The sequence below is a fragment of the Synergistaceae bacterium genome (genome assembly GCA_017443945.1).
In the GTDB taxonomy this organism is placed as follows: Bacteria; Synergistota; Synergistia; order Synergistales; family Aminobacteriaceae; genus JAFUXM01.
Genome location: JAFSXS010000060.1, coordinates 1 through 56,582, shown reverse-complemented (window position 1 = coordinate 56,582; position 56,582 = coordinate 1). Strand labels below are relative to the sequence as shown.

Annotated in this window: 67 protein-coding genes (1 of these 67 running past the window's edge); 17 read left to right on the top strand and 50 right to left on the bottom strand. The window is 43.3% G+C overall.

Annotation, left to right across the window (positions count from 1 at the left end):
• The 5 genes in view from IJT21_06580 to IJT21_06560 are tightly spaced (each overlapping or abutting the next) and all read right to left on the bottom strand, a layout consistent with a single transcriptional unit that may run on beyond the window.
• Positions 1-158, bottom strand: the beginning of a protein-coding gene (locus IJT21_06580; protein ID MBQ7577911.1) for a lipid-A-disaccharide synthase. 958 nt of this gene lie to the left of the window's left edge; only the first 158 of its 1,116 coding nucleotides appear in the window; it begins with the start codon at positions 156-158; its stop codon lies beyond the left edge, outside the window.
• The gene (gene lpxI / locus IJT21_06575; GenBank protein MBQ7577910.1) at positions 155-949 is read right to left on the bottom strand and encodes a UDP-2,3-diacylglucosamine diphosphatase LpxI; all 795 of its coding nucleotides are present in this window, start codon (positions 947-949) and stop codon (positions 155-157) included. The genes IJT21_06580 and lpxI overlap by 4 nt, the downstream gene beginning before the upstream one ends.
• Positions 950-2,053, bottom strand: a complete 1,104-nt coding sequence (locus IJT21_06570) for an LptF/LptG family permease (protein ID MBQ7577909.1) — start codon at positions 2,051-2,053, stop codon at positions 950-952.
• Complete coding sequence (locus IJT21_06565) at positions 2,050-3,213, bottom strand: hypothetical protein (protein MBQ7577908.1); 1,164 nt, start codon at positions 3,211-3,213, stop codon at positions 2,050-2,052. The genes IJT21_06570 and IJT21_06565 overlap by 4 nt, the downstream gene beginning before the upstream one ends.
• Positions 3,200-4,762 carry a DUF4139 domain-containing protein gene (locus IJT21_06560; GenBank protein MBQ7577907.1) on the bottom strand — a complete coding sequence of 521 codons (1,563 nt, stop codon included), beginning with the start codon at positions 4,760-4,762 and terminating at the stop codon, positions 3,200-3,202. The genes IJT21_06565 and IJT21_06560 overlap by 14 nt, the downstream gene beginning before the upstream one ends.
• Before the next feature lie 866 nt (positions 4,763-5,628).
• Here IJT21_06560 and fliE point away from each other — a divergent pair.
• From fliE to IJT21_06495, 13 genes are all read left to right on the top strand, one after another.
• On the top strand, positions 5,629-5,970 hold the full coding sequence (gene fliE, locus IJT21_06555; GenBank protein MBQ7577906.1) for a flagellar hook-basal body complex protein FliE: 342 nt from the start codon (positions 5,629-5,631) through the stop codon (positions 5,968-5,970).
• A 10-nt stretch (positions 5,971-5,980) separates the two neighbouring features.
• A complete protein-coding gene (fliF, locus tag IJT21_06550) occupies positions 5,981-7,558 on the top strand; it encodes a flagellar M-ring protein FliF (protein MBQ7577905.1) in 1,578 nt (525 codons plus the stop codon).
• 22 nt (positions 7,559-7,580) lie between these two features.
• Positions 7,581-8,600: a flagellar motor switch protein FliG gene (gene fliG, locus IJT21_06545; GenBank protein ID MBQ7577904.1), complete on the top strand. Its 1,020-nt coding sequence runs from the start codon at positions 7,581-7,583 to the stop codon at positions 8,598-8,600.
• Entirely contained in the window at positions 8,593-9,543 is a 951-nt protein-coding gene (locus IJT21_06540) for a hypothetical protein (GenBank protein MBQ7577903.1), read from the top strand. Before fliG ends, IJT21_06540 begins: the two co-directional genes overlap by 8 nt.
• A 3-nt stretch (positions 9,544-9,546) precedes the next feature.
• A complete protein-coding gene (gene fliI, locus IJT21_06535; protein MBQ7577902.1) occupies positions 9,547-10,917 on the top strand; it encodes a flagellar protein export ATPase FliI in 1,371 nt (456 codons plus the stop codon).
• Between the two features lie 30 nt (positions 10,918-10,947).
• Positions 10,948-11,328, top strand: coding sequence for a type II toxin-antitoxin system RelB/DinJ family antitoxin (locus IJT21_06530; GenBank protein ID MBQ7577901.1), 381 nt, complete (start codon positions 10,948-10,950; stop codon positions 11,326-11,328).
• Positions 11,329-11,434: 106 nt separating this feature from the next.
• Positions 11,435-11,884 (top strand): flagellar export protein FliJ, encoded by a 450-nt coding sequence (fliJ, locus tag IJT21_06525; protein MBQ7577900.1) that lies wholly within the window; start codon positions 11,435-11,437, stop codon positions 11,882-11,884.
• Positions 11,885-11,886: 2 nt separating this feature from the next.
• A complete protein-coding gene (locus tag IJT21_06520) occupies positions 11,887-12,456 on the top strand; it encodes a lytic transglycosylase domain-containing protein (GenBank protein ID MBQ7577899.1) in 570 nt (189 codons plus the stop codon).
• 3 nt (positions 12,457-12,459) lie between these two features.
• On the top strand, positions 12,460-13,140 hold the full coding sequence (locus IJT21_06515) for a hypothetical protein (protein MBQ7577898.1): 681 nt from the start codon (positions 12,460-12,462) through the stop codon (positions 13,138-13,140).
• Between the two features lie 18 nt (positions 13,141-13,158).
• Positions 13,159-14,778 (top strand): flagellar hook-length control protein FliK, encoded by a 1,620-nt coding sequence (locus IJT21_06510; protein MBQ7577897.1) that lies wholly within the window; start codon positions 13,159-13,161, stop codon positions 14,776-14,778.
• Positions 14,779-14,889: 111 nt separating this feature from the next.
• A complete protein-coding gene (gene flgD / locus IJT21_06505; GenBank protein MBQ7577896.1) occupies positions 14,890-15,363 on the top strand; it encodes a flagellar hook assembly protein FlgD in 474 nt (157 codons plus the stop codon).
• A gap of 91 nt (positions 15,364-15,454) precedes the next feature.
• On the top strand, positions 15,455-17,545 hold the full coding sequence (locus IJT21_06500; protein ID MBQ7577895.1) for a flagellar hook-basal body complex protein: 2,091 nt from the start codon (positions 15,455-15,457) through the stop codon (positions 17,543-17,545).
• A gap of 102 nt (positions 17,546-17,647) precedes the next feature.
• Positions 17,648-19,495 (top strand): hypothetical protein, encoded by a 1,848-nt coding sequence (locus IJT21_06495; protein ID MBQ7577894.1) that lies wholly within the window; start codon positions 17,648-17,650, stop codon positions 19,493-19,495.
• Positions 19,496-19,542: 47 nt separating this feature from the next.
• Here the strand turns inward: IJT21_06495 and IJT21_06490 are convergent, their stop codons facing one another.
• The 45 genes from IJT21_06490 to IJT21_06270 all read right to left on the bottom strand — a co-directional run bounded on the left by IJT21_06490 (position 19,543) and on the right by IJT21_06270 (position 49,351).
• Positions 19,543-20,661, bottom strand: coding sequence for a hypothetical protein (locus tag IJT21_06490; GenBank protein MBQ7577893.1), 1,119 nt, complete (start codon positions 20,659-20,661; stop codon positions 19,543-19,545).
• Positions 20,662-20,665: 4 nt separating this feature from the next.
• The gene (locus IJT21_06485; protein ID MBQ7577892.1) at positions 20,666-21,337 is read right to left on the bottom strand and encodes a ParA family protein; all 672 of its coding nucleotides are present in this window, start codon (positions 21,335-21,337) and stop codon (positions 20,666-20,668) included.
• A gap of 814 nt (positions 21,338-22,151) precedes the next feature.
• Entirely contained in the window at positions 22,152-23,000 is an 849-nt protein-coding gene (locus IJT21_06480; protein ID MBQ7577891.1) for an EamA family transporter, read from the bottom strand.
• A 3-nt stretch (positions 23,001-23,003) separates the two neighbouring features.
• A complete protein-coding gene (locus tag IJT21_06475; protein MBQ7577890.1) occupies positions 23,004-23,627 on the bottom strand; it encodes a phosphoribosylanthranilate isomerase in 624 nt (207 codons plus the stop codon).
• Positions 23,624-24,172, bottom strand: coding sequence for a hypothetical protein (locus IJT21_06470; GenBank protein ID MBQ7577889.1), 549 nt, complete (start codon positions 24,170-24,172; stop codon positions 23,624-23,626). Before IJT21_06470 ends, IJT21_06475 begins: the two co-directional genes overlap by 4 nt.
• A gap of 81 nt (positions 24,173-24,253) precedes the next feature.
• Entirely contained in the window at positions 24,254-25,708 is a 1,455-nt protein-coding gene (locus tag IJT21_06465) for a Na+/H+ antiporter NhaC family protein (GenBank protein MBQ7577888.1), read from the bottom strand.
• Between the two features lie 191 nt (positions 25,709-25,899).
• Positions 25,900-26,640, bottom strand: a complete 741-nt coding sequence (locus IJT21_06460) for an energy-coupling factor transporter transmembrane protein EcfT (GenBank protein ID MBQ7577887.1) — start codon at positions 26,638-26,640, stop codon at positions 25,900-25,902.
• Positions 26,634-28,094 (bottom strand): ABC transporter ATP-binding protein, encoded by a 1,461-nt coding sequence (locus IJT21_06455; GenBank protein MBQ7577886.1) that lies wholly within the window; start codon positions 28,092-28,094, stop codon positions 26,634-26,636. The genes IJT21_06460 and IJT21_06455 overlap by 7 nt, the downstream gene beginning before the upstream one ends.
• A complete protein-coding gene (gene rplQ / locus IJT21_06450) occupies positions 28,066-28,440 on the bottom strand; it encodes a 50S ribosomal protein L17 (GenBank protein MBQ7577885.1) in 375 nt (124 codons plus the stop codon). The genes IJT21_06455 and rplQ overlap by 29 nt, the downstream gene beginning before the upstream one ends.
• Positions 28,441-29,700: a DNA-directed RNA polymerase subunit alpha gene (locus tag IJT21_06445; protein MBQ7577884.1), complete on the bottom strand. Its 1,260-nt coding sequence runs from the start codon at positions 29,698-29,700 to the stop codon at positions 28,441-28,443. It lies immediately after the preceding gene.
• A gap of 3 nt (positions 29,701-29,703) precedes the next feature.
• Positions 29,704-30,102: a 30S ribosomal protein S11 gene (rpsK, locus tag IJT21_06440; GenBank protein ID MBQ7577883.1), complete on the bottom strand. Its 399-nt coding sequence runs from the start codon at positions 30,100-30,102 to the stop codon at positions 29,704-29,706.
• A 21-nt stretch (positions 30,103-30,123) separates the two neighbouring features.
• Positions 30,124-30,501, bottom strand: coding sequence for a 30S ribosomal protein S13 (gene rpsM / locus IJT21_06435; protein ID MBQ7577882.1), 378 nt, complete (start codon positions 30,499-30,501; stop codon positions 30,124-30,126).
• An 8-nt stretch (positions 30,502-30,509) separates the two neighbouring features.
• The gene (rpmJ, locus tag IJT21_06430) at positions 30,510-30,635 is read right to left on the bottom strand and encodes a 50S ribosomal protein L36 (GenBank protein MBQ7577881.1); all 126 of its coding nucleotides are present in this window, start codon (positions 30,633-30,635) and stop codon (positions 30,510-30,512) included.
• Positions 30,636-30,650: 15 nt separating this feature from the next.
• Entirely contained in the window at positions 30,651-30,875 is a 225-nt protein-coding gene (gene infA, locus IJT21_06425; protein MBQ7577880.1) for a translation initiation factor IF-1, read from the bottom strand.
• 4 nt (positions 30,876-30,879) lie between these two features.
• On the bottom strand, positions 30,880-31,653 hold the full coding sequence (gene map, locus IJT21_06420) for a type I methionyl aminopeptidase (GenBank protein ID MBQ7577879.1): 774 nt from the start codon (positions 31,651-31,653) through the stop codon (positions 30,880-30,882).
• A complete protein-coding gene (locus IJT21_06415) occupies positions 31,640-32,263 on the bottom strand; it encodes an adenylate kinase (protein MBQ7577878.1) in 624 nt (207 codons plus the stop codon). Before IJT21_06415 ends, map begins: the two co-directional genes overlap by 14 nt.
• Before the next feature lie 2 nt (positions 32,264-32,265).
• Positions 32,266-33,567: a preprotein translocase subunit SecY gene (secY, locus tag IJT21_06410; protein ID MBQ7577877.1), complete on the bottom strand. Its 1,302-nt coding sequence runs from the start codon at positions 33,565-33,567 to the stop codon at positions 32,266-32,268.
• Complete coding sequence (rplO, locus tag IJT21_06405) at positions 33,568-34,011, bottom strand: 50S ribosomal protein L15 (protein ID MBQ7577876.1); 444 nt, start codon at positions 34,009-34,011, stop codon at positions 33,568-33,570. It lies immediately after the preceding gene.
• Between the two features lie 2 nt (positions 34,012-34,013).
• Positions 34,014-34,196 carry a 50S ribosomal protein L30 gene (gene rpmD / locus IJT21_06400; protein MBQ7577875.1) on the bottom strand — a complete coding sequence of 61 codons (183 nt, stop codon included), beginning with the start codon at positions 34,194-34,196 and terminating at the stop codon, positions 34,014-34,016.
• Between the two features lie 8 nt (positions 34,197-34,204).
• The gene (gene rpsE, locus IJT21_06395) at positions 34,205-34,750 is read right to left on the bottom strand and encodes a 30S ribosomal protein S5 (GenBank protein ID MBQ7577874.1); all 546 of its coding nucleotides are present in this window, start codon (positions 34,748-34,750) and stop codon (positions 34,205-34,207) included.
• The gene (locus tag IJT21_06390; GenBank protein ID MBQ7577873.1) at positions 34,750-35,115 is read right to left on the bottom strand and encodes a 50S ribosomal protein L18; all 366 of its coding nucleotides are present in this window, start codon (positions 35,113-35,115) and stop codon (positions 34,750-34,752) included. The genes rpsE and IJT21_06390 overlap by 1 nt, the downstream gene beginning before the upstream one ends.
• A gap of 3 nt (positions 35,116-35,118) precedes the next feature.
• A complete protein-coding gene (rplF, locus tag IJT21_06385) occupies positions 35,119-35,658 on the bottom strand; it encodes a 50S ribosomal protein L6 (GenBank protein ID MBQ7577872.1) in 540 nt (179 codons plus the stop codon).
• A gap of 16 nt (positions 35,659-35,674) precedes the next feature.
• Entirely contained in the window at positions 35,675-36,079 is a 405-nt protein-coding gene (gene rpsH / locus IJT21_06380; protein ID MBQ7577871.1) for a 30S ribosomal protein S8, read from the bottom strand.
• A gap of 22 nt (positions 36,080-36,101) precedes the next feature.
• On the bottom strand, positions 36,102-36,287 hold the full coding sequence (locus IJT21_06375) for a type Z 30S ribosomal protein S14 (protein MBQ7577870.1): 186 nt from the start codon (positions 36,285-36,287) through the stop codon (positions 36,102-36,104).
• A gap of 2 nt (positions 36,288-36,289) precedes the next feature.
• Positions 36,290-36,850 (bottom strand): 50S ribosomal protein L5, encoded by a 561-nt coding sequence (gene rplE, locus IJT21_06370; GenBank protein ID MBQ7577869.1) that lies wholly within the window; start codon positions 36,848-36,850, stop codon positions 36,290-36,292.
• 3 nt (positions 36,851-36,853) lie between these two features.
• Positions 36,854-37,183, bottom strand: a complete 330-nt coding sequence (gene rplX / locus IJT21_06365; GenBank protein MBQ7577868.1) for a 50S ribosomal protein L24 — start codon at positions 37,181-37,183, stop codon at positions 36,854-36,856.
• Between the two features lie 11 nt (positions 37,184-37,194).
• On the bottom strand, positions 37,195-37,563 hold the full coding sequence (gene rplN / locus IJT21_06360) for a 50S ribosomal protein L14 (protein MBQ7577867.1): 369 nt from the start codon (positions 37,561-37,563) through the stop codon (positions 37,195-37,197).
• Positions 37,564-37,565: 2 nt separating this feature from the next.
• Complete coding sequence (gene rpsQ, locus IJT21_06355; protein ID MBQ7577866.1) at positions 37,566-37,859, bottom strand: 30S ribosomal protein S17; 294 nt, start codon at positions 37,857-37,859, stop codon at positions 37,566-37,568.
• Positions 37,852-38,079, bottom strand: a complete 228-nt coding sequence (rpmC, locus tag IJT21_06350) for a 50S ribosomal protein L29 (GenBank protein ID MBQ7577865.1) — start codon at positions 38,077-38,079, stop codon at positions 37,852-37,854. The genes rpsQ and rpmC overlap by 8 nt, the downstream gene beginning before the upstream one ends.
• Positions 38,080-38,083: 4 nt before the next feature.
• Positions 38,084-38,500: a 50S ribosomal protein L16 gene (gene rplP, locus IJT21_06345; protein ID MBQ7577864.1), complete on the bottom strand. Its 417-nt coding sequence runs from the start codon at positions 38,498-38,500 to the stop codon at positions 38,084-38,086.
• Positions 38,501-38,503: 3 nt separating this feature from the next.
• Positions 38,504-39,187 (bottom strand): 30S ribosomal protein S3, encoded by a 684-nt coding sequence (gene rpsC / locus IJT21_06340; protein MBQ7577863.1) that lies wholly within the window; start codon positions 39,185-39,187, stop codon positions 38,504-38,506.
• A 15-nt stretch (positions 39,188-39,202) separates the two neighbouring features.
• Positions 39,203-39,550: a 50S ribosomal protein L22 gene (gene rplV, locus IJT21_06335; protein ID MBQ7577862.1), complete on the bottom strand. Its 348-nt coding sequence runs from the start codon at positions 39,548-39,550 to the stop codon at positions 39,203-39,205.
• Positions 39,551-39,568: 18 nt separating this feature from the next.
• Complete coding sequence (gene rpsS / locus IJT21_06330; protein MBQ7577861.1) at positions 39,569-39,838, bottom strand: 30S ribosomal protein S19; 270 nt, start codon at positions 39,836-39,838, stop codon at positions 39,569-39,571.
• 16 nt (positions 39,839-39,854) lie between these two features.
• Complete coding sequence (gene rplB, locus IJT21_06325; GenBank protein MBQ7577860.1) at positions 39,855-40,682, bottom strand: 50S ribosomal protein L2; 828 nt, start codon at positions 40,680-40,682, stop codon at positions 39,855-39,857.
• A gap of 19 nt (positions 40,683-40,701) precedes the next feature.
• Entirely contained in the window at positions 40,702-40,998 is a 297-nt protein-coding gene (rplW, locus tag IJT21_06320) for a 50S ribosomal protein L23 (protein ID MBQ7577859.1), read from the bottom strand.
• The gene (rplD, locus tag IJT21_06315) at positions 40,995-41,621 is read right to left on the bottom strand and encodes a 50S ribosomal protein L4 (GenBank protein MBQ7577858.1); all 627 of its coding nucleotides are present in this window, start codon (positions 41,619-41,621) and stop codon (positions 40,995-40,997) included. The genes rplW and rplD overlap by 4 nt, the downstream gene beginning before the upstream one ends.
• Positions 41,622-41,636: 15 nt before the next feature.
• A complete protein-coding gene (gene rplC, locus IJT21_06310; protein ID MBQ7577857.1) occupies positions 41,637-42,263 on the bottom strand; it encodes a 50S ribosomal protein L3 in 627 nt (208 codons plus the stop codon).
• A gap of 21 nt (positions 42,264-42,284) precedes the next feature.
• The gene (rpsJ, locus tag IJT21_06305; GenBank protein MBQ7577856.1) at positions 42,285-42,590 is read right to left on the bottom strand and encodes a 30S ribosomal protein S10; all 306 of its coding nucleotides are present in this window, start codon (positions 42,588-42,590) and stop codon (positions 42,285-42,287) included.
• A gap of 6 nt (positions 42,591-42,596) precedes the next feature.
• On the bottom strand, positions 42,597-43,799 hold the full coding sequence (gene tuf / locus IJT21_06300; GenBank protein ID MBQ7577855.1) for an elongation factor Tu: 1,203 nt from the start codon (positions 43,797-43,799) through the stop codon (positions 42,597-42,599).
• Between the two features lie 24 nt (positions 43,800-43,823).
• The gene (gene fusA / locus IJT21_06295) at positions 43,824-45,917 is read right to left on the bottom strand and encodes an elongation factor G (GenBank protein MBQ7577854.1); all 2,094 of its coding nucleotides are present in this window, start codon (positions 45,915-45,917) and stop codon (positions 43,824-43,826) included.
• Positions 45,904-46,374 carry a 30S ribosomal protein S7 gene (rpsG, locus tag IJT21_06290; protein MBQ7577853.1) on the bottom strand — a complete coding sequence of 157 codons (471 nt, stop codon included), beginning with the start codon at positions 46,372-46,374 and terminating at the stop codon, positions 45,904-45,906. Before rpsG ends, fusA begins: the two co-directional genes overlap by 14 nt.
• Before the next feature lie 14 nt (positions 46,375-46,388).
• Positions 46,389-46,766, bottom strand: a complete 378-nt coding sequence (locus tag IJT21_06285) for a 30S ribosomal protein S12 (GenBank protein MBQ7577852.1) — start codon at positions 46,764-46,766, stop codon at positions 46,389-46,391.
• A 158-nt stretch (positions 46,767-46,924) separates the two neighbouring features.
• A complete protein-coding gene (gene dctP / locus IJT21_06280; protein MBQ7577851.1) occupies positions 46,925-48,574 on the bottom strand; it encodes a TRAP transporter substrate-binding protein DctP in 1,650 nt (549 codons plus the stop codon).
• 161 nt (positions 48,575-48,735) lie between these two features.
• A complete protein-coding gene (locus IJT21_06275) occupies positions 48,736-48,960 on the bottom strand; it encodes a DUF1902 domain-containing protein (GenBank protein MBQ7577850.1) in 225 nt (74 codons plus the stop codon).
• Positions 48,961-48,976: 16 nt separating this feature from the next.
• The gene (locus IJT21_06270) at positions 48,977-49,351 is read right to left on the bottom strand and encodes a cupin domain-containing protein (GenBank protein ID MBQ7577849.1); all 375 of its coding nucleotides are present in this window, start codon (positions 49,349-49,351) and stop codon (positions 48,977-48,979) included.
• A gap of 224 nt (positions 49,352-49,575) precedes the next feature.
• Between IJT21_06270 and IJT21_06265 the strand changes: the two genes are divergently transcribed.
• The 4 genes from IJT21_06265 to IJT21_06250 all read left to right on the top strand — a co-directional run.
• A complete protein-coding gene (locus tag IJT21_06265) occupies positions 49,576-49,761 on the top strand; it encodes a type II toxin-antitoxin system HicA family toxin (protein MBQ7577848.1) in 186 nt (61 codons plus the stop codon).
• Between the two features lie 14 nt (positions 49,762-49,775).
• Positions 49,776-50,075, top strand: coding sequence for a type II toxin-antitoxin system HicB family antitoxin (locus tag IJT21_06260; protein ID MBQ7577847.1), 300 nt, complete (start codon positions 49,776-49,778; stop codon positions 50,073-50,075).
• A gap of 448 nt (positions 50,076-50,523) precedes the next feature.
• Positions 50,524-51,846 carry a transposase gene (locus tag IJT21_06255; GenBank protein ID MBQ7577846.1) on the top strand — a complete coding sequence of 441 codons (1,323 nt, stop codon included), beginning with the start codon at positions 50,524-50,526 and terminating at the stop codon, positions 51,844-51,846.
• Between the two features lie 194 nt (positions 51,847-52,040).
• Positions 52,041-56,582, top strand: a 4,542-nt coding sequence (locus IJT21_06250) for a hypothetical protein (GenBank protein MBQ7577845.1), incomplete at its 3' end; no start/stop codon positions are given.

Below are 56,582 nucleotides of genomic sequence, written 5' to 3'. Positions count from 1 at the left end.
TCTTCGTAGCTCCATTTTGCAGAACCTCCGGCCTTAACGCTTTCAGTTCCCAGCATTCCCCAAATTTTTGAGTCAGGAGAAATTTTTAACAATTCACGAATCAAATCAGCTGCGTAAATGTCCCCGCTGACTTCCCCGCACGAGATAAAAATATTCACGGCTGAATCCCCCAGACTGAAATATTAAATTTTTCCGCGAGATCAAAGAATTTTTCAGGCTCTAATATCAGCGTCTTCCCTGACTCAACAGCTAGACACGTTAAGCCGGCTTCATGCATATTTTCGAGAGTCTTTGTCCCGACTGTAGGCAAATCATAACGCAAATCTTGATCTTCACGAATCATTTTCACGACGACTCCACGTCCCGCAAGAACTCCCGCACGCTTTATCATTTGGTCGGTGCCTTCCATCGCCTCAATTGCAACGACAGCACCTCCAGCAATGCAAACAGCCTGACCGAATGAACACGGAAGAGTAACGCGCAAAATTTTTTTCCCGCACTCAATGTCGGATAATTCGTTTGTAGTGGGCTCACGGCTCGTTAATTTTCCTGATGCCGCTATAAATTCCGGCAAAATCTGCCAATATGGTATAACTTGAATCCCCTCTGACTCAAAGACTCTCACGACAGCTCCCAATAATGAATGATCGTCGCGTAAAGATTTTTTCAGAATCGAACGTGTAATTTTGTCGAACAATAACGGCAGGCAATAAATAATTTTCTTCGGGATTCGTCCGGCCATTATTAATTTGTCTGAACCGAAATTTTTTATCTCGCGCAAACCCCGGCCAAGATTCGGAGTCCTCATGCGGATTAATTTTTTTGCGTAGGGTCTCAAGACTTCAGGATCATCACGAAGAGTCATTATTAAAGTCTCCTGCTGAGTCTGAAGTCTTTTAGCGATTTCAACGGGTAAGATTCCCTCACCTGCAATTAATGCTATACTCATTTAAATTCTGTCTACCCTCATCGCAAAGAATAAAGCCAGCACGATAAATACAAGATTCGGCCCCCAACCTGCTATAACCGGCGGAATATTTCCCGACTCGCCCAATGCACGGCACAATGACATTACTACATAATAAGCAAAGACCATCACGACACTTATTCCAAAGCCTACGCCTCCGCCCGAACGTCCGCGCCTCGATGCACCAAAGCCCGCACCTAAGACAGCCATTATTACGCAAGCCCACGGTACAGCCAATTTCAAATGAAACATTACCCATAATTTTGATAAATCTGTGCCGATTGTCTGCGCTTGATTAATGTAGCTCCATAACTCGTGTGCGCTCATGTCTGAAGGTCTTCTCGTACTGCGCTGTAATTGTTGGGGAGATAATTTTATCGCGAGCCTTTGACGTTCAAAGCGTAATAATAAACTTATTTCGCCGTCTTTGTCTACGTCATACATTCTGCCGTCTTCTATCCACCATTGCGAATTTTGCCACGTTCCCCGCCGTGCGTTAAGTGTTGCAGTTAATCCGCCCTCCTCGTTGAACTCGTGCATCATAATACCTGACATAATGCCTTCTTCCGGGTTTAATTCGTCAATGTATAGAACGCGCTTTAATTTCCCGTTTTCTTCCTCGCGCAAAAAAACTTTTTCCTGAACCGCCGCCGCTTGATTCTTGAGTATCTCGAACTTCATTAATCTATCAGCAGCAATCGAGGCAAACGGCACAAAAGTTTCGTTAAATGTCAACGCCGTAATTGAAATTAGAATCGACGTAAGCAAAATCGGCCGCAAAATTCGCTTGAACGAGATTCCCAAAGACTTTAACGCAATTAATTCGCTGCTCCCGTTAAGAGTCGACATTCCTAATAGAGTCGCAAGCAATGATGACATCGGAATCGTCATAACAACCACTTCCGGCAATCGATAAAAGAATAATCGAGTAACGACACTGAAGGCGATTCCCTGTTCGATAATTAATCTTGCAGCCTGAAATAATAAATCTCCCGCAACAAATATCAGCACAAAAATTAATATCCCGAACATAAACGGCCCGACGCACGCTCCGAGAATTAATTTATTAAGTAATCCCCGTCTCATTGTTGTGATAAAGCAGTTGCAGAATATTTACGGGTCATTGCGTGAGTCATCCTGTCAACAAGTTCCTGCGGGCTTGGCATGCTGTTAGGCGATTCAAATGCTTCGATTACATTCAGAACTGTAACATTTCTAAATTCGTCGAACGTCGGCACTAAGGCATTTACTATCGCTACAAGTCTTTCGGCGACCCCTTCTGCGTCCCTTGCATCGCTCTCTGACAACACGATCAAAAATTGAAATTCTCCCGTTTGAATCACTGTATCTGATTGTCTTAAATCTGCCTTGACTCTCGCACAATAAGCTCTGAACGGTCTAACATATTTCTCCATGTCATCATCAGGCAATAACGACGGGAAAACTACACGAATCATCAATGCTGCTAGAGGTCTGCTGTAACGTCCTAATCTGTAAAGCTCGTCGGTGATTCTCGCAAAACCGTAATTATAAGTATGCAATTTCGTATCAGGGTCAATGAATGCCGCCGGATCTGCATTTATTACAGTTTCGGGAGTCTCTGCGCCTTCTTCACCCACCGGAAGACCTTTTTGAGTCAGCTCGAAATAAAATCTGCGTCCATTATCAAGACTCTTGCGCTTAATGTCCCAAATTTTTTCGTGAAGTTCGGCAGTCTTTGCAACAGGGCTAAACCAGTCGCTAATATTTTTTCCCATTATATCAGCGAGCGAGAGTCCTAAAATCTCAAGCATTCCGTCAGTGAGATTCAATATTGCGCCGGTCTCGTTAGTTATCGCAAAATTTATCGGTAATTGGCGCATATCGTTTTCTACTTCTTTCGGGACTATGATTCTTTTCTCCGCTTCAGCTTGATTATATGCAACAACTAGAGCAGCAGCCCCGCACACAGCTAATAGCACGCCGAGCCATTGAAACATTCTAGCACCGTAAGCTATCGACATCGGACAAAGTATTATTCCCTGCGCAAGTGCCTGAAGAGAAATTAACCCGATATTAAATCCGTTCATGATAAATAACGCGTAAAGAATGCTTAATATAATAAATATCAGCCACACCAACGCCCACACTGATAAATCTAATCCGCCTACAATAGTGCCTTCACCCATTGAACGGGCAAGCATTATCGTAGCAATTGATATAACAGGCGGGAACGTTACCCACTTCAAAAAATTAGTTTGTCCCATAGCGCAGTTCTTCTCCTGAAGGATAACTTAATGTGTAATCAACTATTATATTTTGCGTTGAACCTGCCGGAATATTAATTTCCCATGTGAATCTATTTTCTTTGTCTTTATCTTTCTGTGCGGGCTCAATGCGTTTAATGTCGAGTTTAATTTTTTCGTCTGTAGGGATCGGGAGTCTATCTCTTATTGTTACTGTGCGGTCTTCCTTTGTGCCGTTAGTGATTTCGAGTTTGTAGCCGCTCGTGAAAACACCGCTGAACCATGATGTACCAGTTTTCTCGATTAAAGCCTCTTTCTTGATTGTGATCTGCTCGAGATAGCCGAACGGAATAGATTTTTGACCTTTGCCGAACTCCTCAATAAAAATTTTTCCCGTTGCTGTACCGTCGACTCTAAGTTCTGCGTTACCCGGTATTAAATGCTCGTTTGAGTCGTCCATTTCTGCAATAATCCACGCATTATTTCTTTGTTCGGGAATGAGCATTATAACGGGCTTGCTGTTGAGTGTGAGTGCGCTGCGTATGACTTCAAATTCTGACTCGTGCCCGTCGCCTGTGATTAGTCCGTTAATATTTATAGTTCTGTCGGAAAGAGTTTCAGTTACTGCCGGTGCCTTAGCTGCTTCGGGTGCTGCAAAGTCTTCTAGTGCTGTATCATCAAGCATGGGAGCGGCCATTTCTCTAGCTGCTGAAGAATATTGACTGTTATTGCGTCTGAGTCTGAGATTACCTACTCCGCCGAGATTTTCTTCTTTGGGTTTGATTGCGACTTTGAGCGGCTTTAATTCGGGAGTTGTGATTCTTTCATCGGGAGTCTTCGTGTGAAGAGTCATATTTCCGTTGAAATCGAGTCCCGTTTTCTGTGAAGCTCGAATAAACATTTTTACGTCAATGCTGCCCGTGCTGCTGTCGAGATTCAAAATATAGCTTGGCCGCCATGCTGCTGAAGTTGTGAAAGCCTCAAATTTTACTGGTTTATTTGCTTTGCCGGAAATGAGCAGATAACTTTTTTCATTGCTGGGAGTGCGTGAATTTAATTCGCTGCGTAAAGTTGTGAGCTTTGCTTTTTCCTGTTCGAGTGTGATATTTAAGTCTGCAAGCTCGTTTTCTGTTTCGAGTCTCAAGTCCTGAGCTTCACGGATAAATTCAAGTAATTTTTCGGGTCTTGCTGATTCCGGAACAGAATTTTTCAGGAGTGATAGAGTCTGTTCGAGTGCAGCTTTTCTCGCGTTTAATTCGTCGATGACTCTTGATTGTGCTTGTACCTGCGAGTCTAATTCTGCGAGTCCTTCAGGAGTCCATTTTGTGCGCGAACGTGATTCAACTTTTATATTTCCCTGAACGTCATCGGGATTTAGTAATCTGATAGAGTCTGCTTTGAATGCCCCCGGTAAAATAATTTCGAACGCTGAATTTTCGCCGGGGTTTACTGTGAACGTAAATTTTGCGCCGCTTGGGTAAAAGTCTAATGCGTTAATGCTCACTTCTGCGGCAACAGCTGAACTGACTAACGCTGCAATAATAACGAGTGAAATAATAAATGTCTTCATAGTAAATAAATAATTTCTCCTTTCGCGTCATGATTCAATATATTATAATGTAAGTCAAATAAATTCTTTAGATAAAGGCGCGATAATTTCCCCTTTTCGAGTATATTATATATAAGACTTGCAAATGTTATAATTATTTTACGATTCCATTATGAAAATTTCTCCGGCAAATGAAAGTTTTTTACTAATACTTATACTAATACAAAAATGTTGAATTATTTTATTAATTGCAATGACTCGCGAAGAAAAATTTTTCAATACAGCATTGATTCGCGAGAAAAAATTTATAGATAAATATTTCAGAGTAAATACACTTTTATAGCTGTAAAAACTTTTGCATATTTGCGCGATAAATTATTGCATTGACTATATAACCGTAGAAAAAATTTTTGTGTATGTGGGGGAACCCCTGAAACCCGTTCCCCCTTGCCCCCCTCCCCGCCCGGAATCAGTGGCGCAAATTAAGTGTTTTGTCTATTAATAAAAAATTTTTCCCTGCCGATAATAAATTAAAATGTGATGCAAAAATTTCTGTATCACGCTATTATTATTGTGTCGTGAATTATAAATATTATAGTGTATAATGAGAAAAATATTTTTGCCCCTTGATTTAAATCTTTAACGAGGCTTTGTGCAGATTTGTACGTGAAAATTTTTGAGTCCCGTAAAAATTTAAAGCATTATGGGTGTAAAATTGTTATGTGAAAATTTTATGAAGAAATGAGCGGCAAATTTACCCGGCTTGTGTAAATGGGATGTCTTAGAAGGATGCTAGACAATGTTTCGAGTTGCTGCCCTTAATAATAGATGAAGCATATCGATGGAGCGAAAAAATAAATTATCTGACTGGGAGGCCCTTATTTATTATGGATAGTCTATTAATAGATTTTTCTCAAGTATACGGACAAAATGGAACGCGCGAAATTCCTAGAAGTATATACAATACAAGCGCTGCACTTGCGGATAATGTAACGCCGCAAGCCCCGAAATTGTCATTTGAAGATATGCTCTCTGACTCTATCAAGAAAGTTAATCAATTGCAGCTGGAAGCAGACAAAAAAATTAGAGACCTGTCAACCGGCGACGTAGACGACATTTCAGAAGTAGTGCTCGCAACGTCAAGGGCTGATACGGCTTTAAGGATGGTCATGGAACTTCGTAATAAATTCCTCGATGCATATCAAGCATTATCAAGAATTACAGGCTAAATAAATCATCATGGACACTTTGAAACGCTGGATGGCCTCGTTCTTAAACTTCTGGGCATCGCTGAAAATCTGGCAGAGAATCTCTATCATTCTCGCAATATTAATAGTTTTCGGTGCGCTTATAGCATTAATTTTTATGACCGGCACAACGAGTTACGAGCCTTTATACGCAGGTTTAGAAGTCGAAGATCAGGCGGCCATTGTTGATTATTTGCGCGAACATAATATTTCATACAGATTAGATCCGAGTGCAAACGCTATTTTAATGCCGGGAAATGCAGTCTATGAAACGAGATTAGCTCTTGCACAAATGGGACTCCCTAAGGGCGGTACTAGAGGCTTTGAACTCTTTGATGACTCGAAAATGGGAATGAGCGAATTTCAGCAGAGAGTCGCTTATATGCGCGCGATAGAAGGCGAACTTGCACGCACAATTTCACAAATGGCACAAGTTGAACACGCACGAGTCAGCGTTGTTATTCCTGAGCAGAGATTATTTCTCGAACAGCAGAAACCTTCTACAGCGTCAGTTTTATTGCGTTTGAGGCAGGGAGCAACTATCGGCCCGAATCAAGTTAAATCAATTATTCATTTGGTCGCTCATAGTGTAGACGGACTCCAGCCCGACGCAGTAACAGTTGTTGACACTCAAGGCCGCATTTTGTCTGACATGATTTCGGACTCTATGATTATGTACAATCCGGACGGGTCTAATTCCGTTGCATCAGTGCAAAGAGAGTTAGAACGCCAGCACGAACGCGAACTAGAGAATAAAGTTAGAATTATGCTTGAACAAGTTTTCGGCCCCGGTTCTGCTGTTGTGAGAGTCAAGGTTGATTTAGATTTTGACAAGCGCACAAGCTCATTTGTTGAATACACGCCTAATCCCGAAACAGGAGTCGGAGTCCCCCGCAGTAATGAACGTCAAGAAGAAAGCTACACAGGTCAAGGAAACCCAGTCAACGGCAACCCCGGCACGACAACAAATATTCCAGGTTACGCAATAAATTCTACGACGGTGAACAGCGAATATAATAGATCAAATTCTACGACAAATTATGAGATCACAACTAGAAAAGGCGATCAGGTCGTAACGCCCGGAAGTGTGCGGAGATTAACGGCTTCAGTCTTGATTGATGATAAAGGCGAAAATTTGAGCGAGGAAAGATTAGACTCATTGAAGGAAATAATTTCGTCTGCAATAGGCTTTAATTCGCAGAGGGGTGATACTCTTGTCGTGCGTTCGATGAGATTCTCAACTGCTTTTGCTGATGCTATGGCTGAAGAATTACGGCAAGAACGAAGATGGCGAATTATTTCGGGGTCAATTGCTGCATTATTTGTGTTGTTATTGCTCTTGGGCGGTTTATTCTGGTGGTGGAGAATCAAGAAGCAGAGACTCGCAGTACAGGAGATCGAGGAAGCCGGCAAAAAAGTTCCGACGATTCAAGAAATGCTCACTTCACCAGATTTGCTTGCGTTCCAAGGTGAAATGGCGGTACTTGAAGAACAGCTCAAAGCCTACGCAAAGAGTCATCCCGATGAGATTGCGACTCTCGTTAATGAATGGCTCTCAATGGATAGTTAATTAACGTGAAGGAGTTGACGTTATGCCCAAAGAAGAAGGCGGAAAGGGGTTAAGCGGCCGTGAAAAAGTTGCGGTCTTGATGGTCTCACTTGGAAGCGACATAGCCCCGGAAGTATATAAGAAGCTCGATGATGCAACAATAGAATTAATTACGCTGGAAATCGCAAATTTAAGAAAGGTAACGCCCGACGTAAAGCTCACGGTCTTGAAAGAAGCTCAAGAAATCTTAATGGCTCGTGAATTTATGGCGCGCGGAGGTGTTGACTATGCAAGAGACGTACTCGAACGCGCACTCGGTCCGGAGAAAGCTCAGAATCTACTGGCACGAATCACAGCAAGCCTTCAGGTTAAGCCGTTCGATTTCATGAGACACACGGACGCAGGACAGATTTTAGGATTCATTCAGAACGAACACCCGCAGACAATAGCATTAATTCTGTCCTATCTTGAACCGACGCAGGCAGCAATGATTCTGAGCGGATTAAATCCCATTCTGCAGGCCGACGTTACGAAAAGAATCGCTAATATGGATCGCATAACACCTGAAGTTTTGCGGGAGGTTGAAAGAGTGTTAGAGCGCAAATTAAGCACCGTTATGGGGCAGGATTTCACAGTTGCAGGCGGTATTGATGCAGTTGTCGCAATCGTAAACAGCACTGATAGAGCAACTGAACGCAACATCATGGAATATCTCGAAGAAAATGATCCCGAACTCGCAGAAGAAATCAAGAAGAGATTATTTGTATTTGAAGACAGCATGAAACTTGATGACAGGTCGTTACAGAGAGTCTTGCGTGAAGTCGACCTCAAAGAACTCAGCTTGGCACTCAAGGGCGCGACAGAAGACCTCAAAGCAAAATTTTTCAAGAATATGTCAAAGCGTGCTGCCGAAATGTTACAGGAAGATATGGATTTCATGGGCCCGGTAAGAGTCAAAGACGTAGAAGAAGCCCAGCAGAAGGTAGTAAACGTAATCAGGAGCTTAGAGGAACAGGGAGAAATCGTAATTGCTACCGGCGGAGGAGACGAGCTAGTTGTATAACGGTCTTGCTCATCAAAGAGTCCTGCGCACTGTGAGACTTTTGCCGCAAGCTGTGAAAATCGGAATCCTTGAGAGCGAAATAAAGCAGGAAGGAAATAAACCGCCCGACAATCAATCAGAGCAGCCCGGATCAGCTAAGACAGTGAGAGCCGGGAAAAATTCCGCGCAAAAATTGCAGGTAAATATTCCTTCTCCCGACGCAAAAGAGTTAGACGAGTTGACAGCGCAAATTAAAGCACTCACTAACAGTTTAGGCACGGCAGAATTAGCTAACTCTCAACTATCAGAAGCTAAAGCACGACTCGAAAGCGAAATAGGCGGCATTAAATCCGAATACGAGGCACGGCGCAGAACCCTAGAGTCAGAAGCAAACGCAAACGCGAAAAAAATTGCTGACGAGGCACGCACTAAAGCACAGCAGGAAGGATTTAACAAAGGCTATAACGAGGGATTAACGCAGGCTCGGCAGGAGGTCGAACAGGAATATTTGACGAAATTTGCTGACTTGGCCGGAGTAATTGATAATCTCGGACAAAAACTTAATGAAAATTTTGCTGAACTCGTGAAATTAAATCAGCCCCGTTTGATTCGCGTATGGACTGAAATGTTAAGGCGCATGTTACATCGTCAAGTCGAGTTAAACCCTGATACAATTGACTCTGTGTTGACTGAAGTATTAGCACGTTTGAGCGACAAGAATCAAGTTTTAATTTACGTATCGCCCGAAGATTTGAAGCACGTAGAAAGCAATATAGACTCAAAATTTCAGGATGCATTAAGGGGAGTCAAGCGTTTAGAGATAAAACCGGACTCAAGTGTCGAAAAAGGTGCCTGCATTGTTGAAACGAGTCTCGGAGTCTATGATGCCCGCTGGAAAACTCAAATGAGTCAGGTCGAGTCAGTTGTTGATGAAGTATTTCAGCAGGCAGCAAAGGAAGACTAAAGCATGAAAGATTTAGACGATTTAAATTTATTTCAGTTATTCAGCACTGATTTATTGCAGAAGCCATTAATCAAGATAAACGGCCGTATTGTTCAAGTTGTCGGATTAGTAGCAGAGTCTCAGGGCCCTGACGTTAGAGTCGGTGATTTGTGCAAAATTTGTTTTCGCGACGGTTCGCACGAGTTAGACGCTGAAGTTGTCGGATTTCGTGAAGATAGAGTTTTGCTTATGCCTCTAGGAGCTTTACAGGAGGTCGGCCCCGGCTGTGATGTTGTATCGACTAACAGGCCGCTTGAAGTTCCCGTCGGTGATGCTTTGCTAGGGCGTGTGCTTGACGGACTCGGAAATCCTATCGACGACAAAGGCCCTATTGCTGCAACAGATTTTTATCCGTTGTATGCGACTCCTCCTCATCCGTTAAGGCGCAAAATGGTAGATACTCCTTTATCAGTCGGCGTGCGTGTTGTTGATGGAATGCTCACACTAGGTAAAGGCCAGCGAATCGGAATTTTTGCTGGTTCAGGCGTGGGAAAAAGTACGCTGTTAGGAATGATGGCGCGCTACACTACTGCGGACGTAAATGTAATTTCACTTGTAGGCGAACGAGGCCGAGAGGTGCGCGAATTTATCGAACGTGACTTAGGCCCGGAAGGTTTGAAACGTTCAGTATTAGTTATTGCTACGTCAGATCAGCCGGCATTAATTAGATTAAAATCTGCAATGACAGCAACGGCCATAGCTGAATATTTCAGGGATCAGGGCAAAGACGTTTTATTGATGATGGACACTGTAACAAGAGTCGCGCGTGCCCAGCGTGAAATCGGTCTTGCAATAGGTGAACCTCCTGCGACAAGGGGCTATACTCCTTCAGTGTTTGAAATGCTGCCGAGATTGTTAGAGCGCGCCGGAGCTGGTGAAGTCGGAAGCATTACGGGAATCTATACAGTTTTAGTTGACGGCGACGACATGAATGAACCTGTTGCAGATACAGTCAGGGGTATTCTTGACGGACATATTGTTTTATCGCGAAAAATTGCGGCGAGAAATTTTTATCCTGCTGTAAGTGTGTTAGACAGTGTGAGTCGTGTTATGCCTGCTTTAGTGTCCCGCGAGCATTTGGACGCAGCCGCAAGAGTCCGTGATTTATTAGCTACTTATGCCGAGTCAGAAGATTTAATAAATATAGGCGCGTATAAGTCCGGAAGTAATATGCGCGTTGACTGGGCTTTGGCAAACATGGAAGACGTAAGAAATTTTTTATCGCAGAGAGTCGAGGACAAAACGAGCTTTGACGATACTGATAGTAGACTGCTTGCTCTTGCGCCTTATCCGACAGTACAGACACAGACACAGCCGGAAAAAGCAGCCAGCTAAATAATTTAATCACGAAAGGGGAAATTTTTAATGAGTACAGCAATTGCAGAGAAAACAACAAATTCATATGTAGTAGAGTTAGAACCGGAAATATACGAACGAGCCGAAAATATTTTGAATCAAATGGGATTATCGTATTCTCAAGCGGTAGATTTATTTACAAGACAAGTTATATTGCATAATGAGATCCCGTTTAAATTAAGTGTACCTGTGCAGGATGAAAAATTACCCGATGATGACCCGGAAGTGTTGAAAAAATACAGCATTCCTTTTATTGACAACATGACCGATGAAGAATTTACTACTTACATGCAGAAAGCATATGACGATCACAAAGCAGGCCGGTATTACTCCCTTGAAGAAGCAGAAAAAATCTTGGAGGAAGAAGAAAATGCTGTCTTATCACGTTAATATTTTGCACAGCGCGTTTTATGATATAAGGGATATATACAAAAATGTTAATGTTATTCACAATAAGCGCGATATTGACTCATTAATTTAATTCGGAGCAGCAATCATGAATCAACGCATAGCAACATTCAATAGAATATTACGACTCAGAGAAGACAGCCGCCGCAATGAGCAGACTATTTTAGCAGCCGAACGCAGCGAAGAACAAAACGTAATGAATCATTTAGCAAAACTTGAGAGCGAGAAGACTCAAGCAATATTAGATTTCAGCTCGGCAGGAAATAAAACAGTTTCAGCAAATGACTTATGGTTTCAGAGACAATTTATAGACGCAATCAACACAGACATAATAAAGGGTAATGACTCGCTTGCAGATGTACGCACACGAATCGCAGGCACAGAAGCAAGACTTGTAGAGAGACACAAAGACGTTAGAATAATGGAAACTTATATAGATCACTTAAAGCAGGCAGATTTTCAGGAACAATTAAGCATAGAACAAAACGAACTTGACGACGTTGCATCAATACAATTTTCACATAAAGGAGTGTTTTAACAATGGCCGGCCCCGACTTTACGAACATAACCCGCATATTAAGCCGCATAGATGAAATTCATCACAAAATTTCTCCGCAGCTCTACAATATTCCGAATCAAGACAATAATAACCCGTTGAGAAGCCGTTTTGTCGATGTCCTCAATGACGTAAACAGGAACAGGGCAAATATTACGGGCAGAACTGATTATAACGCGCTGAAAAGTGTTATAGACTCATGCGCACAAAAATATAATATAGACCCCGAATTAATCCGCGCTATGATTCAAGTCGAGTCAGGCTGGGACACACGAGCAGTATCGAACAAGGGCGCACAAGGTTTAATGCAGTTAATGCCCCGCACAGCTGCAATGTTGGGCGTAACAGATCCATTTGACCCCGTGCAGAATATCGAAGGCGGCGTAAGATATATTTCTGATTTGACCGATAAATATAGAGGCGACATTGAGAAGGCTTTAGCAGCTTACAACGCAGGCCCGGCAAGAGTTGACTCTGGAAATATTCCGGATGTCTCAAAACGTTACGTGAAAAATATAATGGCAATTTACCGCAGACTCAGGGAGGCAGGTTAAAAAATGGCAGACGAGAGACAGACTCAAGACTCAGCACCAGCATCAGAGCCGATAGTCAGACGCAGAAAGAAAAAAAAGAAGCTCGGAAAAATTACAATGTTATTCTGGCTGTTACTGCTTGGACTCGGAACTGCTGTAGGAATGCACTTAAGCGGCATTTGGGACGGCAGGCCGTTATTCTGGAGCGTTATTCCCAGAGTCCCCTATGTAGGCAAACAGTTATCCGAATTTTTTCAGGTACCGGAATATTACGCGCTCAGTGTTGGTGAACGCAGAGCAGTGGAGCTCGAACAATGGCAGAGAAGACTCGACGCAAGAGAAAGAAATTTAGAAAGCGGCGACCTTTCACGAATCGCAAACTATGACAGGCGCGAAATAGAGTTAATGGAACTCTCACGCGATATAACACGCAGGCAGCGCAGATTAAATGAACAAATCGCAAATAATAACGCAAACAACGCCCCGCCCTCTGAAAGCGAGCAGGAATTAATGAATCAAATCGCACGCACCTATCAAGATATGTCAGCACGTAACGCCGCCGCAATTGTCGAACAGTTACGCGATAATTTAGCCGTCGAACTCTTAATGAAATTGCCGAATGACGCAAGAGCCTCGATAATGGGAAAAATTAAGCCCACTAAAGCCGCAAGACTCACCGAATTAATGTCTCGCCCGCAAAGATAATTTAAGGAGGCATTATATATGTCAACAGAAATTTTTACGCTGATTCAGCCGAATATAAATGCTCAAGCAGCACAAATAAATAACCCGCAGAATAATAACTCTCAAGCACAGCCGGGACTCTTTGAGAGCTTGATAAATAATTTGACTGGCACTCAAGAAATAATTAACCCTGAACAGATTATGCAAGTCCGCGAAAATTTAATGACGTTCAAGAATAATAGCTCGTTCCCGCAGTCAGTGATTGATATTCTTGCTGGTCTGAATAATGAAAATCTCGAGTCGCAAATATCTGCATTGCCTCAAGATAAGCAGACTCAAATTTTGCAGGCACTTAATAAATTTTTCGAATCATCACAGAATCCGGCAAATAATGACGTTCAAGCAGACCCGTTAAATTTTATAGCGCACTTAATGAATGACGAGACAATCAAAGCGCAAATACTCTCATTACCCGAAGATAAGCAGACTCAAATTTTACAGGCAGTTAATGAATTTATTGAGTCAGCGCAAAATAATCAAGACTCTAGCGTAATTCAGGAGAAACAGGAAAAATTATTTGCTGTCTTGAGTGAAAATCTGAATTTACCCCAAAATTTAAAGCCTTCCGATATTCCCGTCAGAATCCCGGAAAAATCTTTAGAGTCATATATAATTCCTGAATCTGACGAAGACGAGAGCGACTCAGAGTCAGAAATTGAATCAGAACAAAACGAGACCCCGCAAGCAAATATTTTCGCAGCTGTTCCCGTTAATATTCCGGCAGATAATGAGACCTCAACCAAGCCCGCAAATGACGTAACAGCACATATCGCACCGCATAAAAATTTGCAGACTCATGAAAATTTACAGACTCCGGCCAAGTCAGACGCAAAAACGGAATCAACACAGACAACAAATTTTGATGACTCAATCCGCGAAATTCCCGGCGAGTCAGAGTCAGAGTCCCAGCCTCAAGCAAATAATAATAATAATCAGGACTCAGGCAATAAAAATTTTAACGGCAATAATTTCACGAACGCACGCGAAAATTTCACGAGTTCACGCACTCAATCAAGGAATATAAATAATGCCCGCAGAACTGAATCAAACCAGCCCGAACGCGCAAATAATAACCGGACTGAATCGCATTCAAGTTTTCAGACATTTTTTGAAGGAGTCTTAGCAAATCGCCGCACAGCCTCGCAAAATTCGCCGACACCCTTAAATTTACGCGCAAATCTTGAATTTACACCCAGTGCTAATTTACGTGATGGAGTCGTGAATGTAATTAGATTCATCCGCGCCGACGGAGTCCAGAAAGCAAATATTGTGATTGACCCTCCTGCACTCGGACGAATCAGCATAGAATTAACTTCAAATTCTTCCGGCGTTGAGGCTTCAATTAAAGTAGCAAGCGAACAAATCCGACAATTAGTGCAAGACCAATTGACTCAGCTTCGTATGAATTTATCACAGCAGGGCGTTCAAGTTACAGATTTCAGCGTAGACGTTCAGCAGGATAACCAGCAGGGACAAGGCCAGAATCAAAGCGATAATCCCTACTACAGAGCATTTAATAACGGAGCTGGCGACGAATCGGACTCTAGCGAAGAATTTAGAGTCGATTTAGAAGAAGGGCTGCTTTACTGGGTAGCATAGCAACACAAAAGGGTAAAAGTTGAAGGAAACCCCACCAGTTTTAAAGCTCCCCCTTGTGAAGTCTCTGCGAGGGGGAAATATATAAAAATTTTATCGGGGAGTGAACGAAATATGGCCGTAACGGACGTTAATAATTATACAAATCTTGCAAATATCGCAGCTGCCAACACAACGACGGCTGCAAATAATACGACTTCGACAAATTCTACATCATCAACAAATGCAGTAACTACAGCAACTAACGATTTAGGCAAAGACGCTTTCTTGAAACTTTTAATCGCCGAGCTTTCCAATCAAGACCCGTTAAACCCTATGGAAGACAGGGAATTTATTTCACAAATGGCGACATTCTCAAGCCTTGAACAAATGCAGAACATGAATAACACTCTAACTTCAATGGCAGAGGCAAATAAATTTTCAGCTGCAAATTATGTCGGGAAGGCTGTAGCTTTCACAAACAGTGAAGGCCGTCAAATTGCTGCTGTCGTTAATGCTGTATGGTTCGACAACGGAAAAACTATTCTCGACACAACTGAAGGCGAAGTACCCCTTGAAAATGTGCAGGGAATTTCCGATATTGGTTAATAGATAAGTTCTCAAGGACGAGACAACGAGGCACGGCAGGAAGGACGCCCGCCAAAGTTTTAGAATAAATTTACTAGAAGGAGAATAAATCATGTTAAGATCTTTATTTACAGCTGTAACGGGTGTTCGCGCTCACCAGACAATGCTTGACGTAACGGGCAACAATATAGCAAACGCAAACACTACGGGATTCAAGAAAGATTTTACAATTTTTGCGGATATGATGTATCAGGCTCAGAAATACGCGTCAGGCGCAGGAGACACACGCGGAGGCGTTAACCCTGCACAGGTCGGACTCGGAGTCAGCGTTTCAGCAATAGAGACAATTCACACGCAAGGTTCAGCATCTTACACCGGCAACCCTTCAGATATGATGATTCAGGGAAGGGGCTTTTTTGTGTATAAGAACGGGAATGCAAGTCTTTACAGCAGATCGGGCGCAGCAGTTCTCGACGCAAACAGCGATTTAGTTCAGGCAGGCACGGGCTATTATCTTCAGGGCTACGAAATCAGCGAGGACCCGTTAGACCCGACTCAATACGTGAGAGCAAGCGATTTAAGCAATATAAATATTCAATTAGGCAAGAAAATAGACCCTAAGGCAACATCAGAAGTCAGATTTCAATGTAACCTGAACAGTGACTCAAAGCCTTATTTGCCGTACGGTTTCCCCGATTTACCATTTAACACGCGTGCAGGACTTTCACGCACTAATTCAACAGGCACATCAAATGTAGTAATTGATGATCTTGACTGCCAATTGAGCTTTAAGACGAATTTGACAGCAGCTAACGGCGAAAATTATTTAACTATCACGATTTCAGACGGCGTTACAGAAGTCCCGCTAAATTTCAACATGACAGGAATCAACAACGACGGCACACCGGCATTAACTCCCGTAGATCAAACTATAACGATCGGCACTGCTCCCAACGAGAAAGAATTAACGATCCTTTATGACGATACATCAGGTTTATTAAGACTCCGCAACGCTGACGGCCAAGTCGTATTTCAGAATAACCTGAAAATGGGCATGAATTATACTTCTTTCTCGATCGTAGACAATTCTACAAGCCCTTACACATACACGCCGATACTTGCAGAATTTGATGAGTCAGTCGTCCCGAACGGATCAGCTTCCGATTTAGCGGCAACAAGTTCAACTCTTAGAATGTGGGTTGATGACGGCTCCGGCACTATGCAGCAATTAACCGCGCAGGTTTATTTTAACCCCGACGGCACATTTGCATCCGTAAATGATATAGTAGGCTCTTTCGGAAATGTTACCGCAGACAATTTCAGAATCGTACCTTCTGAGAACGGTCAATATTTAGAGATTCAGCAGGATAAGAACCTTGCAACACCGAGCGGAAGTTATCAGATTTTAGCGCAAATCAACATCGGCGGACATCACTCAACGAAGACTACAATTTATGACGATCTCGGCAACAAACACACGTTAGAAGTAAATTTCAAGAAATTAACCGAGAACCGCTGGCGTTGGGAGGCTTTCCTCGTAAATGATGACGGCCAAATCGAATATAACGTCGGAATGCCCGAACCTAATTGCGGAGAAATCGAATTTAACGGCGACGGCACAATCAATAACGCAGTAACAAGCGCAGGCACTAGAACATTATCGAGCGAAGGAAATGTTTACGCAGAAATTAATATCCCCTTCAGCATGGACGGCTCTGAAAATAGCAGCGTTTTACTTAATTTCGGCGGCGGTATCGGCAGAAGTGCAGGCGATATTCTTAACGGCGTAACGCAATTTGCTTCAGAGACAACTACAAAAGCTGTTTATCAGGACGGCTACGAAATGGGAGTCCTTGAAAATTTCTCAATCGGCCAAGACGGAACTATCACGGGCGCATACTCAAACGGGAAAAATATTCCGTTATATAGAGTCGCAATCGCAACATTTGCAAATGAACAGGGCCTCGAAAAAGTTGGTGATACGATGTTCCGCGAGTCAGTGAACTCCGGCACAGCAAATATCGACCCCGCACAAATTAACGGCAAAGGAACAATAATTTCGCAGACTCTCGAAATGTCAAACGTCGATTTAACAGAGGAATTTACGCACTTAATAATCGCGCAAAGAGGCTTCCAGGCAAATACGCGCGTCATCACTACAAGCGATCAAATTTTAGAAGAAGTCGTCAACCTCAAGAGATAATAAATAAAATTTTTCCCCTGTCTGATAATAAAGGCGGGGGATTTTTTTGCGTTTTTTGCTATACTTGAGACACTAAATTTATTCACAGGAGAATCTATAATCATGAGCAATAACGCATTTGAATCAAGGCTCGCTAAATATTATGACGAGTTGAAATGGCTTTATTATGAGCTTTACGGAAATGATAAGCAGGCATTTGATTATTTCTGCTCCATGCTTCGTAAATGCTGGCTTGAACGTAATGATTTATTGAAGGAATTGGACGACGCGCGCGAGGTTATTCCGAACTGGTACGCAAATAATGACATTCTCGGCATGATGATGTATACAGAGTGTTTCGGGAAGACTCTACAGGGCATTAAATCTCACATTGATTATATTCAAGAATGCGGAGTAACTTATTTGCACTTAATGCCGTTACTTGACAGCCCGGAAGGACGCAGCGACGGAGGTTATGCAGTGTCAGACTTCAGGAAAGTTAGACCCGACTTAGGCACTATTGAAGACCTTGCAGACTTGGCCGCAAAATGTCATTCACTGGGTATAAGTGTATGCCTTGATTTCGTAATGAATCACACAAGCGAGGATCACGAATGGGCAAAACGTGCACGAAATGGCGAGAAGGAATATCAAGACCGTTATTTTTTCTTTGACAACTGGGAGATCCCGAATCAATTCGAGCAAAATTTACCCGAAGTTTTTCCGACAACAGCACCCGGAAATTTCACATATTGTCAAGAGGCCGGCAAAGTCGTAATGACAACTTTCTATCCGTATCAATGGGATTTAAATTACCGCAATCCAGTAGTGTTTAATGACATGACAGAAAATATGCTCTTCTTATGCAATCAAGGCGTAGATATTATAAGACTCGACGCTGTGCCCTATATCTGGAAGACTCTGGGTACTAATTGCAGAAATCTCCCGCAGGTTCATACGCTCGTTAGAATTATGAGAATGGCCGCTGAAATAGTTTGTCCGGGAACGCTTTTATTAGGTGAGGTCGTTATGGAGCCTTCTAAAGTTGTCCCATATTTCGGAACTGTCGAGAAACCCGAATGCAACATGTTATACAACGTTACGACAATGGCCAGCACTTGGCACACGGTAGCGACTCAAGATACACGATTGATGAAGCACCAGTTAGCGAGCGTCTTTGCACTCCCGAAAGAATATGTTTTCTTGAATTATTTACGCTGCCACGATGATATAGGCTGGGGACTCGATTATGATTTTCTGCGTCAATTCGGAATTGATGAAGTTGCGCACAAAAAATTTCTTAATGACTACTTCAAAGGCGATTTCAAAAATTCACCTTCACGCGGCGAGACATATAACGATGCTCCGGAACTTGGCGACGCTAGAATGTGCGGCACAACTGCTTCACTTTGCGGGCTCGAATCACCTGACAAGGACTCAGCTGTAAAACTTGATATAATGCTTCACGCGTTTTTATTCACTCAAAGCGGGATCCCGGTACTTTACAGCGGCGACGAGATCGGACAGCTTAACTACTACGATTATCACAATGACCCGAAAAAAGCAGAAGACAGCCGTTATCTTCATCGAGGGCCGTTTATCTGGTCAAATGCAGCAAAACGCGAGGACATGACGACTCCAGAAGGCAAAATTTTTAACGCGATAAAAACTTTAATGGGCTTGCGTGATACTTTGTCGGTGTTCTCAAATTCGGCTGATACGTGGCTGATTGAGACAAATAATGATCACGTTTTAGGAATCGGGCGTTATTACGGCGAGAAGACCAAGAAAGAAAAAATGTTAGCGTTCTTCAATTTCAGCGGGGAGACTCAATTTATTTCAACGAGTGAGAATCTCGGCGGGATATTCAAGTATCACAACATGATAACTGGCGAGAAATTCAACAATTACGGCACAGGACAAATAAAACTTGAGGGATTCGGCTTCTTGTGGCTGCTTGCTGAACTGTAGAGAGAAAAAAACTCCGGGATTTATGCATTTTCCCGGAGATAAATTTTTTATTCGCGCTTCTTTTCGTCATCGTCGAGTGGCGGAATATCGGGCAAAATTTCTATTTCTTCGCCGTCAGAGTGTGAATCAGAATCTAATAAAATTTCTTCCGGTGCTTCCTCGATTTTAATTTCTTCGTCGTCATCAGGGAGAAGCAAAACAGGTTCTTCCGTTATGGAGTCATCTAAATTTTCTAGTTCCGCTAAATCAGAGTCTAATTCTGCGGGTTCTTCCTCAATGACAGTTAATTTTGAGGGCTGTTCTGATTCTGCAATTTCTTCGGGGGCTGCAAGAATTTCTACTATTTCATCAGGAGTATCTAACTCTTTAAGCTCTGCCGGTTCCTCTATTAAGATAACTTCTTCAGGCTCAGACTCAGACTCGGACTCTAACTCTTCAACAGCGGGCAATATTTCTGATTCGTTAAGCTCTTCAGGTGATTCAAGTTCGGGGGATTCTTCTTCCTCGCTGGACTCGTGAATCTCTTCAAGCGGTACAACTTGCAACTCTTCGTCTTCATCAACAGGAGACTCTATCGCGTTCAATTCTTCGGAAGGTTCATCTGCTGCAACGTCATCAAGTTTTTCTGATTCAGGCGCGCTTGATTCTTCAGGTTCGGGGGACTCTGTGTCTGATTCTGACTCTTGCTCTAGTTCTAAAGGCGGTAATACAGACGTTATATCAACAATATCGTTGTCTCCTTCTTCAGTAATCCCGGACTCTTGACTGTTATCGGGCTTATTAATCGTAATAGTTTCATCGACGGGCAAATCTTTAAATTCTCCGCTATCTTGCAGGACTGGTACAAAAATTGCAATAATTCGAGAATTTTTATTCTTGGCTGCTGCGTCATTGATTGCCTTCATTACCTCGTTATAGAGCCATGAATGATGTTTGCCGCTGTTCTCTAAGACCTGTACTGACTCGACTTTAGGTTCTGCACTGCTCAAGAATCTATTTTCAGGAAGGTTAGACTCAGATTTTCGCGGGGGTTTGATAGGAGTTGATGCAAAATTTTCGAGAGTAGGCACTTTTACGCCTTCTTCGCCTTTCTCGATTCTCCATTCTGCCTCGTGCTTGGCCATGAGATATTTTAGATTCTCAACGCCTCTGTTGAATGTTCTCATTATGTTAATCGGCCTCCTTTGCCCAGACATCGCCAATTTCAGAAACCGTTGCGCCCGCACTTAATTTTTCGCCAGCAAGCTCGATTTTCTCGAATAAATTTTCATAGGGATTTCTTGCTGCTGCCGTTAAACCTGTAGACCAAATATGACCAAGCGTAATGTTATACGGGATTTTTTTGTGCATGGCTATATCTGCTGCGACGGGATAATTTGAATCTGTGATGATCTGATTTGCTATTCTCGTCATTGCTGAATTGTCATAACCGATTTTAACGAGCGGTAATTGTACACGGTCTTTATCGAAATCTCCTGCTTTAGAATACGTTACAGGCAGACTCGACAGCGAGAAAAAGTCCGGCCTCACAGGAACGACCATTATATCAGCAAATTTCATAGCAGCGTCTGACTCTTTTCCCATCAGGGGCGGGCAGTCTATTATAATCCAGTCTTCTTTTGCGTTTGCGTCGGAATCTTTCAAGTTTGATTTAATGCGCAGTGAATCTCTAAAATAGTTCTGCAAAAAATTTAATGCGTCCGTGAAATTATGCGAGGGATCAAGATCTACAGCGAGGACACTATTATGTCTGACAAGCGCAATCTCAGCAAGAATAACAGAAAGGGTTGACTTTCCGACTCCGCCTTTACGGTTGAATACCGCTACTGCAATTTTTGACATGTTAATTAATCACCTGAATCTATTAAAATTTTTATTACAATCCCGCTATATTATACAATCATAGCAAAAACACTGATATAGCAATTACACTTGAATATCTGCAAAAATTTCCTGCATGAACGTATGATAAATTATGTTTCATAGTGATTATAGTAAAAATTTGTGAAGTTATATTATAGTGAAAACACTTAAAAGCTATAACAACAAAGTCAAAATCTTATCTGTTGCTCCCGTTGATGCAGCAAAAACACGTACGAAATAATTTGCGACAATTTTACAACAAACATTTTCGGAAAACTATAACAAAATATTTTTGTTGAGCTAAAAACTTTAATATTTACAAAAAATTTGTTGTATGTGTGCGAGACAAAACCCCTAAAACCCGTTTTTTCTCGCGCTCTTTTTCCCCGCCCGTAATTATAAATGCATGTTTCCGAAAGACTTTAACTATTAAAGTTTATTAGCTATATGCTTGAATGCTCGTAAAAATTTCTTGCTCGTTCACGCTGCTTCATAAATAAAAAATTATATAAGCAAATCACATACATAAAGAAATAAAATTTTTGTGTGAAGCATTAATATAACTGCGAAAAATTAAATTTTTTGTATTGGTAAATGTATTAGTAAAAGCCGCTTTGTTCGTGAAAAATTGAATGAAAAATTTTCTGTGATTATTATAGCAGTTAGACTTGAATACTTGCAAAAAACTTTTCGCCGTAGAGATTACCCCTTCAATCCGGGCGGGCGGGATGTAGAGACTCATACATTTATTTACAATAATGGCTATAAACTTTTCCCGTAAGCAGCAATAATTTTATTTCACGCGCATTATTATAATAATCGACACAAGAACAACAAGCATTCCGATAAAATTTGCAGGTCCGATAACTTCATTATATATCAGCAGACCTACTATAACGGCCGTAACAGGTTCAATCGAGGCTATCACGGGCGCACGGCTTGCATCGCGAATCTTCCTTAATCCTGCATAATAAAGCACATAGGCCAGCGACGTTGGTATTAATCCGTAAAGAAATCCCAGAGTCAAAATTTTCGCATTTATCACTATCTCAGGACGCGCAAATATCAGCAAAAATATCATCGCAAATAAATAACTGTATGCACTCATAATAATTGCGTCAGTCTTCTCACCTGCGAGACGGCCTATTATCGTTACCATTCCATAACCGAAGCCCGTATAAATTCCTGCTAATATCCCGACTACAGAAAAATTATTTGCTTGAATGCTGCCTCCCGTTACTGTCAAGATACAGCCTATAATATTTAATGCAAGCGCAAAAAGTTTCGTGCGTGAAAAATTTTCGTGAAAGATTATTTTACTCGCTGTTGCCGTAAAAACCGGAGCAGTATACATCAATATAGCCGCTGTTCCGACACCGTTTAATTTTATTGACGTGCTGTAACATAAATTAAATATTCCGTTACATATAAGACCTAGCAGCGCACACAGGATTAATGCCCTCTTATCGCGTAAAATTACATTTTTCCCGTGCTTTAACACCGCAAAAGTGAACATTATCACAAATGCTGATGCCATGCGCAAAAAGCTCGTTGATTGAACGCTCACACCCAGCGCGCTCAACTCGTTTACGAAGATTCCTATAATGCCCCATAAGATTCCAGAAATAAAAATATATAGCATGATTTAGCGTTTCTTGCCCTTGTTATATTCTCTGACTGCTGTAATAAATTTCATGACTTTGCGGTAATCTTTGACTCTATTTGACTCAAGTCCTGAGCTCGCATTTACGCCGAATGGACTCGATGACACCTGCAATGCTTCAACTATGTTATCAGGATTCAAACCTCCCGAAAGAAAATAATTTCTCCTGACCGCCCCTAATAATGACCAGTCAAAAGATTTTCCGTGCCCTGCTCCGCCTCCGTCAAGCATAACAAAATCTGCTGTTGAATACATTGCTTTATCTGCGTCAATGGGCTGAGAAATTTTTATAACCTTTATGATCGGGCAGCGTATATATTCACGTAATGCTGCGATATATTCTGCTGTCTCGTCGCCGTGAAGCTGCACCATGTCGAGGCCGGCAATTTCTATAGCCATTGCAATACTTTCGAGTGATGAATTTGCGAATACTCCGACGGATCTAATACCGCTCTTTAATCTGGCTCGCAAATTTCCGGCATATTGAGGCGATACAAAATGTCTGTTACGAGTCTCGAATACAAACCCGACATAATCAGGCATTAACTCATTCATGATATTTATTTCTATTTCGCGGGTAATTCCGCAGATTTTAACTTTTGTCATTGTGTCAGCTCCGTTAATTTATTAATAAATGAATCACTTGCGCCGCTCTCTCTTCCTGCAATGAAGTCAAGAAAATTTTTCAGCTCCGGTTTAATATCGTCTGCATTGCTCTCTGTGTTAAGAAATATAGAATTTCTGCCGTCATCAAGTATTATTTCGGGATTCTCGATTTCTGCTGTCTTGATTGTATATTTGTGCAGACCTCTATCAAACGGGTCAAACTTGCAGACTAATATAACGTATGCGCCCAAATTTCCGGGAGTCAAAGCGTCGAGTCCCATAAAAGCGTGATATTTTCTGTCTAGTAATGAAATGAAGCCGGGATCTTTTGCGAGAATCTCAACATAGAACGTGTAATATTTTTTCTTGTTCGAGTCAATATGCACATTAAATCGCAGGCCTTTAGAGTCCGGAATATCGCAATTTTTGAGAAACTCTATATCACCAGCTTTAATTTCCGGCACAATACGGCGAATCATTTCCCTGCAAAGCTCATTATCATGCATTAGAGAAGCAAAATTTTCATTGTTAATTTCTGTCATCATTTACTCACCACGAAATAAAATAAAAGCAGAGCCGTTTTTCACAAGCCCTGCTAAAATTATATCAGGTAAATTCAAGTTTTATTATTTCACAAGCTCGACTTCAGGTTCAGAAGGCAGACTGAACAACGGAATGAATCTATCAAGCCCCGTCAACGTGAATAACAGCATAGAAATTACAGCAATCCACGCTAAATAATTGTGCATAATAACATCTGTAACAGTTACATTTACCATCGGATAAACGGCTTCAACTATTCCGGCAAAGAACGCTAAATAAACGTGCCAAGGAATTAACTGCGAACCGAATACTCCCATAGCATCGGCAAAAGTAGCATTTCTCAGAGCTAATTTATACATTGCTTTATCGCTGCCCTTGACGTGTGTATCAGTTAAATTTTTGATTATGGGACTAATTGTAACTATCTGCGCCATTTCATCAGCAAGCGCGGCATTTCCCAGCAAGCATAATAACCCATTTGCAAACATTAACTGCCTGACACTTCGTACGCACTTCATTACGATTCTTGCTATACCGTCAAAAGCGTCCATTTTCGCCATTACTCCGCCAAACGCGCCTATCCATAACATCATGACTATAACCCAGCTGCCAGCATCCGCAAAACTTGACTGTACAAGCTCGATAAATTTCATGATGTCCGTAACTGTTCCGGCAATGTAACCGCAAATTAATGAGCCGAGAATACCTGCTCCTAAACAAACAAGCGTATTTGTTCCGATTGCTGCAAGAACTAAGACGATTATTAACGGAATGACCATATAATAAGGCACTCCGGCGCGAACTTGATTCAAAAGTGTAACTGCTGCAGGGCGTTTTTCTTTGAGAGCGTCCCACACTGAAGCGGGAATTTGTGCGATCGCGTCATTTGCGTTGCCGATCGTGTCAGGAAGTCCCATATTTACAGCTGCGAAATAAAATGCTGCTGCACCTGCGGCCAAGCACAAGAACGACCAGAATCCCTGATGTCTGACTCTGTCAACTATTGCGACTCTCTGAAGGCTTGAGCTTACAACTGTTGTATCAGAAATTAGGCCGATATTGTCTCCGAAACATGAACCTCCCGCAATTGCTGAAATCGTGAGAATCATACTGCCGCCTACAATGTGATTCAGCCATAAGAAAATCGGAGCACACGCCGCAAAAGTTCCCCATGATGTACCAGTTGCTATTGAAAGAATTGCAGTTACTAATAATGCAGTTACAGCTACAAGTTTTGCAGTAAGTCCGAGCGATAACGCCATATTAATTATTGAAGCAGCGACACCCGTATCCATAAAGCATGTAGCAACAGCATAGGCCATTTGCAGAATCAAGAATACGATTAAGATATGCTTTAAATTTTCGATAGCAGCGTCCATTAAGTCATTAAATTTGATTTTGCCGATGAACATTCCGACAAGCACAGCATAAACCAGCGCAAGAGGTGCAGCCATTAACACATCAAGGCCGGGGCCAATTTTGGAATTCATCAGCACGCCTAAAACAATAACAGGACTCAATTTAATTAATGCTAACATGATTAAATTAATCACTCCTGAAAAAATGAATTTCTTGAATATTTTAGCAGATTCTATCAGGAAAATTTACAAGTATATAATTAATGCACATATTTCTGACCCTATGCAGGGCGATAAAGTCCCCTTACAATTGGTTCCGCCCACCCACCCACCCGTTTATGCTCTGGAGTCGCGTTTATAGAAAGTTTTTCTCACATTATTACGGACATATACGATAATAGCGCACAAAATATAATCACGAGAGTATCGCGAAATTTCCAGATTAAAGGCTTTCTGCGAGTTCTGATTTTTCCGCCGTTATAGCCTCGTGCAGTCATGGCTAATGCGATTTCATCAGCTCTGCGGAATATTATAACGAAAAGCGGAATCAATACCGGAAAAAATGATTTTACGCGCTGAAATAGATTCCCCTGATCCAACCTTGCGCCCCGTGATAATTGAGCCTTTATAATTTTGTCCGTCTCGTGAGTCAATAACGGGATAAATCTTAACGCAAGACCTATCATTAACGCGCTTTCATGTGCAGGAAATTTTATTTTCTCAAGTGGAGTTAATAACACGTCAAGCCCGTCCGTTAATTCTAATGGAGCAGTCGTCATAGGCAATAACAGCGCATAAAGCATTAACACAATTAATCTGGCTGTCAGAAATAAAGCCTGCGCAAATTCGCTCATGAACAAATTAAATATAAACGTGAACGCAGCAAGATATAATATAGGCCGAACAGATTTAATCATGACACGAAACGAAATTTTTGACGCTCTCACGATTAACGCAAGCAAGACAGCCCAGCAGGAGAGAATAACAAAATTTTTGACAGCGAAAACCGCCGTAATAATAAATATCAGTCCAAATAATTTTGCGCGCGGGTCTAATTTGTGAATAAACGAGTCTGACGGTACATATTGACCGAGATTTATATTTGCTAACATGAGGGGAACTCCTTTGAAATTATTTCGCGGACTTCATCGGGCGCACCGAACGCAATTAATTTTCCTGAACGAAGCAATAAAATTTTGTCGCTGTAATTCATGGCCATTTGCAAATTATGAGTGATTGTAATTATCGTCCTGCCCTCATCACGCAAAGTGCATAACATATTTAAAATTTGATTCCTGAACACGAAATCAAGCCCCGCTAACGGTTCATCGAGCGCAATACATTCAGGACGAGCCGACAAGACTGACGCAATAGCAATTAATCTTCTTTCACCGCCGGAAAGCTGCAAAGGATTGCGAGTCAGAAAATTTTTGTCAAGCCCGACACACTTAAGCCCGTAAAAAATTGCATCCTCTAAATCATGAGCTTTTAAGCCTGCATTACTGGGAGAAAACGCTAATTCTTCATAGATTGTCGGATTAAATAATTGATCTTCGGGATTCTGGAAAACGAGTCCCACTTTTTGACGCAATTTATAAAGTTCTTCGCCCTTATTTGGAATCGGTGCACCGTTAAAATTTATATTTCCTGACTGAACGTTATATAAGCCGTTCAAATGCTGCAACAGTGTAGATTTTCCGCTGCCAGTCCTGCCGATAATCGAGAGCCACGAGCCTTTGAAAATTTCTGCGCTTATATTGTCGAGTATATTATTTGATTCATCATAAGCGAACGACAAATTTTTTATCTCAAATAATTTATTGCTTGAATGACTCGCGAACTTCACCGGCATAAATTCATCGTCAAATCCGTATAATTTTTTGCGGGATTCGAAATCTTTTGCGCTGCCCTGCCATGTTACAGCACCGTTATAAAATATTATTACGCGGTCAATATCGTCAAGGCTCTCTAACTGGTGAGAAATTTGTATTATCGTCATACCGTTTTTATGAAGTTCACGCAAAATAGATTCTAAATCGTGCCGGCCTTCAGGATCAAGCATTGAGTCGGGTTCATCGAGAATCAAGCAGTCAATTTTTGCAGCAATGACTCCGGCAAGTGCGAGCCTTTGTTTTTCTCCGCCTGACAACGCATGAACGGGAGAATTTTTTTTGTGAGACAATTTTACGAGCGACAAAGCATTATCGACTCTGGATTGAATCTCACTAGGCGATAACCCCTGATTTTCAGGAGCAAAGGCCGTATCATCTTCTACAGTTGACGCGATAATTTGATTCTCTGGATCCTGAAAGACTATCCCGACATGAATATTTTCGCCGTTAATAATGCACTCGCCATCGTAATCATTAATGAGTCCGGCCAAGATTTTAGCAAGAGTAGATTTGCCCGACCCATTATGACCAAGCAGAGCAATTCTTTCGCCTTTGTTCACAAAAAACGAGACGCGTTGTAATGCACGTCCCGTAGATTTTGCGTCATATTTGAACGAAAGCGAGCGCACTTCTATTAACGGGAGATTATTTCTGCTCCTCTGTGCGTTCGACAAGTTCAATCACTGCCATCGGAGACCCGTCGCCTTTGCGTGCACCGAGTTTGACGATTCTTGTATAACCGCCTTTATCGAAGCTCTTATACTTCGGGGCGATCTCCTGAAATAATTTCGTAGCTGCCTCTTTGTGGGGCATTTTCGAGAAAACTACGCGTATATCATGAACGCTGCCGCCTCTTGCGCGGGTGATTAGTTTTTCTGCGACACGTCGTAATTCTTTAGCTCTTGTTACAGTCGTTGTGATTTGACCGTTAAGAAATAAACTAGCTGCCATATTTCCGAGCATTAAATGTCTATGGCTGCCGTAACGTCCTAACGTTCTATGGTCTACATGATGTCTCAATTATGAGTCCACCTCCTTAGATGATTTCTTGCTTGATTTAGTAGATTTACCTGCAGATTTCTTTTTCTTGGGCTTCTCCGGTTTTGCTTCAGGTTCCGGGGCCGGTTCTGACTCTTCTTCAGGTTCAAATATAGAGTCGAGTGTCGGTTCTGATTCTGGTGTAACTTCGGACTCTTGAGTCTCTGGAGATTCGCTTTCTGACGAGTCATCAACTTTTGCTGCTCCGGGCTTGCTGGGCTTGAGAGAATATCCCATTGACGCAAGTTTTTCTTCGATTTCGGTGAGAGACTTTCTGCCGAGATTGCGAATCTTTAACAGGTCATCGCGGGACTTCTGAATCAGATCGCCGATAGTGTTCATGCCGCCGCGAAGTAAGCAATTTTCACTTCTGATACTTAATTCGAGCTCATGAATCGGATTATCAGGTAAAGTCTGAGGCTTGGGCTGTTCTGCTTCTTCTGTGCCTTTACCTTTTCCAGCTTTATCACGAACTTTTTCAACTTCTGCGGGCTGTTCTTTGAGCTGGGCAGACTCGACACTTTCTGAAATTTTCATGAAGTAATCTGCTGCAATGTCTGCGGCCTGTTTTACTGCTTCTTTCGGAGTGATTGCGCCGTTAGTCCACACTTCGAGAATTAATCTTTCATAGTCTATGCTTTGATCTACTCTTGCGGGCTCGATCTCGTAATTAACGCGGGTAACAGGCGAGAAAATTGCATCTGCCAACATTGCGTCAAGCGGCATAGGCGGTTGTGCGGGGCGTTCACGTTCAGCAGACAAATAGCCGACTCCCTGCTGTATATAAATTTCCATTATGACGTGCGCGCCGGGCTCAAGAGTGCATAAAATACCATTTCCGACGAACTCGAAATCAGTATCATATATAGTATTCAAGTCTTGAGCGGTAATTATTCCCGGGTTTACTTCGCGCGTGAAAAAGTCTTTGCCGAGATCCTCAGAGTCAAGAGTCAAAATCTTATATTCTCCCGCCGGTAAATCATTCTTTGCCTTAATGGGAATATGCTTGAGATTCATCAAGATTTCGATTACATCTTCTCGAACGCCTTTAATCGTGCTGAACTCGTGCAAAACGCCGTCGAGCCTCAAAGCAGTAGCAGCCGCCCCCTTTATTGACGAGAGCAGAAGCCGCCTTAAAGCATTACCCAGCGTATCACCGTAGCCGCGTGCTAATGGCTCAATCGATAATTTGCTGTAATCTTGACTTGCTTTCTCGATAAAAATTTTAAAACTTGTCTCCATATATTAAACACGCCTTCTCTTAGGAGGTCTGCATCCGTTATGAGGAATAGGAGTCGCGTCCTTGATTAAATTGACCTGAAGTCCAGCCGCTTGAAGAGATCTAATCGCGCTCTCTCTGCCGGGGCCGGGACCTTTTACGATAACGTCAATTTCCTGCACTCCCTGATCCTGTGCACCCTTTGCGACCTGCTGTGCTGCGATTTGAGCTGCAAACGGTGTAGATTTTCTCGTACCCTTGAAGCCGACATTGCCGCCGCTTGCCCAAGTGATAATATTTCCGCCGCGGTCACTAATGCACATAATCGTATTATTGAATGTCGAATAAATGTGCGCTACACCGTAATTTATATTTTTCTTCTCGCGCCTCTTGCCTTTACGAGCCTGAGCTGTTCTCTTTGCCAAGTTCTTTACCTCCCGTTAATGCTATTTCGTCGCCATTTTCTTGTTAGCGACAGTTCTTCTCGGACCTTTGCGGGTTCTTGCGTTGGTCTTAGTGCGCTGGCCTCTGACTGGGAGTCCTAAGCGATGACGAGTCCCACGATAACAGCCTATGTCAATAAGCCGTTTAATGTTCATGGAAATTTCGCGCCTTAAATCACCCTCGACCTTGTGATTATCTTCTATTTCACGGCGTAATTTCTGAGTATCTGCCTCGCTCAAGTCTTTGACTCTGATATTAGGATCTACGCCTGTTGCCGCTAAAATTTTCTGTGAAGTCTTGAGACCGATTCCAAAAATGTAAGTTAAGCCGATCTCCACCCGTTTGTCTCTGGGTAAATCTACTCCTGCGATACGTGCCATTTATTTAATTACCTCCTGACACCTTGTCTCTGCTTGTGTCTTGGATTGCGCGAACATATTACACGCACAACACCATGACGGCGGATTACTCTGCAAAATTCACAAATAGGCTTTACTGAAGGCCCTACTTTCATAATTTATAACCTCCGCTATTTATAACGATAAATAATTCTGCCCCTCGTTAAATCATAAGGGGATATTTCAACGAGAACTTTATCACCGGGTAAAATCCTGATGAAGTGCATTCTCATTTTGCCGCTGACGTGAGCCAGAACTCTATGACCGTTTTCAAGCTCGACTCTAAACATAGCATTTGGCAGCGGTTCCGATATTACGCCCTTGATTTCCATTACGTCTTCTTTGCCGGAAGCCATTTATTTACATTCCCCATTTCGTTAAAATCTCCGGCCCATCGTCGAGAATCGCTATAGAGCGTTCAAAATGTGCCGCGTCAGAACCGTCTACTGTTGATACTGTCCAGCCGTTAGAGCCGACTTTTACATCTTCTGCGCCTGACATGATCATAGGCTCAATTGCTATTGTCATGCCTCTTTGCAGCGTTACGCCCTGTCCTGATTCGCCGTAATTAGGAATCTGCGGAGCTTCATGCATTTTCTTGCCGATGCCGTGTCCTGTGTAATCACGTACTATACCAAAACCGAGCGGCTTTACAAAACTTTCTATTGCGTGCCCTATGTCGCCGAGTGTGTGCCCGGCAAGAGCAGCTTTTATCGCACGATTAAGCGACTCTTCTGTAATTTCGAGCAATTTTTTACGGGAATCGCTTATATTTCCAACGGGAAAAGTGCAGGCCGCATCACCGCACCAGCCGTTTACATATGCTCCCACGTCAACGCTGATTATATCGCCCTCTTGAAGGATTCTGTTAAAATCTGGAATCCCGTGAACGACTTCTTCATTTATTGACGCGCATATAGTACCGGGAAAAGGAGTCATATTTGCTGCCGGCTTGTAGTTCTTGAATGCGGGAATGCCGTTATTTTTGCGTATATGCTCCTCTGCGAGTCTGTCAAGCTCACCGGTTGATATTCCGGGTCTGACTGCCTCGCGCATAATGTCAAGCACTTCTGCTGTAACACGTCCTGCAACTCGCATTAATTCAATTTCTTCTGGCCGCTTAATCTTTATCATGCTGCAAAACTTTCTGAACACGCGAAAAAATTTCATCAGGTGTCCCCGTTGCGTTAACCTCGAACAATAAGCCCTTATCACCATAAAACTTGATTAACGGCTCTGTCTGCTCGTGAAAGACTTTAAGACGGCTTCTGATAGTTGCTTCGTTGTCGTCGTCTCTGACATAAAGCTCACCATTGCAGGACGGGCAAGTTTTATGCTCATGAATATTAGTAACATTTCCGCATTCCTTGCAGACTCCACGGCTTGTGAGACGCTTTATAATTTCCTCGTCAGGAACAGAGAACAATATAACGCCGTCAATTTTTGCGACCCCATCGAGAAATTCAGCCTGCGCCTTTGTACGCGGAAAACCGTCGAGCATAAAGCCTTTATCCGGGGCTAAATTCTTCAGGGTATCAGCGACCATTTTATTTACTACTTCATCAGGGACTAATTGACCTGCATCCATAAATTTTTTTGCTTCGAGTCCCAGCGGAGTATTATTCTTTAAATTGTGCCTGAAAATATCTCCCGTCGAAATATGTTCGAGTTCGTGTTCTAATTTTAACAGTGCTGCCTGAGTACCTTTTCCGGCCCCGGGAGCACCTAACAATACGAGTCTCATGATTAACCCCTTAGAAGACCTTTACGGCCGCCGCCGGATTTCTTGAGAATCCCGTCATAATGCCGCATAAGTAATTGAGCCTCGATCTGATTAATCGTATCCATTGCAACGCCTACGACGATTAATACTGCTGTTCCTCCGAAATAGAAGCTGTTAATATTCAATACGCTTGACATAACGTTTGGAATCAATGCAATAATCGCGAGAAAAACTGCACCGCCGAGCGTGATTCTTTCCATCACGCGTGTAATATAATCTGATGTAGGGCTGCCGGGTCTGATTCCCAGAATAAAACCGCCGTATTTCTTCATATTATTTGCTATATCAGTAGGGTTAAAGACTACAGCTGTGTAGAAATACGAGAAAAATATAATCAATGCAACGTAGCACAAAATATAAAATACGCTGTTCGGGGCAAATAAACCGCTGATGAATCTTCCGGCCGTTGTATCACTGAAATAATTTGCAATTGTGTACGGGAAAATTAATAATGAGCTCGCAAAAATTATCGGGATAACTCCTGATTGATTCACCTTCAACGGGATAAATGTACTCTGACCGCCATAAATTTTATTGCCGACGACTCTTTTTGCGTACTGAACCGGGAGTCTGCGCTGGCCTTCCTGCAATAAAATACAGCCTGCAACTACGATGACCATTAAAACAAGGCCGATTAACAGCGCAATTACACTTAATGAGCCTAAACGTACCATGCTCCAAGTCTGCAAAATCGCTTCAGGGATTCGCGCGACAATACCAGCAAAAATTAATAATGATATGCCGTTGCCGATTCCGTGATCTGTTAATTCTTCGCCGAGCCACATAACAGCCATTGACCCAGCTACAAGAGTTACGACGACTAAGACCCATTCAAACGCGCCGCCCTGCATAATGCCAAGACCTCTAAGCCATGCCGTCATGCCTATTGCCTGAACGAGAGCAAATAATACAGCCCCGTAACGAGTCCATTGAGTAATTTTCTTGTGTCCGTCGGTTGAGTCCTTCTGCAATTTCTCAAGAGTCGGGAAAATTACCACTAATAACTGCATGACGATACTTGAATTAATATAAGGCGCAACACCCAGCGAGAATATACCAAAACGGGAAAGAGCACCGCCCGAAAATAAATTCAAGAAATCCATAACTCCGCCGCCGGTGTTAAATAAACTCGCCATTGCAGCACGATCAACGCCGGGACTGGGGATATAAGCTCCCAGACGGAAAATAAATAATATCCCCAGCGTAAAAAATATTCTGCGCTTCAGGTCGGGTAACCTGAAAATATCTCCAAGCGACCCGAACATTTACGCTACCTCATGAGAACCGCCGGCTGCCTCGATTTTCTTTGCAGCACCTTCACTGAATGCAGCGGCCTTTATCTTGAATGACTTTGTAAGCTCACCATTTGCGAGAATCTTAACGGGTAATTTTTTCTTGACGATTCTAGCTTTGTAGAGAACTTCAAAATCTATTTCTGCACCTGAATCAAATTTTTTCTCGAGTACATCAAGATTCACAATCTGGAAAACTTTTGCGAATCTGTAATTATTAAATCCGCGCTTAGGAGTTCTACGAGTCAACGGCATTTGACCGCCTTCAAAACCGGGTCTGACACCGCCGCCCGTTCTTGATTTGTCGCCCTTGTTGCCTTTGCCGGAAGTTTTACCGTGTCCGCTTCCGATTCCCTGTCCTAAACGTTTTGATTTATGAGTGCTGCCCTTTGCCGGGTGCAGATCATTTAACGTAATCATTATTCTTGCACCTCCCATTTAACTAGGTGCCGCACGTGTTCAAGCATTCCGCGAATTTGAGGTGTGTCCTCGTGTTCGACTTCAGAATTTAATTTTCTGAATCCCAATGCTTTAATTGTGCGTTTCTGTCTTTCGGGGAAACTAATTGCGCTCTTGATCCATTTTGCTTTAATTTTGGCCATGATGTTCACTACTCCCCGATAACTGCGGCTTCATCCGGAGCTGCTGTTTCTTCTGCTTCGACTTCACCTGCAAGCCCGCGCAACTTCATAATTTCGTCTTCTGTGCGGGTTATCTTGATCGCCTCAAGTGTTGCATGTGCTACATTGATAGCGTTTGAGGTTCTGCCGGTAACTTTTGTAACAACGTCCTTGACTCCGCCAAGCTCCATAATTGCACGAACGACTCCGCCTGCGATGACTCCTGTTCCTGCGGGTGATGGCTTGAGCAAGACTCTAGCTGCTCCGAACTCACCTACTACAGGGTGCGGGATTGTGTCTCCGTCGTGTTTGACTGTTACTAAATTTTTCTTAGCTTTCTCGATTCCTTTGCGAACGGCCTCGGCGATTTCCTTTGCTTTTCCGATTCCTGTGCCGACCTGACTTGAGCCATCACCGACAACAACGAGAACAGCAAATCTGAATCTCTTACCGCCTTTAACGACTTTGCTGACACGATTAATCGCTACAACGCGTTCTTGAAGTTCGATTGATTCTAATTCATTTTTTCTGGGCATTAGAATATTAAGCCTCCTTCACGGGCTGAGTCTGCTACAGCCTGAATCTTTCCGTGATAGGCATGGCCTCCCCTGTCAAATACAACAGAAGTAATGCCCTTCGCCTTTGCACGTTCTGCTATGGTCTTGCCGATAACTTTTGCAGCCGCTATGTTGCAGCCTCCCTTGAGTTCCGGTTGTAATGCCTTCTCAAGAGTTGACGCACTCACAAGTGTGTGGCCTTTGTCATCGTCAATGACTTGTACATAAATATTCTTCAAGCTCCTGAACACACAAAGCCGGGGCTTCTCTGCTGTGCCTGAAAGAGTCTTGCGTAATCTCTCATGTCTTATTACGCGCATATCGTTTCTGCTTCTCTTCTTCATGTTTTATTTTGCTCCAGTCTTTCCGGCCTTGCGGATAATGTATTCATTCTCGAATTTGATACCCTTTCCGTGATAAGGCTCAGGCGGCCTGAACTCTTTTATTAGCGCACAAGTTTGTCCGACTAATTCTTTATCAATGCCGCGAACGTGAAATTTAATCGGGTTCTCTACAACAATTTCAATACCTTCGGGCGGGTTAAATTCTATCGGGTGAGAGTAGCCGAGATTCAGGACTAATTTTTTGCCCTGTAAAGCTGCTCTCCAGCCTACGCCGACGATTTCAAGAGTCTTCGAGAATCCTGTTGTAACGCCCGTAATCATGTTTGCGATTAAAGCTCTTGTCATTCCGTGCCATGCGCGAGTCTGTTTCTCGTCATCTGCTCGGTTTACTTTAACGAGTCCGCCGTCGATTTCGAGACTAATTCCGGGCATTAATTTAGCGTGTAATTCACCTTTAGGGCCTTTGACGATAATATCATTTCCCTTGAGATCAACGCTTGCGCCTTTTGCGATTTCTACTGCTTTGCGTCCGATACGAGACATTTATAAATTCCTCCTCTTACCAGACATAGCAGAGAACTTCTCCGCCGAGACCGAGTTTATTTGCTTCTAAGCCTGTCTTCAAACCTTTTGACGTAGAGAGAATTGCAAGCCCTAGACCGCCCATAACAACGGGTAATTTGTCGCGTCCTACATAGATTCTGCGTCCCGGTTTGCTTATGCGTCTAAGTCCCTGAATGACTCTCTCTTTGCCGTTGCCGTATGATAAATAAATCCTGATTTCCGCGTATGGTTTTGCAGGATCCGTTATCATTCTAAAATTGCGTATATAGCCCTCATCTTTGAGAATCCTTGCAAGGGCTAATTTCATTTTGCTCGAAGGAATGTCAACGCTTTCTGCATAGATCATATTAGCATTTCTTATTCTTGTGAGCATATCTGCAACAGGGTCATTAACGTACATATTTAAATTTAACCCCTTCCGATTACCAGCTTGATTTAACAACGCCGGGGAATACTCCCTCACGCGCCATTTTTCTAAAGCAGCATCTGCACATATCAAACATTCTGATATAACCGTGAATCCTGCCGCATAAAGGACAGCGATTATATTTTCTTGTGCTGAATTTCGGCGTCTGCATTGCTTTATTCTTGAGTGCCTTACGTGCCATTATTAAGCCTCCCTGCCTGTCCTGAATGGAAGTCCTAAGCCCTTTAACAGTGCAAATGCTTCCTCGTCCGTTTTCGCGCTTGTTACAATTGAGATATTCATACCTCTTGAGCGAATAACTTTATCATAGCTTATTTCAGGGAAAATTAACTGTTCTCTCAGACCGAGATTATAATTTCCGCGTCCGTCAAAACCTTTGCGCGTTATACCCTGAAAATCTTTAATCGCAGGAAGTGCAAGAGATACTAACCTGTCCAAGAACTCCCACATTTTTGCGCCCCTCAAAGTAACTGCACAGGCAACGGGCATATTTTGACGAACCTTGAAGCCTGCAATTGACTTTTTCGCGCGCTTTAACAACGGAGCCTGGCCGGTGATTGCGCGTAATTCATTTATTGCTGCGTCCATAAATTTAATATCGAGCTTTGCATCGCCGACACCGATATTTACGACGATTTTCTCAATTTTGGGCAGCTGCATAACGTTTTTATAGCCAAATTCACGGAGTAAAGCCGGGGCAACATCATTCTTATATTTCTCAAGCATTCTAGGTGTGATTGCCATAGATTAAAGCCCTCCCCTGTCGATTATTTCGCCGCACTTCTTGCAGACACGGACTTTTTTTCCGCTCTCAAGAAAACTAGTGCCGACTCTTGTAGCTTTTCCGCACTGGGGGCAGACAAGCATTGCTTTACTCGCATAAATAGGAGCTTCCTGCTTGATCATGCCGCTTTGAGGATTAGTCTGCGTTGCTCTGACGTGGCGAGAGACCATGTTAACGCCCTCGACGACAATTAAATCACGCTCAGGGATTCTGCGGATAATCTTGCCTTCTTTGCCTTTATCTTTGCCGGAGATAACTTTAACCCGGTCATTTTTCTTTAATCTTACTGTCATGATAAATTCTCCTATACGACTTCAGGAGCAAGCGACAAAATTCGCATGTATTTCTTCGCTCTAAGCTCACGACCGACCGGCCCAAATATACGAGTTCCCCTCGGCTCGCCGTTAGCGTCGATTAATACTGCTGCATTGTCATCAAATCGAACATAGGTCCCATCTTTGCGTCTGATTTCCTTCTTTGTGCGCACGATAACAGCTTTAACAACGCTGCCCTTAGGGATATTGCTGTTCGGTATTGCTTCACGTACGGACGCTACAATAACATCGCCGATTGTGCCGTAACGTCTTTTACTGCCGCCCATTACCTGAATGCAGAATAATTTTCTTGCGCCGGAATTATCAGCAACGTTCAGAACTGTAGTTAATTGAATCATGATTAATCCTCCTGAACTCCTTCTGCAATTACTTCGGCATCAGAACCGAAAACGGGTGCCTGTCTCATTATCTCGACTAATTCCCAGCGTTTTGTTTTGCTTAATGGTCTAGTCTCTCTGATACGGACTTCATCACCCATCCCGCATTTATTTTCTGCGTCATGAGCTACATATTTTTTTGCGCGTTTAATTCTTTTGCCATATAACGGGTGCTCGGCCATGCGTTCAACTCGGACGACTATAGTTTTGTCCATTTTGTTGCTCACGACTATACCCGTGCGAACTTTACTAGGCATTTTCTGCCGCTCCCCTTTCTGCTGCGTTTTTCTCTGATGCGATTGTCAGGAGTCTTGCTATAGTCTTCCTGACCTCACGGATTCGGCTTGTATTCTTCAAGTGCCCGACGGCATTCTGGAAACGCAGATTAAATAATTCTGTCTTGTACTCTTTGATTTTCCCGGAAATTTCTTCGAGTGTAAGCTCTCTTAATTTCTCCGGCTTTACGCTTGCGTCCATCAGGCTAGTCACTCCCTCCACTGCGTACCATGCGAACCTTTACGGGCAGTTTGTGGCTTGCTGTCCTGAAGGCTTGCTGTGCGACATCTTCTGTGATTCCGGAAAACTCGAACAGTACGCGGCCTCTCTTAACTGCGGCTACCCAGTATTCCGGTGCTCCTTTTCCTTTACCCATACGAGTTTCCAAAGGCTTCTTCGTGTAGGGTCTGTCAGGGAAAACGCGGATCCAGATTTTGCCGCCCTTCTTCATTTTACGTGATATAGCGACACGAGCTGCTTCGATTTGTCTAGCTGAGAGCCAAACATTTTCGAGAGCCTGAATGCCGTAATCGCCGAAATCTACTTTTGTGCCGCCCTTAGAAATTCCCCTCAACGGAGATCTATGGGACTTACGAAATTTTACGCGGCTAGGCATTAACATGATTTATGCCCCCTTGTTAGCCGGCCTGTTTCGCGCCGGACGTGCCGGAGCTTGTGCCTTCTCGTTTTGTCTGTCTCTGTAAATCCAGACTTTGCAGCCGATTACGCCATACATAGTAACAGCTTCTGCAAATCCGTAATCAATATCTGCTCTAATTGTTGAAAGCGGCAATTGTCCCTCGTTGTACCATTCTGTACGAGCGATTTCTGCACCGCCTAAACGTCCTGCAACCTGAGCTTTAATGCCCTTGACTCCGGCTTTAGTTGCTCTGAAAATTGCCTGCTTCATTGCACGTCTGAATGATACGCGGCGTTCGAGTGAGCTTGCGATTCCTTCTGCTACTAACTGGGCTTCTACGTCGGGATTCTTGATCTCGTGAACGTTGACCATTACTTTACCGCCGGTGATGGCCTGAAGTTCGTTCTTGATGTTCTGAATCTCGTTGCCGCCCTTGCCGATTACGACACCGGGTCTAGCTGTATGAATCGTAAATCTTACGACCGGTCCGACGCGTTCAATTTCAATGCGTGAAATTCCTGCGCCTTCCCATTTTTTCATTATATATTTACGCAGCTTTAAATCTTCGTGTAATTTTTTTGCGTAATTTTTCTTGTCGGCGAACCATCTCGACTGAAATTCGCTTGATACTCCGAGACGATAGCCTATTGGGTGAACTTTCTGTCCCATTTACAAAATTTCCTCCTACTTACGCTCGCCGAGCTTGATGACTACATGCGATGTTTTATGCACATAGGGATGAGCGCGTCCCATTGATACGGGTCTGAAACGCTTCATCATAGGGCCTTGATTCGCATAAGCCTCACAGACAAACAATTTGTCTAAGTCCATGCCGTAATTATGTTCAGCGTTTGCCATTGCACTGTTTAACACTTTTAAGATAATGCCGGCTGCTCTCTTGTCGCTGAATTTGAGTATTACAACGGCCTCCTCTGCACTTTTCCCGCGAATAAGCTCCAACACCTGACGGACTTTATACGGGGAAATTCTTGCATTTTTCGTCATTGCTTCGGCTGTCTTCATTTCTGCCATGAAAAATTTTCCTCCCGCTTATTTCTTCTTGTCCTGTCCGGCGTGATGTCCAAATTTGCGCGTTGGTGCAAACTCGCCGAGCTTGTGCCCTACCATATTCTCACTTATATAGACGGGTAAATGCATTCTCCCGTTATGAACTGCGATTGTATGGCCGATCATCTGAGGCACCACTGTAGAACGTCTTGACCAAGTCTTAACAACTTTTTTATTGCCTGAAACGTTCATAGCTTCTATTCTGTCTAAGAGCCTTTGTTCGACAAAAGGCCCCTTCTTTGTTGAGCGCATTTATCTTCAGCTCCTTTTACTTATCATAACGCCCGCGGACGATTAATTTATCAGAAGGCTTGCGTTTGCGTGTCTTGTAACCCTTTGCAGGGGTTCCCCAAGGCGATACAGGGTGCTTGTTTGATTTACTCTTGCCTTCACCGCCGCCCATAGGGTGATCTACGGGGTTCATTACCATACCGCGAACAACCGGCCTGCGACCTTTCCAGCGCATTTTTCCGGCCTTACCCAGTGAAATATTGTCATAATCTTCGTTGCCTACCTGACCTACTGTAGCCATGCATTCAAGCAAAATTAATCGTAATTCATTGCTGGGCATTCTGATATAAGCGTATTTGCCTTCTTTGGACATTAACTGCGCGCTTGTACCTGCTGAACGTACTAATTTAGCACCTCCGCCGGGCTGTAATTCGATATTGTGAATAAACGTACCGACGGGAATATCCTTCAGCTTTAAGGCGTTTCCGGGAGTAATATCACTCTCAGGGCCTGAATAAATCGTGTCGCCGACATTAAGTCCCTTGGGCAAAATGATATAACGCTTTTCTCCGTCAGCATAATTAATCAGGGCGATTCTTGCGTTTCTGTTGGGATCGTATTCAACGGTCGCAACTTTTCCGGGAATGCCTAATTTATCACGCTTGAAATCTATAATCCGGTATGCTCTGCGATGACCGCCGCCGATATGACGCATTGTGATTCGTCCGGTGTTGTTGCGGCCTCCGTGCTTGCGTAAATGCACAACGAGTGAGCGTTCCGGTTTGTCTGCCGTAATATCTTCGCGGCCTTGAATCGTCATTTGACGGCGACCCGGCGTATACGGCTTAAATTGTTTAATCGACATGTCTCAAAATCTCCTGTAATTAAATCGAGGCACCCTCGAAAAATTCTATACTCTGGCCGGGCTTGAGTGATACGATCGCTTTTTTCCATGAGCGTGTATAACCCTTTGTCATTCCGCGACGGCGTAATTTACCCTTCACATTCATAGTATTTACTCCGGCGACCTGAACTTTAAAGACTTCTTCAACGGCCTTGCGAATCTGAACTTTATTCGCGTTCTTGTGAACCTCAAAAGTATATTTGCCATAGCCCATTAACGAGCTTGATTTTTCCGTGATTACCGGCCTGATAATAATATCGTGAGCAGTTAAATTCATGCTGAATAGACCTCCTCAATTTTTGCGACTACTTCAGGCGTGAGAATCAAGTTTTTAGCGTTCAGAATATCATAAACGTTGATGCTTGATACGTTAATGCACTTTGCGCCGGGCAAATTTCTTACTGAGCGCGTTACGTTAAGAGCATTTCCGCTGTAGATAACAAGAGTCTTGCCGAATCCAAGCGAGTCAAATAATGCCTTAACTGCTTTCGTTGAGGGCTTCTCGATCTGGTCAAAGCCTTTAACGACGGCCATTAATTCCTCGCGTACTTTATCAGATAAAACGCTCCTTATTGCGAGCTGACGTACTTTCTTGTTCACTTTCTGATGATAGTCTCTAGGGTGCGGGCCGTGAGCTACTCCGCCGTGTGTCCAAATGGGCGATCTTGTAGAACCCTGACGAGCGCGTCCGGTGTGCTTCTGCCTCCATGGCTTTTTTCCGCCGCCTGATACATCACCGCGAGTCTTTGTGCTGTGAGTGCCTTGTCTGCAATTTGCTAAATGGGCAACTACAACTTGATGAATCGCAGCCATATGAACGGGCGTATTAAAAACTTTGTCGGATAATTCCATCTCTCCGGCTCTGTCCCCGTTAAACTCGTAAACTTTTACGAATGGCATAATCTTTTACCCCCTTTAATCTTTCTTGTAGAGGGCAATGAGGCTGTTTTTTGCGCCTGGGACTGCACCTTTTACCAGAATTAAATTATTCTCGACATCAACGGCCATTACAGTGAGATTCTTAACTGTAACTTTGTCGCTTCCCATGTGGCCGGGCATTCTTTTGCCGGGAAAAACGCGGCCGGGATAGGAAATTGCACCGCTTGAGCCTCCGTGTCTATGTTCAACGGACGTACCGTGAGAAAACTGTTGTCCGCCCATATGATGACGCTTGATAACTCCTGCGAAGCCTTTACCCTTTGAGATACCCTTTACGTTGATTTTCTCGCCTGCTGTGAATAAATCTGCTTTGATCTCCGAGCCTACCTCATAGGGCTTTACGTCATTGACTCTGAATTCCCGAAGAGTCTTCTTTGGTTCGAGCTTCAATTTCTCGAACATAACTTTTTGCGGTTTGGACAGCTTATGAGCCTTTACTGACTCAAAGCCGAGAAGAACAGCTGAATAACCGTTCTGTTCAGGGGTACGCAGAGCAACAACAGAGCACGGCCCGGCAGAGACGACCGTAACAGCTACGGCCTGTCCCTCTGAGTCATAAATCTGTGTCATTCCGAGTTTTTTCCCCAGAATCCCAATTGACATAGTTAATTATTCTCCTTACAACTAAAATTTTATCTGTATGTCTACGCCTGACGCTAAATTTAACTGCATCAGTGCATCCATAGTCCTTTGCGTCGGATCTATAATATCAATCAAACGCTTATGTGTGCGCATTTCGAACTGCTCGCGCGCGTCCTTGTCCTTGTGAGGCGATTTCAAAATCGTAATTCTGCCTACTTCAGTCGGTAAAGGAATAGGCCCGGAGACTCTTGCACCCGTTGAGTGAGCTGTCTCGGCGATCTGGGCTGCTGACGCGTCAAGCACTCGATGATCAAACGATTTTAATCTTATGCGGATTTTACGTGCCATGATAATTTACTCGATAATCTGTGTAACAACACCAGCGCCGACTGTATGACCGCCTTCACGAACTGCAAAGCGTAAACCTTCCTCCATTGCGATAGGAACGATTAAATCAACTTCAAATGTTGCGTTATCGCCGGGCATGACCATTTCTACGCCTTCAGGTAATTTAATATTTCCGGTAACGTCCGTTGTTCTGAAATAGAACTGAGGCTTATAACCTGCGAAGAACGGTGTATGACGGCCGCCCTCTTCCTTCTTTAAGACGTAAACTTCACCCTTAAACTTTGTATGAGGAGTAACTGTGCCGGGCTTTGCGAGAACTTGTCCGCGCTCAACGTCTGCTTTGTCAATTCCGCGAAGTAATACGCCTACGTTGTCGCCTGCTTCTGCGCTGTCAATAATCTTTCTGAACATTTCAAGTGATGTAGCAACTGTCTTTGTTGTGTCTCTCTTGACTCCGACGATCTCAACGGGCTCGCCTGCATTGATAACTCCGCGCTCAACACGTCCGGTAACAACTGTGCCGCGTCCTGAAATCGTAAATACGTCTTCAATCGGCATTAAGAACGGTTTATCAATCTCTCTGACAGGATCAGGAATGAAAGTATCGCATGCGTCCATTAAATCATAAATGGGCTTGCAAATAGGATCGTCTTTCTTGCCTGTACCCTTTTCGAGAACTTCAAGAGCTGAACCGCGAATAATAGGAATATCATCGCCGGGGAACTCGTATTTGTTGAGAAGCTCGCGAACTTCCATTTCAACGAGGTCAAGTAATTCAGGGTCGTCAACCTGGTCTGTCTTGTTCATGAAGACAACAAGCGCAGGAACGTTAACCTGACGAGCTAACAAAACGTGCTCACGAGTCTGAGGCATAGGGCCGTCAGCAGCACTAACAACTAAGATTGCGCCGTCCATCTGTGCAGCACCGGTAATCATGTTCTTGATATAGTCAGCGTGGCCGGGGCAGTCGATGTGTGCATAGTGTCTCTTCTCGGTCTGATACTCAACGTGTGCAATGTTGATTGTAATTCCGCGCTCTCTCTCTTCCGGAGCCTTGTCGATCATGTCATATGCTGTATACTCTGCAAAACTCTCTGTAGCTAAACATTTTGTAATAGCTGCTGTTAAAGTCGTCTTACCGTGATCGATATGTCCGATCGTTCCGATATTTAAGTGAGGCTTGGTGCGTTCAAATTTTTCTTTTGCCATTATATAGCAACTCCTTCATAAAATTTAAATATGTGAATGACCCTGCAAAATTTTTTCGCTTACTTCTGCGGGTGTCTGCTCGTAGTGATCAAATTGCATCGAATATGTTGCGCGCCCTGATGTCTTGCTTCTCAAGTCCGTAGCATAACCGAACATGCCGACCAATGGCACAAAGGCTTTAACGATTCTTGCGTTGGCTCTTACGTCCATTCCGTCAATACGTCCGCGCCTCGATGACAAATCACCGATAACATCGCCCAAATAATCTTCAGGCGTAACAACTTCTACTGACATAACAGGCTCCATTAAAACGGGATCAGCGCGTTTCATGGCCTCTTTGAATCCCATTGACGCAGCTATCTTGAACGCCATTTCGGAGCTGTCGACCTCGTGATAACTTCCGTCAACAAGCGTAACTTTAACGCCGATAACGGGATAACCTCCAAGAACGCCGGACTGTACAGCTTCTTCGAGTCCTTTCTCGACTGCTGCAATATATTCTTTAGGAACAACACCGCCGACAATTTTATCTTCAAATTCGTATTTGCTGCCCTCAAGAGGTTCAATTTCAAACACGACATGACCATATTGACCGCGTCCGCCTGACTGCCTGATATATTTTCCTTCTGCACGTGCGGGCTTGCGGATTGCTTCCCTGTAAGAAACTTGCGGGTTGCCGACTTTTACATCGACTCCAAATTCGCGCTTGAGTCTGTCTACAATAATTTCAAGATGTAATTCTCCCATGCCTGAAATAACAGTTTGTCCGCTCTCTTCGTCGTTATGGACTCTGAATGTCGGATCCTCGTCTGCTAATGCGTTCAAGCCCTTAGAGAGTTTAACTTTATCCTGCTGTGTTGCAGGCTCGACGGCTAGAGAAATTACAGGCTCAGGAAATTCGAGACTCTCTAACACTATTTGATTTGACTCGTCGCAGAGTGTATCGCCCGTTCTTGTGCTTCTAAGTGAGGGAACAGCGACAATCATTCCGGCTTCCATTGAGTCAATATCTTCACGCTTGTTAGAATGCATTCTCATGATTCGCCCGATTCGTTCTTTCTGGCCTGACGTAGGATTAAAAACGGTGCTGCCCTTGTCAAGTTTTCCGGAATAGACTCTCAAGAAAAATATTTTTCCCAAGAACGGATCTACAGCGATTTTAAATGCTAATGCCGTAAAAGGCTCGTCAACTTCGCTGTGTCTCTCGATAATTTCATCACGGTTAGCCGGGTTAATTCCCTGCACGGGCGGTAAATCTATAGGGCTTGGCAAGTATTCAACAATTGCATCGAGTAAAGGCTCAACACATTTATTCTTGAACGCTGACCCGCACAAAACGGGAACGGCCTTAAGATTTATTACTGCCTCGCGTAAAGTCTTGCGGATTAATTCCGAGCTTACCGGCTTGCCTTCAAGATAGAGAGTCATAATATCGTCGTTGAAATCTGATAACGCTTCAATTATATTTTCTCTGCCCTGTTTGGCTGTCATCGCGAGTTCGGGCGGGATAGTTCCTTCTGCCGGTGCCTGACCGAGAACGCCCGAAAAATAAAATGCTTTCTGTTCGATTAAATCTACTACTCCGGCGAAATCGTCTTCTGCTCCTATCGGTAATTGAAGGGGGATTGCGTTTGCTCCGAGTCTTTCGTGCATGGCTTTGACAACGGCGTTAAAATCTGCTCCGATTCTGTCCATTTTATTTACGAATGCGACTCTAGGAACGTGATATTTATCTGCCTGTCTCCACACTGTTTCAGACTGAGGCTCGACTCCTCCTACCGCGCAGAACACTGCAACAGCCCCATCAAGAACGCGCATAGACCTCTCAACTTCAACTGTAAAATCCACGTGGCCTGGCGTATCAATTAAATTAATAGTATGACCCTTCCACGCGCATGTTGTAGCAGCTGACGTAATTGTGATACCTCTTTCGCGCTCCTGCTCCATCCAGTCCATAGTGGCTGTGCCTTCGTGAACTTCGCCGACTTTGTAATTACTTCCTGTGTAATATAGTATACGCTCGCTCGTCGTAGTTTTTCCTGCGTCGATGTGTGCTGCGATTCCTATATTTCTAACTTTGCTGATGTCCAAATAATATAACTCCCTACCAGCGGTAATGTGCGAACGCTCTATTTGCTTCGGCCATTCTGTGTGTGTCTTCACGGCGTTTGATTGAAGCACCTTCGTTTTTGTAAGCGTCCATTAATTCACGCATTAATCTTTCACTCATGGGCATACCCTTTTTTGCTCTTGCGTACATGACGATCCATCTTATAGAAAGCTGGACTCCGCGCTCGGGTGTAACTTCGACAGGCACCTGATATGTAGCACCGCCGACTCTTCTGGGTCTGACTTCGATTTGGGGTGTTACATTTGCCATAGCCTTCTCGAATACTTCAAAGGGTTCAACGCCCAATTTCTCCGCAGCCTGTTCTAATGCGCCGTAAAAAATTTTTTCAGCGAGACTGCGTTTTCCGCCCATCATGAGAGCACTAATAAATCTCGATGCAGCAGGATTGTTGAATCTAATATCTGGCTCAGGCGGTCTCTTCTTAATATGTCCTTTTCTCGGCATAGTTATAAATCCTCCTAGTTAGCTTTAGGACGACGTGCGCCATATTTTGAGCGGCTTCTCTTGCGGTTTTCGACTCCACCGCAGTCAAGAGTCCCTCTTATAATATGATAACGAACACCGGGCAAATCTTTTACACGGCCTCCACGCACAAGAACTACAGAGTGTTCCTGTAAATTATGGCCGATTCCCGGAATATATGACGTAACTTCGATTCCATTCGTTAATCTTACACGCGCAACCTTCCTTAATGCTGAGTTCGGCTTCTTGGGCGTAATTGTGTAAACTCTTGTACACACACCGCGCCGCGCCGGATTTCCCTGCAATGCCGGAGAATTGCTCTTGCTCTTCTTCTCTTCGCGTCCAAGTCGGACTAACTGATTAATTGTTGGCACTGATCAATGCAAAAGTGTTATCCTTTTGCACTTTCCTCCCTTCACGTTAAAATTTGCTGGGATTACAGCTTGCTAATATTAGCAAATTAACGCGCTTTATGTCAAATTTTACGGGATGTGCGCTTAAAATAAATATGCACAAAATTATTTTATCCTGCTCATTTTATAAAATTTTTTATGTAACGCCTAATTTTATTGAGAACGTCAGCAGATTTTACAGCCTGCTCACTAAGCCATTTATCTTGGATAACCTCAAAGTTTGTAGTATCTTCCCAGAATTTAATTTCTTGATCGGTCAATATTTGGACATTGGCTCCGGAATCTCTCAAAATTTCAAGTTGGCGACAATAAGAATTATTCATTACTTCACCGAGCTTTGAATACGAAATTTCTGCGGCCTTCTCGATTGCGCGTTTATCTGAGTCCGAAAGTTTTTCCCACGCAAATTTATTCATTGCGATTATATATTCATGTCCGAGCCACAATTTTTGCGACGTTAAAATATTCGGTGCTGCCTTATGAGCGTTAATGTCGTAGCCGCTGTCAATATTTACCATTAGGCCGTCAAGAGTCCCGTTATTAAGCGCGTCAAAAACTCCCTGACCCCACGGCATTGTGATAGGCGTTGCTCCGGCATTTGTGAGAAAATCTTTGTGCCAAAAACTCGCGCTCCTCCATTTTTGACCCTTGATAGCTTGTAAATCACTCATCAGCTTAGAGCTGAAAAACGCAACTGGATAACCGGTCGAAACAAAAATAACGTGCAATCCCTGCGATTCGATTTCCTGTAATAATTCGGGAACTTCTTTATAAATGCTGCTGAAAAATTTTACTTGCTCCTGACCAGTAGGGCCAACGGGGAAACTTTTAAAAATTTGGTGTAACGGCAATTCTTTAGCAAAATATTCCGGCACTATCACTGCAATTTGAGCTTTTGAGCCGTCTTTAACAGTTTTTAATGCGTCATAGCTGATACTTATTTCACCGTTCCAGTGAGAATTAATTTTTATGCGACCATGTGATTGCTCGTTTATAGCTGTAAAAAATACATCTTTCAAAAATTTTGTTCGCATATTTCCTAAAGGTTCATGGTCTGAATATATCAATGTTGTAGAATCTTTCAATGCGTCAATAACAGCTAACGTCATATCATCAATTAACATTGTAGCACCAGAAATTAAATCTACGTTAAGAGCTTTGCCCTGACTGTCATATTTCACTGAGTTAACGCCGTTTTTCAATATCCAGTCTTCAAAGTATGCTGCTTGCTCCCACCAGTCTTTATTAATTGAGCTAATATTTTTCATGCCGTAATTGTCGTATTTTTCTTTGCTGCTTTGGCCGTCTTTAGTTATGAAGTCCAGCAAGATTTTAATAATTTCGCCGTCCTTGAATATAACATTTGCTACATAAAGCCCGTATATATCATTATAAGAAGTGCCGGTCTTGAGAGTGTAGCTGCTGTCTTCAATTTTTCCATCAGTAGCATTTTTTACGGCTTGAGATAATTCGGCCACGCTAATAGTTGCTCCGGAAATTAAATCAGGATTCAGCGCATGACCCTTTTCGTCTGTCTTGAGGGATTCAAGGCCGTTTTTAACTATCCAGCTTTCATAATAGGCGACCTGTTCCCACCAGTCTTTATTGAAAGTGCTTACAGATTTTATGCCGTAATTATTGTGAAGTTCTTTGCTGCTTTTACCGTTCGCTAGCCTGTCAATTATGACATTAATAATTTTGCCGTCCTTCTCGATAATATTTGCGATGTAAATTCCCCATTGCTGACTGTAATAAATTCCGGATTTCACGTTATAGGGACTTTCTGTCGCAAATGCAGACACATAAAATAAAATTGCAGCGATAATAGCAAGTAATATTTTTTCATCGTTAAATTTCTCCTTTTCCCTGTCTTAGAAAATAACATCGTGCTGCCTTAAAATTTTTCGTAATTTTTTCTCGTATTCAGCCGCTAACTTACTAGCACCCTTTCGAGACGATACCCTACAAAATTTATATCGCAGTAATCTATCTTGTCAATTTCGTCAACGTCAATGAAATCTGAAATCGCATGTTTTACGCGTTCAATTAGTGCGTCGTATGAACCTGATTCAAGCAAAAGTCCGGGCAGCTCTTCACTTTTTGTAATCCATACGGCCGCTTCAGGATCCCATAAAATTTTTACTGTACACTTCATAAAATTTACCTCCTTACTAATTCAGCAAATACCCCGGCTCATTATAAATCAACGCCATAAACTCCAAGTCCGAGTCAGAGTTATTCTCCAGTGAATGCCATTGACCGACATTTATTAAGCAAACCTGCCCGGCCTTGACGTGAAATTTTTTGCGCTCGCCGTTTTCCGAGTCTCCCTCGTAGAAATCTGCTTCACCCTTCAATATATAATAAGGCTCTGTGTCGTGAATATGCTGGTGCCACCCGACCGAACTTCCCGCAGGCAATACTATGCGCGCATACATTCTCCCATGCCCGTAAAGTTCTTCAGGCGTTAAAATGTGATGAACATAAACGACTCCACGTCCGCCCCGCAAATTTTTTACTTCTGTTGATGTAACGTCGCGAATCATAATTTATTCCTCCTGCAAAAATTTTGAGATTATTATATAATGCAACTATAAAACTTTTCACGAGTCAAGAAATAAATTTTACAACTACATTTACAACTACAAAAATGTTATAGCGTTCATTAAAGCGCAAAGACTCACACAGCAAAAAAATTTTTTATCAGCACAAAAACTTCACGAAAATTTTTATACACTGAATCATGATAAAATTATTTGCATGAAAAGTTATTTCATCACGGGAATTTATAAAAATTTTAGAGGCTAACGGCTGGTATTTAGACAGCATTAGGGGCGATCATTGGCATTTCAAACACGCATTTATATCGGGAAAAGTTACAGTTCGTCATCCCGTAAAAACTTTATCACGCACAATAATTAAGAGTATCGAGAAACAATCAGGCATAAAATTTTAAGGAGGTAAATTTACATGAAAGATTATTATATTTTTCCCGCAATTTTCGGCTATGATGTACCTGAACAAGTCGGAGTCGCTTTCCCTGACCTCCCCGGCTGCACTTCACAAGGCAATAACGACTCTGACGCATTCACACAAGCACGCGAATCTCTCGGACTGCATTTATTCTCAATGGAACGCGACGGAGATATTATCCCGGAACCTTCACTACTTCATGATATAGAACTTGAAGATTATGAGACTCTCGCACTAATTGATATATTCATGCCTCCTGTACGCGACGAATTGAAGTCAAAGCACATTGCAGCGTAAAAAAATTTTGTGATTCAGTATGCGGGGCCCCTATCGCCCCCCCGCACCCCCCGCCCAGGAGTCCCGCAAATTAACTATATCGGCCAAAAATATTTATGATAAAATTTTATAAATCTCGTAAACGCTAAAGACTCACTCTCAAAGCACCGAGATTAATTACGACAAGTCAAGGAGGATTTAACAAAGTGTTACAGCAACAAAAAATTTATCTCCGAAACTTGCAAAAATACTTTAGAAAGCGGGTGAAAATTATGCCGAAATGTGCTATACTTACAAAATTTGAGCAGAGCAGCAGAGCAGCAGAGCAGCAGAGCAGCAGAGCAGCAGAGCAGCAGAGGCTATTACTGTGCTTACAATTTCGGCAGAGAACAAAAAAATTTAACGCTCATCCTTTCATTTATTGCCCTGAGAAAATTTCACGCCCGATTATGTTCGGAGGTGTCTGCGCATGAAAAAATTTAATGCACTCTCACACACTCGCGGATATTGGGACGAAACATGCATGACTCTATCGCCGTTTTTGTGGCTGCCTAGCGTCAGGACGTTAGACTCACTCAATTATGAATCTGAAAATTTAGACTCGTTGTCTGCAATTAATAATTCATGGTTCGAGTCAGAGTTTCACAGCCTACCTTACAGCGCATATTACAACGCAAAAGAGTCAGAGCCTCACGAGGTCTTACGCTCACGAAAGATTCGCATTTATCCCGACTCAAAGCAGCAGGATATTTTGAATCAATGGCTTGGCACTGCACGTTACGTCTTTAACCGGACACTTGAATTTCTCACGCGCGGCAATAATCCGGACTGGCTGGAGATTAAACGCTGGCTGCTAAAAGATTTACCCGACTGGGCGCAGAATGTCCCCTATCAAATTAAATCTGTTGCTGTAAGAGACGCATGCATAAGCTACAAGCAGACTTCAGCAAACAATAACAGCGCAAATTTCAGAGCCAGACGAGACGCAAGACAGACTCTCTACATTCCTAAATCATCAGTGGGCAAACGCGGCATTTATTCGCACTTTCTTGGGAAAATGACTCATGCGGAAAATATTCCCGTTCCTGAAGGCGATTGCAGACTCACTTATGAGGCCGGACGATGGTTTATCTGCGTTCCCGTAAAAATTTCTATTGCGTCCGATAAGCAAGGGCGCGCGGTCTCTCTTGATCCGGGCATTAGAAATTTCATGACGTTCTACAGTCTTGACTCGTGCGGCAAAATCGGCCGTAATGCTTTCTCGAAAATTTGCAGCCTCTGCGTTTATCTTGATGACTTATATAATAGGATGAATCTTGCGAATCACAGACAGCGCGCAAAAATGAAGAAGGCATATAACCGGCTTTACTGGCGAATCATGAATCTCACTGAAGAATTAACCCGCAAAGCAGCATTATTTATCGTTAAAAATTTTGACGTTATTGCACTGCCGGAATTTAACGCAGACATGACCGAAAAATTTTACTCGCGCACGATGAGAGAAATGCTCACACGGGCACACTCAGAATTTCAAGATTTTATCAGAGCTAAGGCCGAACAGTACGGACGAAAAATTATCGCGCAAAATGAGGACTGGACCTCGCAAACTTGTTCATGGAACGGCGAAATAAAGTCTCCGGGGAAATTTATCAGAGACGGCAATATCACATTAGACCGTGATTACAACGGTGCAAGGGGAATTTTTCTCCGTGCTTTGCGAGAATCCGCCATCCCTCCGCCTGTTAGTGTGCAAGGGGTGCAACGCCTGAAGGGAGTTAGTCAGGCCAAATGATTCGGGTAACAAATTTTAATATGAACATGGGCACAGAGTTTTATCACACATTCAGTTATGACCCTGTGGGATTTCCTTCAACCCTCTGTGCTCGGTTCACCAAATTTTAATTATTCAACGCGTAAACGGTAAAGGAATAGATTTATATCTGTTCGGAATACGGAAAATTTTTATTACAAGGAGGTTAATTATACATGAAGAAACGCATATTTTCTCTTGTGCTTGTGCTGGGATTCTTGCTGGCGTGTTCGGCTAGTGCGTGGGCTGCTGATTTTATAATTTTCGACCCTGATGCGCAGACAGGTGCAGCGTATAATAATGCTACGGGATTTGGTTCTGAAGTCGGATATGCGGACTCAACATACAGTAAAACTTTATATTTTGTGTATGCCAGTAGTGGCACCGATGTATATTGGGGAGCGCTGTCAGCTAGTCCATGGACATATTACATAGGCGGATCAGATGAAGCAAAAAAAGATGTTGTCGATGCAAAACAAACTTCATACACGATTAATGGCGCAATGAAGGCAACTGTTTCGACGACACAAATTTTGAAAAAAGATGACTCTACCAAGAAAAATTATATGGCAACTGTTACTGTTTCGGGAAAACCGTCAAGCAAAGGTACATATAAATTTAAGCTTTGGCACTCTGCTAATACTAATATATTTAAAGAGTTTACAATCACAGTCAAGGCCAAGAAGCAGACAGCAGTTCCGAAATTTACAACAGCAGCAAGCAAAGTTACAGCAGGAACACACGGCCAGCCCTATGAAGTAACAATTCAGGCAAGCGGCAATATCGACGACAATGAAGAATATCAGAACATTTACTTCAACGACGAAACGCAGAAGACAGCACTTGAGACACTCGGTTTCACAATCAGCAACAATGACAGCGGAGATCTTATTCTTAAAGCTGATCAATTGCTTGACGTTACCAGCACATCCGGGCAATCGTTCACGATTTGTGTGTCCAATGACCGCGTAACCGATAAAAATAACGGCGTACCCGTAAAGCAGGCGTACAAGCTCGTTGTCAATGCTGCTGCACCTAAAATCGTAAGTCCCGACACAACAGACCTTACAGCGGCGGCCAAAGCAGAAGATAGTAATTTTGTTGCGTTCACAGTCGAGTCTGACAAAAACGATTTCGAAGCTATTACGTTCAGCACATCGGAAGCAACGACAACCAAACTTAAATTTGCTCCTCAGTCAGGAAAATTTCCGTCGTGGCTTGAATGGGTAGAGGACTCAAGTGAAACAAACGCTACTGCAACAACACCCACTGACTATGGCGCAATATCAGGTAAATTCACGCGTAAGAGCGGCAAGACTCCTGTAGCTGGCACTCATAATATCGTTATGCAGGCTTCCAACAAAGTAGCAAGCGTTACTAAGACATTTACACTCGTTGTGCTTGACTCTCCGGATTTGTCTGCAACTAAGCTCAATGATGTAACTTACGGCAAACCAGTAACATTTAATATTACGACCAAGAACGGCACAAAGGATGTACCTGTAACCGTCGATAAGAGCGATATTGCATTAAAGATCAACGGCACAGATGTAACTGATAAGAATATTCTCACGTTCGAAGTCGAAGAAAACGTCAACACCGGCAACCCGAAAATTACAATTGAAGCGGACCTCAACGAGGATAATGTTGGTGATGTAGATTTCGGCTCAAACAAAGAAGTAACCGGCGAAGTAGAATTTACGCTTGAGAGTGAAGCATTTGATAATGATGCAGTAATAACTCTTCCGATTAAGTTTGTAGCAGTCAAGCCTACAATCGAGGACAAAGCCAGCTACAATAACATGAAAGTTGAGGGCGACACCGAGAATGCAATAGAAGCTATCACAATTGAAGCGACCGGTCCCGGCAAAATTTCATGGGATGTCAGCGGACTCCCGGCAGGTTTAGCGAGCGATGACACAACAGCAGGCACGCTTAAAATTTCAGGAACACCGACGGAAGCAGCCAAGAACAAACGCGTAACAATCAAGGCTCTTAACGGTGCAGGAAATGACTCAATTAATATGACGTTCAATATTGACGCGCCGGCACCTGTTATAAGTTTCACTGACACTACATTTGCAACGAGTCATAAGAAGGGCGACGACTTCACAGCAGTAACCCTCACAGCGACAAACGGCCCAGTAACATGGAAAGCGCAGAATTTACCCGGCGGAATCAAACTTGACGCTAAAACGGGTGAATTATCAGGAAAATTCAGCAGTGCATTTGCTGACAAGACCGTAACGATTACAGCAAGTAACGCTGCGACGGGCAAGAGTGGTGTTTGGTCATCGGACGCAGTTGCAGTTTACGACGCACCGAAGATCACAACGAGCAATCTCGGCACCGCAAAAGTAGGTACAGCATTCAAAGCAACGCTTAAGGGTACAAACATTTCAGAATGGGATACACCTACATATAAGGACGAGGCTGGAAATACTGTAACAATTTCTGAATTGACCTTTGACGCAACAAAAGGCGAATTTAGCGGAACATTTACGGCTCTTCCTACAGTAAATAACAAACCTGTTGGAACTGTTATTGTTCACATTGCGGGCAAAAATGATGTTTTCAATGAATTTAATACGGCCAGCAAGGATGTAACGCTGAAGATAACTGCGACGGCTCCGAAAATTGCTACAAGCACCCTTAAGAGCATTACAACCACAACAGCAGACAGCCAAGCAATTAATTTCTCCGGAACTCTTCCGATAAGCTATCTGGTCTACATTAAGCAGGCGGACGCGGTGAAGTTCGGTGCAGATGTAACAGATAATATCGTTCTTGGTTCTGGTACATTGGCAGAATCGACATCTTCAAACGGTTCGGTCTCAGCTATGGCAGCAAATTCCTTCAATCTCGAAGCCACAGCAAACGGCACGTCAGGAATCAATCTCGTTCACACCAGCGGTGGAAATGCAGCAAAGAATCTCCCGATCGTTGTATCGATTGATAACGGTGTAGGCAGAGCAGTTGTCAAGACATTGAGACTCACGATTGACGCGGCGGCTCCTGAATGGCTCTATAATGGTGCAGCTATACCGGCGGCCTCGAAAGATATTCAGATTCTCTACAAGGCTGATGCGGCGGCGGCGACTCTAGCGACATTCACACTCAGCGGCGACACTAACGTTGATATAACAAGCGGACTTAAAAATGTAACTAACAGCGTAAGTGTTGATATTTCCGGAACAACAGTAACGATCAAGACATTAGACGCAAACGGAGACGCAAAGACTACAACAGTTGCATTGACGGCCAAATCTAATGGAACTGGCAAGAGCGCGAAAGTTACAGTTAAGCTCATAGCGCAGGCAGCTCCGGCAATAACGAATCCGCCTCAAAAGGTATATCAGCAGGGCAAGACGATAAAGTTCAACCTTACTGCAAGCGGAACAAAGCCGTTATCATGGGATCTCGGAGACATTAAGATCACTAACGGCGCAACATTGGACAAAGCTAAACTCGGCAGTGATTACGGAATTTCGTTCGACAAGACTAAGGGCGCATTTGTCAGCAACAGCAACATAAGCAAGAACAATATCACGAAAGCTACAGATAATAGTGCCTCATCGCTTGATATTGAAGTCAAAGTCGGCAACGCAGCTGGAATCGGTTCGGGACATGTTTTCATTCAGATAACCGGCGGAAAACCGAAGATCGCGACGAAGACTCTTACATTTACGGTCAACAGTGCTGACTCGTTCCCGATTGATGTAACCGGCGCAGTGAGCAGTGATGTAACATGGACAGTGCTTAAAGCTGACGGAACAGAAGGGGCACTTAGCGACTACTCGGATAAATTTACAGGTTTGACCCTTACACCAGCAAGTTCAACAAATAAGACTCCTGCGAATATTGCAATGGCTTCAACCGGCGGTAAGGCCACGAAGGGAACCAGCGTAAAATTCAAAGTTGATAACTTCGGTCAGACAGCAACCGGCGCAATTAAGATAATCATCAAGGACGTTGCTCCTGAAATTGATACAACTGCAGCAGCGAGTCTCTCTGTAAGCGATCTGCCCACGTCAAAGGACAAATTTAAGCTGAAGAAAGCTGTATCTGTTGATGTTAATGTTGCACTTACAACGGCAAGCGCAGCAACGGGCGACTCAAAAGTTACATGGAAAGTTCAGACCCCGAAACTTGACAGCGGTTTAACGACAGCGATTACGGCCTCAAATCTTCAAGCTAAGATCACGAAGGACGCAGACGACGTCAATAAGGCTACATTGCGAGTAACACTGAAAAATGGTGCTGTTCTCTCCAAAGACGGAGCTTATCGCGGTGCAACTGGAACAGTGAAAGTTACAGCTCAGAACAGCAGCAACACTGTAATTGGCTCGTTTGATGTACCGATTACAATAAGTGTAAGCGGCAACAGCGGCGCAGCAACAACAAGCACTGAGGACGTAACAACAGCTGAAGAGTCCGAGGTCAGAGAAACATCCGAGACAATGGACGAGCTTGTAGAGGATAAAGTCGCACTCGGTGAAGGCGAACTATCAATCGGCGCAGAAAGAGCAGAATCAACACTCACAGCCGAGCAGAGAGCATTAATCGAGTCAGAAGGTTACATGATTGCTGCAATTCTTCCGGAAATTTCTGCAACAGCTGACGGACAGTACGGACTCGAAGTCGATTTATTCGCAGCAGCACCGGCCGGAGCAGAGTTAAAGTGGCTTGCATTCCCGCAGGCACCTGCACAGCCCAGT

What these genes read in the sequence shown, in the direction of transcription:
- rpsH (MBQ7577871.1), bottom strand. Translation starts at nt 36,079, where the DNA reads ATGTACGTTAATGACCCTGTTGCAGATATGCTCACAAGAATAAGAAAT.
- infA (MBQ7577880.1), bottom strand. Translation starts at nt 30,875, where the DNA reads ATGGCTTCCGGCAAAGAAGACGTAATGGAAATCAAGGGCGTAATATCG.
- IJT21_06465 (MBQ7577888.1), bottom strand. Translation starts at nt 25,708, where the DNA reads ATGTTAGCATTAATTAAATTGAGTCCTGTTATTGTTTTAGGCGTGCTG.
- fliJ (MBQ7577900.1), top strand. Translation starts at nt 11,435, where the DNA reads ATGAATCAACGCATAGCAACATTCAATAGAATATTACGACTCAGAGAA.
- map (MBQ7577879.1), bottom strand. Translation starts at nt 31,653, where the DNA reads ATGATAAAGATTAAGCGGCCAGAAGAAATTGAATTAATGCGAGTTGCA.
- rplN (MBQ7577867.1), bottom strand. Translation starts at nt 37,563, where the DNA reads ATGATTCAATTAACTACAGTTCTGAACGTTGCTGATAATTCCGGCGCA.
- IJT21_06255 (MBQ7577846.1), top strand. Translation starts at nt 50,524, where the DNA reads ATGAAAAAATTTAATGCACTCTCACACACTCGCGGATATTGGGACGAA.
- tuf (MBQ7577855.1), bottom strand. Translation starts at nt 43,799, where the DNA reads ATGGCAAAAGAAAAATTTGAACGCACCAAGCCTCACTTAAATATCGGA.
- IJT21_06495 (MBQ7577894.1), top strand. Translation starts at nt 17,648, where the DNA reads ATGAGCAATAACGCATTTGAATCAAGGCTCGCTAAATATTATGACGAG.
- IJT21_06375 (MBQ7577870.1), bottom strand. Translation starts at nt 36,287, where the DNA reads ATGGCACGTAAGGCACTCAAGAATAAAGCAATGCAGACGCCGAAATTC.
- IJT21_06520 (MBQ7577899.1), top strand. Translation starts at nt 11,887, where the DNA reads ATGGCCGGCCCCGACTTTACGAACATAACCCGCATATTAAGCCGCATA.
- rpsQ (MBQ7577866.1), bottom strand. Translation starts at nt 37,859, where the DNA reads ATGCCTAGTAAAGTTCGCACGGGTATAGTCGTGAGCAACAAAATGGAC.
- rplW (MBQ7577859.1), bottom strand. Translation starts at nt 40,998, where the DNA reads ATGAATTTAACTGCTCACGATATTATTATCAGGCCGGTAATCACGGAA.
- rpsC (MBQ7577863.1), bottom strand. Translation starts at nt 39,187, where the DNA reads ATGGGACAGAAAGTTCACCCAATAGGCTATCGTCTCGGAGTATCAAGC.
- rpmD (MBQ7577875.1), bottom strand. Translation starts at nt 34,196, where the DNA reads ATGGCCAAAATTAAAGCAAAATGGATCAAGAGCGCAATTAGTTTCCCC.
- IJT21_06275 (MBQ7577850.1), bottom strand. Translation starts at nt 48,960, where the DNA reads ATGAAGTGTACAGTAAAAATTTTATGGGATCCTGAAGCGGCCGTATGG.
- IJT21_06485 (MBQ7577892.1), bottom strand. Translation starts at nt 21,337, where the DNA reads ATGTCAAAAATTGCAGTAGCGGTATTCAACCGTAAAGGCGGAGTCGGA.
- rplX (MBQ7577868.1), bottom strand. Translation starts at nt 37,183, where the DNA reads ATGACAGTAAGATTAAAGAAAAATGACCGGGTTAAAGTTATCTCCGGC.
- rplE (MBQ7577869.1), bottom strand. Translation starts at nt 36,850, where the DNA reads ATGGCAATCACACCTAGAATGCTTGAGAAATATAAGAATGATGTTGCC.
- IJT21_06260 (MBQ7577847.1), top strand. Translation starts at nt 49,776, where the DNA reads ATGAAAGATTATTATATTTTTCCCGCAATTTTCGGCTATGATGTACCT.
- fliI (MBQ7577902.1), top strand. Translation starts at nt 9,547, where the DNA reads ATGAAAGATTTAGACGATTTAAATTTATTTCAGTTATTCAGCACTGAT.
- IJT21_06500 (MBQ7577895.1), top strand. Translation starts at nt 15,455, where the DNA reads ATGTTAAGATCTTTATTTACAGCTGTAACGGGTGTTCGCGCTCACCAG.
- rpsS (MBQ7577861.1), bottom strand. Translation starts at nt 39,838, where the DNA reads ATGCGCTCAACAAAGAAGGGGCCTTTTGTCGAACAAAGGCTCTTAGAC.
- rplC (MBQ7577857.1), bottom strand. Translation starts at nt 42,263, where the DNA reads ATGTCAATTGGGATTCTGGGGAAAAAACTCGGAATGACACAGATTTAT.
- rpsJ (MBQ7577856.1), bottom strand. Translation starts at nt 42,590, where the DNA reads ATGGCACGTAAAATCCGCATAAGATTAAAATCGTTTGATCATCGAGTG.
- IJT21_06390 (MBQ7577873.1), bottom strand. Translation starts at nt 35,115, where the DNA reads ATGAAGAAGAGAAGCAGAAACGATATGCGCGTAATAAGACATGAGAGA.
- rpsG (MBQ7577853.1), bottom strand. Translation starts at nt 46,374, where the DNA reads ATGCCGAGAAAAGGACATATTAAGAAGAGACCGCCTGAGCCAGATATT.
- fliE (MBQ7577906.1), top strand. Translation starts at nt 5,629, where the DNA reads ATGGATAGTCTATTAATAGATTTTTCTCAAGTATACGGACAAAATGGA.
- IJT21_06475 (MBQ7577890.1), bottom strand. Translation starts at nt 23,627, where the DNA reads ATGACAAAAGTTAAAATCTGCGGAATTACCCGCGAAATAGAAATAAAT.
- flgD (MBQ7577896.1), top strand. Translation starts at nt 14,890, where the DNA reads ATGGCCGTAACGGACGTTAATAATTATACAAATCTTGCAAATATCGCA.
- rpmC (MBQ7577865.1), bottom strand. Translation starts at nt 38,079, where the DNA reads ATGGACGCAAGCGTAAAGCCGGAGAAATTAAGAGAGCTTACACTCGAA.
- rplB (MBQ7577860.1), bottom strand. Translation starts at nt 40,682, where the DNA reads ATGTCGATTAAACAATTTAAGCCGTATACGCCGGGTCGCCGTCAAATG.
- IJT21_06570 (MBQ7577909.1), bottom strand. Translation starts at nt 2,053, where the DNA reads ATGAGACGGGGATTACTTAATAAATTAATTCTCGGAGCGTGCGTCGGG.
- rpsE (MBQ7577874.1), bottom strand. Translation starts at nt 34,750, where the DNA reads ATGCCCAGAAAAAATGAATTAGAATCAATCGAACTTCAAGAACGCGTT.
- rplF (MBQ7577872.1), bottom strand. Translation starts at nt 35,658, where the DNA reads ATGTCTCGTATCGGACGCAAAGCAGTAGAAATCGCAAAAGGCGCAAGC.
- IJT21_06470 (MBQ7577889.1), bottom strand. Translation starts at nt 24,172, where the DNA reads ATGATGACAGAAATTAACAATGAAAATTTTGCTTCTCTAATGCATGAT.
- rpsM (MBQ7577882.1), bottom strand. Translation starts at nt 30,501, where the DNA reads ATGGCACGTATCGCAGGAGTAGATTTACCCAGAGACAAACGGGTGGAG.
- IJT21_06530 (MBQ7577901.1), top strand. Translation starts at nt 10,948, where the DNA reads ATGAGTACAGCAATTGCAGAGAAAACAACAAATTCATATGTAGTAGAG.
- IJT21_06510 (MBQ7577897.1), top strand. Translation starts at nt 13,159, where the DNA reads ATGTCAACAGAAATTTTTACGCTGATTCAGCCGAATATAAATGCTCAA.
- fliG (MBQ7577904.1), top strand. Translation starts at nt 7,581, where the DNA reads ATGCCCAAAGAAGAAGGCGGAAAGGGGTTAAGCGGCCGTGAAAAAGTT.
- rpmJ (MBQ7577881.1), bottom strand. Translation starts at nt 30,635, where the DNA reads ATGAAAGTAGGGCCTTCAGTAAAGCCTATTTGTGAATTTTGCAGAGTA.
- secY (MBQ7577877.1), bottom strand. Translation starts at nt 33,567, where the DNA reads ATGTTCGGGTCGCTTGGAGATATTTTCAGGTTACCCGACCTGAAGCGC.
- IJT21_06515 (MBQ7577898.1), top strand. Translation starts at nt 12,460, where the DNA reads ATGGCAGACGAGAGACAGACTCAAGACTCAGCACCAGCATCAGAGCCG.
- IJT21_06270 (MBQ7577849.1), bottom strand. Translation starts at nt 49,351, where the DNA reads ATGATTCGCGACGTTACATCAACAGAAGTAAAAAATTTGCGGGGCGGA.
- IJT21_06565 (MBQ7577908.1), bottom strand. Translation starts at nt 3,213, where the DNA reads ATGGGACAAACTAATTTTTTGAAGTGGGTAACGTTCCCGCCTGTTATA.
- lpxI (MBQ7577910.1), bottom strand. Translation starts at nt 949, where the DNA reads ATGAGTATAGCATTAATTGCAGGTGAGGGAATCTTACCCGTTGAAATC.
- IJT21_06480 (MBQ7577891.1), bottom strand. Translation starts at nt 23,000, where the DNA reads ATGCTATATATTTTTATTTCTGGAATCTTATGGGGCATTATAGGAATC.
- rplP (MBQ7577864.1), bottom strand. Translation starts at nt 38,500, where the DNA reads ATGTTAATGCCTAGCCGCGTAAAATTTCGTAAGTCCCATAGATCTCCG.
- IJT21_06445 (MBQ7577884.1), bottom strand. Translation starts at nt 29,700, where the DNA reads ATGGAGACAAGTTTTAAAATTTTTATCGAGAAAGCAAGTCAAGATTAC.
- fliF (MBQ7577905.1), top strand. Translation starts at nt 5,981, where the DNA reads ATGGACACTTTGAAACGCTGGATGGCCTCGTTCTTAAACTTCTGGGCA.
- IJT21_06415 (MBQ7577878.1), bottom strand. Translation starts at nt 32,263, where the DNA reads ATGAGACTCGTATTGTTAGGTGCTCCCGGGGCCGGAAAAGGTACTCAG.
- rplD (MBQ7577858.1), bottom strand. Translation starts at nt 41,621, where the DNA reads ATGCCATTCGTAAAAGTTTACGAGTTTAACGGGGACAGAGCCGGAGAG.
- IJT21_06490 (MBQ7577893.1), bottom strand. Translation starts at nt 20,661, where the DNA reads ATGAGAACATTCAACAGAGGCGTTGAGAATCTAAAATATCTCATGGCC.
- IJT21_06460 (MBQ7577887.1), bottom strand. Translation starts at nt 26,640, where the DNA reads ATGTTAGCAAATATAAATCTCGGTCAATATGTACCGTCAGACTCGTTT.
- IJT21_06560 (MBQ7577907.1), bottom strand. Translation starts at nt 4,762, where the DNA reads ATGAAGACATTTATTATTTCACTCGTTATTATTGCAGCGTTAGTCAGT.
- rplV (MBQ7577862.1), bottom strand. Translation starts at nt 39,550, where the DNA reads ATGGCAGAAATGAAGACAGCCGAAGCAATGACGAAAAATGCAAGAATT.